The following is a 57,671-nucleotide window of genomic DNA, read 5'->3' as shown; positions in this document are numbered from 1 at the left end:
AAACGAGTCGTCGCAATTTTCCATCTGCGTAAATCCCAGTATCTTTTTTGCTCGAAACAAAGTTCGATATAGCGTTCATTTTGGATGAATTTGCGAAGTTCATCTTTATTGGCTCTGTTTTTGGCTGGGACTTCGGGATTCAATATACCTGCTCTCTGGCGGATTATCTTCAATTGTTCGCAAGCGCCGTTGATATCTCCCTGTTCATTTAATGCTTCCGCATAATTCAGATACACTTCTCCTAAACGGATTTCGATAAACGGGGTTTCGCTTCCCCAGCCATAGGAATAACCGTCTTTGGGGAGGTCTTCTTTAATCACTTTACGACACAGATAAGAGGTCAGAGAGTTATGGGCTGAACCGGCTGCATCCTGGAATTCTCCCTTGGCTTCCCATGATTTGTATCTGTCTGCTTCTTCTTTTGGAAAAGAAGGATCGATAGTACCCAGATCGAAATAACTGTACTGTGTACGGCCGCAATATTGTGTTTCATTGACAACAACGAAAGCATTCAGTCGTGGGTCTCTGTTGGCATATGGATTGGCAGGATCATAAGCACTGTCATCTGTTATATCCAGACCGTTGATAGTCGGGAATGCATCAACCAGTTCCTGTAGCGGTCCCCAATGGGCGGCATCTCCGTTAGCTATGCCAAGAGGTTTACACATGGCATCTACTCCATTATATCGTTCGGGCATTTTATAGTAGATTGCAAAAATATTTTCCGGTGACTGATAATCCAGGAACAGATCACGTACGTTCTGTTTCAATTCATAGAGATTACTTTCTATAACCTCTTTACTTAACTTGCCGGCATTTTCCCAACGAGACATATCCTGTGAAGTATTATACAGAGGGCTTGCCCAAAATAAGAAGGCACGTGCTTCCATTGCTTTACAGGCTCCCCAGGTAACACGTCCGAAATTGTTGCTATCCTGTGTTTTAAACTCTGTAAGGAGTTCTGCTGCTTTTTGGTATTCTTTTGTAACGAAGTCGAATACTTCATCGATACTGGCCCGTTTCGGGTAAAGGTCTTCCGATTCAAATGTCTGAGGTTCCAGGATAAGAGGTACGCCGCCATAGCGGGTTACCATTTTAAAATAAGCAGTAGCTCTGAAAAAGGTTGTTTCGCCTTTCATCCGGTCTTTTAACTTGGCATCCATTGTTACGTCGTCTATGTTCTGTAAGATTTCGTTACATTTACGGATATAGCCATAAGCCCAATATGCCATCGGATTATTTTCCAATCCCCATTCTCCTTTCACTACTTTCCATGCATTATGTGTCCGGTAGCCGTTTCTGGCTTCATCACTAAAGTCGTTTTCCTCGCGGCTCCAGCTGGGATATTTGGCATAGAGATTGTTTACATATGTTTCAACCAGGAGAGGGTCCTGCCATACAATGTCCGACCCCATTGATTCCAGATTTGTTTTGTCGAACAGATCATTGCATGAAAACATACAAACAGCACTAAATAATAGAATATATTTTTTCATGATTTCTTTTTTTAATAGGTGAAGTTAAGACCAAAGTTTACGGATTTCATTTGCGGATAATACTGAGCCGAACCACCTGTCATTTCAGGGTCCATAATGTCCAGTTTGTCGAATGTCAGCAAATTCGTTCCGTTGATATATAAACGCAAACCGTTAATTACTTTTGTTTTTCCGAGTAATGATTTGGGGAATGTGTAAGATAGTTCAATATTTTTCAGACGCAGGTAGTTGCCATTCTTTACCCATATATTGGAGGCTCTGTTGTTATTGGAGTTTCCTCCAACGTAAGCTCTCGGATATTGAGCATCTCTGTTTTCCGGAGACCATGAATTTTCAGATAGATAGCTGTAATAATTGCTGGACCCATCTAAAAACATGGTTGTTCCATATCCATCCAGCATAATCGATTTATGGGCAGCTCCCTGGAATAGGGCACTAAATTCAAATCCTTTCCATCCGCAGGAAATATTAAAACCATAAATAATTTCGGGGATCGATCCGTAACGGTCTACAACGATCAGGTCATTTTCATTGATCATCCCGTCGCCGTTCACGTCTGCATATTTCACATCACCCGGTTTCTGACCGCCGTTGAACTGTTTAGGCCATGCATCGATCTCTTCTTGTGACTGGAATATGCCTAGTGCTTTCATCCCGACAAGTCCGGCATAAGGGCGACCTATCTTTTCTGTCGTGTTATCCATTAATGAAACTTTTGTTCCGCTTGTACTTAACGTATGGGTGAAAGGACGGCCTACTACTTTATAGTAATCAGGAGTTGTTTCGCTTTCATCGAACTGGATAACCTTATTACGGACAAAACTGAAGTTTCCTCCGATTCTGTATGTGAAATCACCGATCTGATGAGAATGGGTAAGTGATATTTCCAATCCTTTGTTATCCAATATTCCGTAGTTTACGTCAGGTAATGTGGCTCCGAATGTTTCCGGAATAGTTCTGATCTGCGGGGCAAGGATATCTTTGGTTCTTTTTGCAAAGAAGTCAATTTCAAATCCCAGTAGACCCTGCCATAACAAACCTTCCAGTCCGACATCGAATGTAGATGACTTTTCCCAGGTAATGTTAGGATTAGGGAACAGATCTTTATAAACGGCGATACTGTTGACATTACCTCCTCCTATGGTAGCTACGTCAGAATACACAAATTCCGACATGTACTGCCATAATTTAACCTGGTCATTACCTAATGTTCCGTAGGATGCTCTTAATTTCAGGTTATCGATAAATGAGTAATTGTCTTTGATGAAAGACTCGTTAGATATCCTCCAGGCTCCGGAAACAGAGGGGAAGAATCCGTATCTGTGTCCTTTCGGGAATGTGATTGAACCGTCATAGCGGAATGATGCTTCAAACATATATCTGGAATCATAAGCATAATTGATACGTCCGACTAAACCGTTACGTGCCCATTCGTTTGCTTTGCCCGCATTGGTTTTATCGGTATCGCCTCCGGCAGAGAGTTGAGGTACTGAATTTGATACGAAGTTTGTGCGGAAAGCCGAGAACTCGTTCCCTTTGGAAGATTCTTCTTCATATAGGAAAAGTAAACCGACATCATGTTTGCCAAATGTACGATTGTAGTTTAAAGAAAGGTTATAAGTATAACCGTCTCCCTGATCGAATTTTTCGTCCAGCTTGGTTTTTTCTCCTACAACTTTGGTATTTATAATATCACCGTTTTCATTTATATCATACATTTTGTACGGAATAAAGAACTTCTTATTATACATATAATTTTTTCCGTAAGAGAACATACCTTTGGCTATCAGCCCTTCGATTCCGGGTATTTTGTAATCAGCTTTGAATGTTACCCGGAAATCATTGTACGTTTGCTTGTTATTTCCTGAATTGTGTACCATTTCCGGCAAATGTTCCCCGTTGGTATTAGCTGGCAAGCCATTAGGGTGATAAGCTGGGAGAGTCGGATTTTGACGGGCTACATAATGGTATAAATCTTCAGGGTTCCACCCTGGAGTATCGTAGGTTCTTGTACTTGCATCCACATCAGCCGAGATATTCAGTCTTTCGGTTACCTTCGCATCAATATTGGAACGGAAATTGTATTTCTTATAATCAAAATTGTCGATTAATCCGTCTTCATTATGGTGACCTAGTGAAACGAAATATTTTACCCGTTCCGAACCTCCGGAAAGATTGAGGTTGGCATAATACTGGGAAGCTGTTTTATTGAATGTTTCTTTATACCAGTCGGTTCCCTGTTCGCCATTTCTGAATTTATCCAGTTGTTCCTGCGAAAATATACGGGTATCGTTAGGATCAACACCATCCATCAGATAAGCTTTATTACGGGTTGTCGCCCATTCGTACGGACTTGCCAGATCCGGATAACGTGTTACGCTTTTTAAACCGTAATAGGTATCCAGTTTGACAGACGGTTTGCCGTCTTTACCGCGTTTGGTAGTTACCAGGATAACTCCATTGGCAGCTCTTGCACCATAAACGGCTGCGGCGGCTGCATCTTTCAGTACGGAGATATTTTCGATTTCGTTCGGGTCGAGATTACTGAAATCACGTTCGATACCGTCCACGATTACTAATGGGTCACTGTTATTCCAGGTTCCTTGTCCTCGGATTAACAGTTTAGAACCCGATCCGGGTTTTCCCGATTCGTTAACGGCAATCAAACCCGGCATACGTCCTACCAATGATTCGCTCAGATTGGATGTGGAAGATTTCTTGATATCCTCCTGTGCAATGGTTGCGATAGAGCCGGAAATACTTGTTTTCTTTTGTACACCGTATCCGACAACAACGACTTCTTCCAGATTCTGTGTGTCTTCTGCAAGTTGGATATCCAGTGATGTTTTGTTTCCTACTGTTATATCCTGAGTTAAATAACCTATATAGGAAACTTGTAACTGAGCTTTATCAGGAACTTCCAGAGAGAATTTACCATCTATATCTGTAATAGTACCGATGGTTGTACCTTTGACTGAGACATTCGCTCCGATAATTGTTTCTCCCTTGGTATCGGTAACGACACCATTGATAATACGTCCTTTCTGTTGTGCAACTGCAGAAGGGTAGTTCTCTTCCCCTTTCTTCATTAGCATAATGTTTGAACCTTCTACTGCATAGACGATATCGGTCCGTCCAAATGCCTGGTTTAATACTTCTGCAACTGTTTTATCGGTTGCATTTACGGTTACTTTACGTTGCAGGTTTATTTCGTCTTTTTTATATACGAACAGATAATCGGTTTGTTTCTCTATCTCCTGCATGAGATCTCGTGTTGAGATGTTTTTCGCTACAATAGAAACTTTCATAGTCTGAGAAGCAGCTTCCGTTGCAAATATCCCAGATATGAAGATAAAGAGATACACAAAAGCAAATTTCATAATGCGAAATATGTGTTTAAAATGTGGTTTAAATGGGACAAGAGAATCCCCGTACAAAATATTTTTCATACTTTTGTAAACTGTGTTAGTTAATACTTAGATATTTAAGGAAAGAAGTCGGGTATTGACTTACTTTGAACCGGAAAGTGTTGGAGCATTTTCCGGTTTTTGTTTTTTCATGTGTTCTATTTCATAGGCAGACTGTTTTTGTGATTAATTATTTAATGGTTATCAGATTCAAGTCATTATCTTTTGTGTAAGTAAATCTGTGTCTTAGCTGGAGTACTTTTAATACATGTTCCACGCCGTCTTTCGTCCGGAATTTCCCGGAGTAACGGTTTTTAAGTAATTCTGTATTCCGTACATCTATTTTCACATCGTAATATAACTCCAGTTTCTCGATCATTTTACCGACCGGTTCATCGAAGAAGCAGATCAACCCTTCTTTCCACAGAAAATAAGACTGGTGTTCTATTATACCTGTCCTTAATTCCCCGTTCCTTTCGTAAGTACGCGTGTTGGGTTTTAAGTAAACTTTGGAATATGTTGCCGGTGAAGATACTTCAACAGCTCCTTTTAATAAGGCGGTTTCAAAGACTGGCGAACCGGAATAGGCGGTTACGTTAAATTCGGTACCAAGTACTTTGATGTTGTATTTTTCTGTCTGTACAAGAAACGGTTTTTCCGTATCTCTGGTTACATTAAAATACCCTTCACCGTCTAAAGTTACATTACGGGTATTAGCTGTGAATTTATTGGGGAATGTAAATGTTGTTTTTGCATTTAGCCAGACTTTGGTTCCGTCGGTTAACGTGAGTTCTGCACGTTGTCCGGGTGGAACGAAGATTGTTTGCATAATAGCTGGATCTGAGCTGTCTTTGTTCATCAGAAATGAATAAAGTACGGTAAAAGCCAGAATGAAGATGGCAGCTATTTTTGTAAGTTCGATGGATATCGTTCGGAGTGTCCATTGCTTTTGCTTTGTTGCCGAGGGGATAGTTAATTCCTGTTGCCAGATAGATATATCATATAGTTTTCGCTGTGCAAGAAACTCCTTCATGTTTTTCTTGTCAGCATCCAGCCAGCGGGTAACTTCCTCTTTTTCTTCCGGAGTCGCATCGCCTGCTATATATCTATGTAGCATTTCCAGATTCATTCTTCTCTTCAATATTTTGAGGCATATTTTACCTCACTACTATTAAAACGATTTATTCCCCGGTAACCCTAGTGGAATATGAAAAATTAATGGAAAAAAAAGAAGAAATAGAAGAGAGGCAGGTAATCTTTGAGATTCTCCCGCAGTGGTTTTAAAGCTTTTGTGATGTGATACTCAACACCTTTGACAGTGATTTCCAGTTCTTCTGCTATCTCTTTGTTTGTTTTATTTTCGAAGCGGCTCATTTCAAAAACACGACGGGTTTGTTCCGGCAGGAGAGCTAAGGTAGTGGTGATGATCTGCTGTACTTCTGCAGAGAATATATCTTCCGGGTTACAAGCCTCCAAGGTAGAAATGCGGATATCCAGCTCCCTTTGTTTCATATCCGTTAAGGTGCTGATCGCTTCCGTTTTAATCGCTTCATGTTTCAGGTGGTCGAGCGATTTATTTTTCAATGTGGTTAAGAGTAAGGCTTCGATATGTTCAATCTCCTTCTCTTTTAGTATCTCCCATAATTTTATCAGAACGTCCGACACAATGTCTTCGGCAATACATTCGTCATGCACATACGATTTAGTGAACAGAAAGGATTTTCTGTAGAATTTGGTGTATAACGTATTGAAATTGTGTATCTCAGTCCCGATCATTTCCTTTCTTTGTTTTCAATGCTAGTCGCAATGGAGCAAATGTAAGGAAAATATACAGAATGTGAATCTTTTTGTGTAAAAAGCTGAATGTTTACATTTCAAAATAAAAAGTGTTTCACCCTAATGGAACAAGTGTTTCATCTAGGAGAAACAACTGTTCCATTAGGGTGAAACACCTTTTCGGATAGTATAAATGAAACCGGCCCCGTCAAGGTTTATAGTCAAATAAAAGAGTGTTGTCGGCGATAAGTTGAGAGGGAATATGCGTCCTGTTGAGTGCAGGGCGCGGTATTCGGGGCCGGCTCATTATTACTATTTTAGTATTAATTAAATGTATACGTAACTCTCACGAGTTAGTTCGTTAATTCTTTTTTGAAGGACTGACCGCTGTCAGCTCCCGGATGGTCGGATCGGTGTAGTGGCCGGTGGCAAGAAGTATGGAACGACTTGCCACGGCGTTTACACTTATAGAATCCTGTTGAAAGGATGTTCTTCGGCCCTTTGCCGGATGTCGTGGCAGGGATGGAGGCCTTATTTCCTTTTTACGGTAAACCCTATTTCTTCTTGCAATGCCGGGCTGTCTGTCCAATCAGACTTATCGTCCGTACATCCGGACAGCAGATCATCGGCATTCCAACAAAATACGGTTACCCAGAGATTCTAAACCATAACCAAAACATAAAATAAAACTTACATAATGCTGCTTGTAGCATCTTTGCCGTTACCCTGTATCCAGTCCGTAACGGATACCTCTTTCAATGTAAGAGCCTCTCCGCTGAGAGTTAATTTGTAGAGGTATTTATGTCCTTTTTCCCATACAGTCTTTGCGGGAATTTTATATTTGTACGAAGTTCCGTTGATCGTAAAGAGTGCCTCGATGTCACCCTCCGCCGTGGTGCCCGATGCTGTCGGGATCACCATGATCTGCTGCGGATCACAGAACTCTTTTGTCAGTGTGACAGGTTCCTCCAGGTTGAGCCGGCTAGCGATGCTGCAACAAGCCGTTCCGGTGATTTGTCCGGTCCTGATATCCATCATACCTTTGCATATCAGTGCCGTACCTCCGGCTTTGTTTCCCAGTTGGACAGCGCTTAACTCATAAATTTCTTCTTCTGTTTTTTCCAGGTTGACCTGAAAAGATATGAGCGACAGGGCATGTTCCATATTCAGCAAGACCATCGGGGAGATGCTGTTTACTGCTTTCTGGCCGAGAGCGTGTGTGCCGTACATATAGTCGCGTGTCTGAGTGGCATCCGGCGATATCTTTACAGGGATACTTGCCGTGCTCAGTCTCATTTGCGACTGATATGGATAATAGGCATACACGATGGCCGGGTCAAAGTTAAGCGTGACTTCCGGCGTTTGCCGCCAGGAGATTTTATTACTAATTAAATTTGCTTTCGCTTTTACATTTATATAATCACTATCCTCGTCATAAAGACCACCGTCGTCTTCGCGTGTGATCAGCAGTCCTATTTCCGATCCGTCTTTGAATTCCTGGACGAAATTCGCCGATTTTGTAGTTAAAATACGTGTAATAATTTTTAATGGTTTTTCTTTCGCGCTAATACTCTCAATGGCTGCGAAATTGCTATCGTGAGAGCAAGCTGCCAAACTGGAAATCAGTGTAATAAATAGTAATAAATTTCTCATACTTTTATGCTATTTTTGTATCAAATTTCATATTGCAAATATCCGGCAGTTTGAGGAAAAAGGGAGATCATACGGTATAAAACCACGATGAAATGGTATAAAAACGCATGGTGCAAATAATCCAGAAGCGTCAAATTGTCTAAATAGGGTGCAAATCAACCATTTGAAGATTCAAATTGTTTATACTAAAATGAGGCGATAACATATGCTGGACAAAATACAGTTTTTATTGAGTATGCAGATAATAGGCCTGTGCGTATTGGGTGGCATTATGATGCTATTGAGGTCATTTGGCAACCGGGCACGACTTATTTTAGCATGGAGTATGATTATGTGGGCATTGATGGCTGTAATCAGAATTTCTGTTAATTCTTACGTGGATGAGGCAAAGGAAGCGTTCCATCCTGACATACTTATTGCGAGCTGTCTGGTGACCGCTTGTCTGGCTTGTTATGTGATCGAAAAGCTACGTCCCGGTTTTCTTACTTTAAGGCGTTTTGCCGTTTTCCTTTCGCCTGTCGTGATAGGTGGTTTTTCTTATCTTGCTTATCGTTTATCGGGTGGGGAAATACATGTTTTTTATTCGATAAAAGATGTCTTTACGCATTTTAATCTGGATGTCTTTTTGCGTTTATTGGTGCTGGTACTTACTCTTTTTTATATGATTCTGCCGATATATTTGGTTGTAAAGTATGCCGATGAATATACCGCTTATCTGAGTGAGAATGTTTCAGACCCTGAAAGCTATGATTTGCGTTGGTTGAAGCGAACGATGATCATATTGTCAATTCTCTATTTTCTTTATGTGGTCTTATTATTGACCGATCGGACAATCCTGTATGTCGTTATTAAGGCCGTCATGCTGGTTGTTTGGTTTTATTTTTTTTATAAGGCCTTATTTCTCAAGAATATCCGGCTGGAGCATTCTTTTAAGAACGGATGGGATCTTCCGTCGAACGATGACGAGGAGGAAGATGATGACGATGAAGAGCAGCGGGGAGCGCTTTTCAAACGCTATGCGGAAGAGGTGAATGCCTGGTTTGAACGCGAAAAACCTTATCTGAACGATGACCTGCGCTTGACTGATCTGCAGCGGGTTTTTCCTATCAGCCGTTCTTATCTGTCACAATTATTCAATAAAGAGCTGGGTATGTCTTTCTCCGATTATGTGAACCAGTTCCGTGTAGAGGAGAGCAAGCGTCTGATGGATGCCGAACCGCTGGCAAGTATCCAGGAGATTGCGGAACGTTCCGGTTTTCACTCCATGAGTACTTTCCGCCGTGCTTTTATCAAGCAGACGGGAATTGTACCTTCCGAATATAAAAGAGGATAACAATAGTTTCGTAATATACAGAACTATGCTTACTTTTACGGCTGTTTGAAAATAAACTTGTCATGAATAACACTACTACTGCCCGTCCGCATATAGTCTGGCTGGACGCTCTTCGTTTCGTTGCTATCCTGATGGTGATTGCCTGTCATTGTACGGACCCGTTTAACGCCTCTCCGGAGTCGCGTGCCAATCCTGAAATTAATTTCTGGGGATCGGCCTACGGATCTATGTTGAGAGCCTGTGTGCCTCTGTTTGTCATGATGACCGGTTTTTTATTACTTCCGCTGAAGCAGGAGGCTTCTCTCTTTTATAAGAAACGCATTCCGCGGGTCTTTTTCCCTTTCCTGATCTGGTCGATACTGTTTAATCTGGCTCCGTGGTTTATCCAATGGGTAGGCGGAAGTCCTGAACTGGTTACCGATTTCTTTCCCTGGGCACCCGATCCTTCGGCTTCCCTGGCTGACGGATTGAAAGATATAGCCATGATACCGCTTACGTTTACCGTTTATGCAACGCCGATGTGGTATATCTATGCTTTGATCGGTCTGTATCTCTATATGCCGGTCTTCTCTGCCTGGGTAGAAAAAGCTTCCGATAAGGCAAAACGGTGGTTTCTGCTGATTTGGGGCGTTTCGTTGTTTATTCCTTATCTGATGGAGTTTGTGTCCCATTATCTGTTCGGAACCTGTTCATGGAACGCTTACGGATTGTTCTATTATTTTGCAGGCTTCAACGGGTATTTGTTGCTGGGGCATTATTTAGGGAAAGGCAATGACTGGTCGATAAGAAAAACACTGGCTATCGTTGTGCCTTTGTTCCTGATCGGATATTTGGCTACTTTTGTAGGTTTCAGGTATATGACCTCGGATCCGAATGTAAGTGAAGAGGGTATGGAGTTGTTTTTCACCTATTGCTCCCCGAATGCGATGCTGATGACGGCTGCCATATTCCTTTTGATGCAAAAGGTCCGTATCACTTCTCCTTTGATTTGCCGTGCATTGGCTAATCTGACCAAACTCGGGTTCGGCATTTATTGTGTACATTATTTCTTTGTGGGACCGTCTTATTTGCTGACGCTTTGGCTGCATATTCCTATACCTGCCATTGTTCCCGTATCGGCTGTCTTTACACTGGCTGCGACGTGGCTGTTTGTTTATTTGCTGAGTAAATTGCCTTATTCGAAATATGTTATAGGGTAAGGGCTTTCGAAAAGTGGCTGTCTGTTTTGTGCAAATGATGTTAAAAGCCGAAGAGGCTGGTATAACGTATGTATATTACTACTACTTTTGTGTTGTAAAACATATCTGAATGACATGTTTTATGATACAAATCGTTTTAAATAATAAGAGAAGCGCTATGAAAAAAGTAGTTAGTAAGTGTCTGCATTACCTGGAAGTTTTGGGAGAATATGCGATACAAAAGTATGGATTAGAATAAAAACAAATCTTTTCAGTGTTAGGGGGTATCCGTGTGCGGGTATCCCTTTTCTATTTACGGTTGATAGTAACCGTAAGGATTTTTTTTAATAAAGCATAAAAGAGGGAGAAACGAAGAGGACCGGACAGTATTTACCATCCGGCCCTCGACTTGTATATATCACTCATTTGCTACTTTACGACGAATGTATCTTTCAACTTGATGTCGGTAGATGAGGTACCGATTCTGACTTCAAACTCACCCGGTTCGACGGTCCATTCCATGTGTCTGTCCAGGATCTGGAGATCTTCGGGAAGAAGGACGAAAGTGACGGTTTTCGTTTCGCCCGGTTGCAGGGAGATACGTTCGAAGCCGCGCAGAACAGATTCGTAAGCGATGACGCTGCTGACTTTATCGCGGATATACAACTGTACCACCTCGTCACCGGTACGTTTACCCGTATTGGTTACATCTACAGTCACGGTTACAGGGCTTTGTGAGTACGGTGTTTCCTGTTTAACCGACAGTTTTGAGTAAGCAAAAGTCGTATAACTCAATCCATGGCCGAACGGGTAAAGGGCACCGTTTACGCGGGTATTTCCCGAGCCGTTGGGACCTGCAAAGTATTGTCCGTCCTGTGAACCCGGCTTGAACGGGAAGTTGAACTCGATCTGTCCGATCGATTTCGGGAAGGTAACGGATAAACGTCCGCCCGGATTATAATCGCCGAATAATGTTCGGGCAATCGCTTCTCCGCCTAACTGGCCGGGGAACCAGGCTTCCAGGATAGAAGGAATGTTGCGGTCTGCCCAGTTGATGGTCAGCGGCTGACCGTTGATCAGAACGAGTACGACCGGTTTGCCGGTGGCATGCAACGCTTCCAGGAGTTGTTGCTGACGACCCGGAAGATCGAGTCCGGTACGCGATTTACTTTCGCCAGTGCAGGATTCGTCTTCTCCCAATACGGCGATGATCACGTCACAATCGGCAGCAGCGCTTGTCGCTTCGGCAATGCTTTTCTTTTCTTCATCCGTCAGTGCGGTGGGGACGATTTCGCTGTCGGGCCAGTTGGCATCTTTTATTTCGCACCCTTTGGCATAGGCTACTTCAACCTGGTTGCCCAAATAATCCTTGATGCCGTCGTAAACCGTGATATTATCCAATCCCTGCGGACCGTAACGGCTGATCATATAGTTGGTTTCCTTTGCCAGCGGACCAGCGATAAGCACTTTCTTTGTCTGGTTCTTATCCAGCGGCAGCAGGTTATTTTCGTTCTTCAGCAGGACGAGAGACTGTTGCTGCATATCCAGTACGAAGTCGCGGTGTTTGTCTGCACCTACGATCTTGTCGGCTGCTTTCGGGTCTTTTACGTACGGGGAATCGAATAGTCCCAGTTCGAACTTGACACGTAATACGTCGGCTACCATACGGTCGACTGACTTCATGGATAATTTACCCTCCTTAACCAGCTTGCGTACCGGAAGGATATAATCTTTCGGGTGGGTGAAGTTGGTACGGACGTTCAATCCGGCTTCTACCACCTGACGTACGGCTTCCTCATACGAATCGGCCACGTGATGCTTGGTCTGTACAAATTCTACCGCCTCACTGTCACTTACCACGTATCCTCTGAAACCATATTCCTGACGTAATAATTCTGTAAGGAAGTAATGGCTGGCTGTTACAGGTACGCCGTCCCAGTCGTTATAGCTGCTCATGACGCCTTTGGGGTGTGCTTCCTGGATTACTTTTTTGAACGGATAGAGATGTATTTCATGCAGTTCGCGGGGAGCCACATGCGGGTCGGTACGGACAGCCGCGTCGCGTCCGCCTTTCGGGATGCTGTAAACGGCAAAGTGCTTCAAGGTAGAAGCGACACCGTTCTGCTGGATACCTTTGACCATCTGTGTGCCCAGTTCGCCAACTAGATAAGGATCTTCTCCGTACGTTTCCAGTACGCGTCCCCAGCGAGGATCGCGGGCTACGTCGAGGATAGGGGCATACACGTTGTTGTAGCCTAACGCTTTTGCCTCTTTACCGGCTATGTCTCCCGCCTGATGAACCAGGTCGCGGTTCCAGGTGCTGCCGATGCTGATAGGAGCGGGCAGGGGAGTCGCTTTGGTATGATTCAACCCGTGGATACCTTCGTTGGAGAAGTCGACAGGAATACCCAGGCGAGTTTCTTCAATGAACCAGCGTTGCGTCTTGTTGATCGCTTCGGCGTGGTTGCTGAACGGATAGATCATCTCCGGTGTCCTGCGGCGGGCACTTCCTACGCCATTCAACTGTTCATCGATATTGGCAATACCGTCTTTCCAGATTTCATTCTTCCATCCTTCGGTAGGGAGAGAATCTTTCAGGACACGTCCGAAACCGTAGAGCGTAGCCATTTGGCAGCTCTTTTCTTCCAGCGTCATTTGGTTGAGCAGATCCTGTACGCGTGCTTCGACAGGAGCTTCCGGATCTTCATAGACGTCTTTCACGCCGTTTTTGTTGAGATCTATCCACCCTTTTTTGTAGATCGAGTCTTTGGCTTGTATAGCTCCGGTTCCCAGGCAGGCGGCAGCTAATAACAAATACTTAAAATTCATGCTTTTCTTCGGGTATTTATTCTGTTTGTTATTGAATATATCCATAATATAAAACCGTATGGCCGGTAATCATTAGCGCAAAGGTAACAATTATCAACCATACGGTCAATGCTTAAAGTTCAGGGAGTGAGACTTATTTTACATCCCACCACAAACGAGCACCAATCTTATTGTATTCCGATTGTGCGTTGTAGTTTTCCGTGTTCATGGATGCTTCTTTTGAAGGATATAAAAAGCGTACCGGGGCATTCTCTTTGTTCAATAGAACACCGTTTTCACGGTCGTCATCGAAAACAGGCAAATCCGTACGACGGTATTCAGCCCAGTTTTCGTAGATCTGCAGGAAGCCGAGGTGCAGCCATTTTTGGGTTGCGATCTGTTCCAAAGCCTTTGCCGGGTTGAATTTGAATGTTGAAGTCGCCAGCCAGCTACCCAAAGTACCGTCGGATACGTCTCTGTTGGCAATGTCCATATCTTTACCCTTTTCCGCATCGCTGTTCTTATAATATTCGTAGTAGTTCTGAATAGATAAGATAACCCCTTTGTTATAGAACTCTTCAGCGTTTCCGCTGAATAAACCGCGTTGTGCAGCTTCTGCCAGGCAGAAATAAACTTCGGCAGCCGTCATGCCGATACCTACCGGCAACTGATAGTTCTTACGGAAAGTAACCGTATTCAGACATCCGTAGATCTTGAAAAGCTCTGTTCCGTTCGGACCGTTCACCAAAGCGATGGCTTTATCTGCCGACGAAGGATAGCCGATGATCTCTTTGCTGTCTTCATAAACATCCCCTTCGTCATCCGTTGCCGGCTGATAGAATACTACCAAACGTGGGTCGGTGGCTTCTTTCAATAAGTTGACGGTAAATTCCGGTGGATACATGTAATAGCTGTGAGCTTTCGAATGACTCTCTCTCATGGCGCGCCAGATACCGTCAGGTGCAGTACTCTGGTTGTCAACCATGATATAAGTATTATCAGCGTTTTTGGTGATCAGCTGATCCAGTGAAAGCTCTGCCAATACCTGTTTCGCTTTATCAGGATCGACATTTGAAATACGCATGGCGTAGCGCAGGCGCAGTGAGTTGGCAAACTTGTACCAGCCGTCGCAGTTACCCTTGTAGATAATATCCTGCTGCTTGAACGTATTGCTGGTAGTAGCTGTCTTGAAATAAGCAGCTGCAGATTTCAGATCTTCCAGGATAGAATAGTAAATATCTTTCTGAGTATCGTATTTCGGTTTGAAGATTACGCTTCCGCCATAGACTACATTACGTGCAGTGAAAGCTTCCGTGTAAGGCATATTTCCGAAAAAGTCGGTGGCGATAGCCGTGTTGTATGCTTTCAGAACCTTACCGGCTTCGACAAAAATCTGATATTTAGCTTGTTCATCCGGTGACAGAGTAGCATACATTTTATCTATCTCGGTCAGAGTGCTCATACGTGTTACATAATAGTTTTCCCAACGTGCCTTATCGTCCTGAATATTCTGGTACAGGTTGACACGGTCTTTTCCTGCCTGGCGAGCAGTTGTCTGGATATAGTTTCCGATCAGGCGAAAGTTATAATTCCAGGTATCGGCGTAATCGATTTCGATCGTTTTTAATGCACCTTTGGTAAAAAGGTATTCGATCTCTGCCGTGGTAAATCCATCCGGATTATCATGCTTGTCATCCAGTTTGCTTTCACAGGAAGAGAAGGCTACGGCAGTACCTAAAAGCAGGCTATATATTAAATGTTTCATAAAAGTTTACTGTTTTTATTATGAATAAGTTACTTGGTTTAGAAACTGGTGTTGATAGCAAAACCGAAGCTTCTGGCTGACGGGTAAGAAGTGTATTCCACATACGGGTTCGTACCGCCTGTACCTAATGTTGCTTCCGGATTCACGTTAGGAACATTCTTGTAAATGAAGAACAGGTTGCTACCGATCAATGAAACATTCAGGTTCTGCAGACCGATCTTAGAAACGATATTGTTCGGAACGCGGTACGATAATTTCATTTCACGCAGTTTGATATAGGTGTTGTCATATAGGTTGTCTTCAGAACCGTTACGGTTGTAGCGTGAGTTGTAATAGTCGGCTGCCGATACGATGATATCGTTCTTTTCTCCTTTTTCGTTTACACCGTCAACAATGATACCGTCGTGGCGTACACGACCGTCGAGGGCATTTGCCGGAGCTGAAGCACTGTGACTGTCCAGGCGTATCTTTTGATTTGTGTTCTTATCGATGTAATAAGCCAGACCGCCGTATTCTTCATCACGTCCCCATAAGGATTCCTTACCTGCTCCCGATGCTTTCAGGAAATTATTGGTGAATGAAAGCAGTTTACCGCCGAATGAACCGTCGATATGTACGCTTAAAGAAAAGTCTCTGTAACGGAATGTATTCGTGAAACCTGCCGTAAACTTCGGGGCTGCACTGCCTGCATAAGTAAATTCAGATTCCTGCTGATAGTTTCCGTTCTTATCCACAACGATTCTTCCCTGGTCATCGCGTATCCATTTACGGATAAATACACTCGGTGTAGCATATCCCGGAACAGCCTTGAAGATTGCGGCGCTCCACGGGTTGCTGATCTGGCGGTCTTCCATGCCGTCGATCAATGAAAGCAGTTCATTATGCGTATAGGCGAAGTTCAGAATACCTTCCCAGCTGAAGTTCTTTGTTTCAACAGGAGTACCGGTAAGCTGAAGTTCCACACCGCGGTTTCCGATTTCACCGGCATTCATTCTCATGCCTGTAGCACCAGTAGAAGGAGCCACCGGAACGGTGATGATCTGGTTCTTGGTTTTGTTGGTATAGAAAGCGAGGTCTAATCCTAAACGGCCGTTCAGCACGCGGCTTTCCAGACCGACTTCCCATGAATAGGTCTTTTCCGGAACGATATTGGTAGGAGGAACGTCTGCTTTGAACTCATTCGTAATGATTGAACTGTTGAATGATCCGTACTGATATTCAGAGTTGGTAAAGTAGATAGACGGTGTCGTGTTACCCACGATTGCATATGATCCTCTGATCTTACCATAGTTATACCAATCCGGCAGATCCAATGCTTCCGTGAACACGAAGCTCAGACCCGCAGACGGATAGAAGAAGCTGCGGTTACCAGCTGTCAGACGGGAAGACCAGTCATTACGGGCGGTCAAATCCAAATATAGGAAGCGTTTGTAAGCAACCTGTGCAGAGGCGAAGACGGCTCCCAGGAACTCACCCTGGTTAACGACTTTGTCTCTGCCGGCACCCTTCGGGTCTCTCTTGTTATTGTTGGAAGAGAACATACCGTTGTATTTCAATCCGTGAGATTCCCAGATTACTTTCGATTCCGTGATATCTTCACCGGAAACACCCAGGTTGGCAGACACGTCGAAATCTTCATTGATTGCCTTGTTGAACATCAACAAACCTTCCACATAGTTTTTTTGGTAGTGCGCATCTTCCTTACGGTAGGTGCCTTCCAGGCTGTTCATGTCTGAAGGATCCGAATATTTAGTAAAGTATTCTTTGTTTTCCTTGTCGTCACGGTAACGGTCCGTACCACCGCGCAGACGGAAAGTCAGGAAGTCGAATATCTTGAGGTTGGCAGATAATGAAGCGATCAGGCGTTCGCGTTTTTGCGTATATTCGTTTTCGTTCTGCTGCCACATCAGGTATTTGATGATGTTGTCGCGGTTTCCGGAGTTGATGCTCGATATTTGGTCTGTCAGGAAATAACCTTCATCATTCTTGTAGTGGTCTTTCCATAACTGGGTGATTTCGTTACGAGGCATCGGGTAGTTGGATACACGGTCGATACGTGTAGGCGGATTCTTCGTATCCGAGATATTGAATGAGACGGAAGCATCGAACGTAAGACGTTCGTGCACCTTGAAGTTACCGGAGAAGCTGAAGTTATGCTTGTTCTGCTTGAAGTTTTCCAGGTAACCGCCGTAGTTCATATTCGTATAGGCCAGACGGATACTGTTCTTATCGGTACCGTTGGTTATAGAGATACTGTTGTTGTTGCTGAAACCGTCTTTAAATACATCCCGGTAGTTGTTCGGTTGCGGGGAATACGGACGTTTTACACCATCCCACCAAATCACTTCCGTTCCGTCCATACGCGGACCGAAACTACGGTAAGTATCACCGTTATAAATGTTTTGACCGTCTGCGTTTGTCGTGAAATAGGGTTTGTCACCGCCACCGAATACGTTTTGGAGTTCCGGCATGAAAGCACGTTGGTCATACGTATAGGAAGTTCCTACCTGAATGCCCAGTCCTTTGCCTTCGCCGCCACGTTTGGTAGTGATCACGATTACCCCGTTGGTCGCACGTGAACCATACAGGGCGGCAGCGTTTGCACCTTTCAAGATAGACATCGATTCGATGTCGTCCGGGTTGATGTCGTTAAGGGCAGAACCTTGTTGTGTTTCGCTACGTTCGCGACCGGCCCAGTTAGAATCTACGTCGTTGATAGGTATACCGTCGACAACGATCAGCGGACGGGTGTTACCTTCCACCGAGTTGATACCACGGATCTGGATCTTGGTACCTCCCGTAGGTCCCATGGCTGTCTGCTGTATCTGTACACCGGCAGCCTTACCATATAAAGAGGTGGCTACGTTCTGTACGGGAACAGTCTGGATCTGTTCTGCCTTCAGTTCGCTCATGGCGTAAGGGAGGGCTCTTTTTTCTTTCTTGATACCCATGGCGGTAACAACCACTTCATCGATTGTCTGGGTATCTTCTTTCAATGTTACGTTCAGGGATGTCTGTCCCGTGTACTTGATTTCATGTGTAACATAGCCGATGAAAGAGATAGAAAGTGTACTTCCTGGCGCTACGGAAATGGAGAAATTTCCGTCCATGTCTGTAATAGTTCCTTCACTGGTTCCTTTTACGGAAACGGAAGCTCCGGCTACAGGGCCGAATGCGTCGGTAACTGTACCTGTTACTTGCTTCTTTTGTTGAGCGATGTTGGCGACAGTTTCCGGTGTGCCGTCTGCTGCAAATACCTGTCCGGTAGAGCAGAGAGCGCCGGACAGTAAAATAAGTCCGATAGGTCTCAATACTTTTTTCATAAACAAATCTTTAATTAGATTCAAGAAAATTTATTTTCAATGCTGCAAAGCTATAAGGTGCTGAAAGAAAGGCGTATTAGAATCTGTTGATAGAATGGTAAATGCCGTTAGTGACGGATATTGCTATTTTTTTGACGGATATTACTATTTGGCTTTTAGTTAATGTCCGCGATTGTTGTTGCTTGCCGCTAAAAATGAGTTAATTTTGCATTAAATATCTATGTTTATGGGGGTTAAATACTTATATCTACTACTCTGTTTATGCACATTATTACCGCTGTCGGCGAAAGAGCTTTATTTTAGACATGTCGATCTGAACGACGGTTTTACACAGCCTTCAGCCATTTCTATTTATCAGGATGCTAAAGGAGCTATCTGGTTCGGGAATGATAATTTTAATGTGTATGACGGAAGAATTGTCCGCTCTTTCCGCCTCTCTAACTATCTGGATGAGGTCGAGGACAATAACATCCACGGAATTTGTGGAGACGGGGATTCATGTATTTATATGCTGGCCAACAGACGGCTGGTCCTTTTCAATATGCGGACGGAAGAGTTCCGGCTGACAACGGTGCAGGCACATGCTCTGGAATACCATCATGGAGCCTTGTTTTATGCTAACAGGAACGAATTGTATCGTTATAAATCCAATGGCGTATCGGAAAAGATCTGTGCTTTGCCTGATTCTACACTGATCATCCGGGATCTGCATTTTATGGATGACGGCTGGCTATTGGCTACGACGAAAGGATTGTATAACTATTCAAACGGGACTTTTCAGAATCTGCTGGAAGATGAATCGATCACTTCTTTGTTTATAGATAATTGGAGGAGATTGTGGGTAGGTACATTATCCAATGGTGCCAAAGTGTTCAGTGAAGGAGAGTGGATTTCCATGCGGGAGAACGATACCGCCCATCCGCTTGTCAATAATCAGGTACGTACTATCGATCAGGATATCAAGGGGAACATTTGGATCGGTACTTATGCCGGTATCACTGTGGTAAACTCGTCTCTTCGGGATTGTTATCATCTGTCGCATAAGGAACAGGTTTCCTGGTCGTTGAAGCATTCATCGGTGTATGCGATCTTCAGGGACAGGCAGGGGGGCATGTGGGTCGGAACCTATTATGGCGGGTTGAGTTACTTCAATCCGAATACCGAAGATTATACATTCTACGGTATTTCTCCCGACGATCCGGAGAGCCTGGATGGTTTCCTGTTCGGTAAGATGGCTGAGGACACGAAAGGCAATCTGTATATTGCGACTGAACATGGACGGTTGAACTGCCTGGACCGTACAACACAGAAGGTCAAATATTTCGACCCGGGCCTTTTGCGTATCCCTTGCCGTACGACCAAGTCCGTCTGGTATGATGCTGAAAACGACCGGTTGTATATCGGTACTTTCCGCCACGGCTTGTATTGTTATTCCTCTTCCGGTCATCTGAAACAGCTGGGAACAGATATACTGCAGGATGACGGGCAACGGATCATTACGGACCTGATACCCTGGCAGGGTAATCTGATCGTTATAACCCAGACAGGATTATACCTTTTGGATTTGACAACCCAGCAGCTGTCTCATTTATTCTCCGATCCCGAACTGCTTAATCAGACCGATGGAACCATCCGTTCCGCCTGGCTGGATAACGAAAACAGGCTGTGGCTTACTCCTGCCAATAAGGACATTCTTTGTATCCGGATGGATACCCGGACTGCCGAAGAGATACCGTCGGTGAAAAGTATGATTGGAAAGAAGCCGGTTCCGCACATTACGGAAGACAGTAGGGGGAATCTCTATTTCGTCGTGACGGGAGTGGGGGTCTTACGCTATGATCCGATGAATGATTTTTGGACATGCTATAACCAGGAACAAGGTCAGTTGCTGACAAACGAGCCTTTCCGGGCTTTGATCACTCCTACGGGACGGCTGCTGGTTACTTCTATCCGGGGAATTACCTTGCTGGATATGAAAACAGGAAAAAGTACGCATACCTTGCTGGGAACTTCCTCTCCGCTGCACCGGCTAAATTCCAATTGCGGAGTGTATCTGTCTCCCAAAGACAGCATGATCTTTATCGGAGGTGTGGAAGGGATGATTGCTACGAAAGAGTTCGGACTGGCTCCTGTAGAGGTCTCTTATTCCATCTCGTTTAACAGTCTTTCCGTGAATAATATGCCGGTCTATCCGTCGCCTTCATCGAATATCCTGCGGGAAGCTGTTTCGTATACCTCCCGTCTTACTCTTCCCTACGACCGGAATAACATCACGCTGGGATTTACTTCGACCAACTACCGGTATGCCGATAAGAATCTGTTCGAATATAAGCTGGAAGGACTGGATAAGCAGTGGACGCGTACCCGTCATCAACAGATAGTGTACACTTCCATCCCTCCGGGGAATTATAATTTATTGCTGAGGGAGGTGGGAGACGGCAAGCAGATCGTCATGCCTATCCGCGTCCGTCCTCCTTTCTATGCTTCAGTTTACGCTTTTACCCTGTATGGTTTGCTGGTCCTTTTGTTCCTGGTCTGGCTGATCCGTTTTAACCGGAGCCGGGCGTTCCTGAAGGCATCTTTAGAGCTCGAACAGCGGGAGAAATTACGTATAGAGAAGCTGAACCAGATGAAGCTGAAATTCTATATCAACATATCGCATGAACTGCGTACTCCGCTTACGCTGATGATCAGCCAGGTCGACCTGATCCTGCAGAACTACGACCTGGGAGGTACGTTCCGGAGCAAGCTGCTGAAGGTGAGGCAATATACGGCGCAGATGCAGCAGCTTATTACGGAGGTGCTCGATTTCCGGCGGTTGGAACAGGGAAAAATGCCTTTCCATGCAAGCCAGCAGAACCTGGTTGCTTTTATGCGCCGGATATTCGATTCATTCAAGGATTATGCCGTGACGAACCGGATTCAGTACAGGCTCGAAACGATGGATGAAGAGATACCTGTCTGGTTCGATCCGGTACAGATACGTAAAGTGTTTAACAACCTGCTTTCGAATGCGTTTAAGTTTACCCCGAAAGAGGGAACCATCACCGTAAGCATACTTCGTAAAAAAGAAGTTGTGGAGATACGTATCTCCGACACTGGCTCTGGTATTCCCCAAAGCCAGCAGGTTCATATATTCGAACGGTTTTACCAGGCGGATAATGCGACCGGCATATCCTTATCGGGAAGTGGTATCGGACTGGCACTGACTCAGGAGATAATCATGCAGCATAAAGGACAGATCGAGGTGAAGAGTGAACTGGGAGAAGGTACGACTTTCACGGTTACGCTGCGGCTGGGGGACGAGCATCTGACTTCCGAGCAGAAATCGACGGAGACGCAACCGGTCGACGTCCTGCCTATACAGGAAGTAAAACGGGAAGAAGTGATCGGGATGCCCGATTTACCAGATGTCGTATCTATGGACAAGCTGCCGGATACGAAAGAAACGGAGAAGTCGCTTTCCGTACTGCTTGTGGAAGACAATGAAGATTTGCTGCAAGTTCTGGAGGAGGCTTTCTCTATCCGGTATAAAGTATATAAGGCGTGCGATGGGGAAGAAGGTATTCGTATGGCAGAGGAGATGCAGCCGGACCTTATCATCAGCGACGTGATGATGCCGGGTATCAGCGGGACAGTGATGTGTCAGCGCCTGAAGCGGAAGCTCGAAACATCGCATATTCCGATCATCTTACTGACTGCCCGTATCGATCTGGAGAGTGCTTTGGAGGGGCTTAAATGCGGTGCAAGCGATTATATAATGAAACCGTTCAACATCGAGTTATTATTGCTGAAATGTAATAACATCATCGCTACTCTGAAGCGGCAGCAGGCTCGTTTCCGTACGGAGGCGGAGACGACTCCAACTGAGCTGGCTACGAACCGTTTGGACCAGCAGCTCCTGGAAGATTCTGTCCGGATCATTGAAGAGAATATGGAGAATAAGGAATTTAATATCGATATGTGGTGCCGTGAGATCGCGGTGGGACGTACGCGTCTGGGGGCTAAAATAAAAGGTATCACCGGACTGACACTGAATGACTTTATCCTGCAGATAAAGTTGCGGAGATGTGCCTGGTTCCTGGAAAACAGCGATCTGACCATCTCGGAAATAACTTGGAAAGCCGGCTTTTCCAGTCCGGGATATATGGGAAAATGCTTTAAGGAGTATTTTGGTGTCACACCGTTGCAGTACAGGAATTCAAAAAATAAAAGCCGTTCCTGATAACGGGAACGGCTTCTTATCTGATGACGTAATGTCTTTTTATACGTTGAAGCGGAAATGCATGATGTCGCCGTCCTGTACGACATATTCTTTTCCTTCCACGCTCATCTTTCCGGCTTCTTTCACGGCTGCTTCCGAACCGTATTTGATATAGTCGTCGTATTTGATCACTTCCGCACGGATGAATCCTTTCTCGAAGTCAGTATGGATCACACCGGCACATTGCGGAGCTTTCCAGCCTTTTTCAAATGTCCAGGCACGTACTTCCTGTACACCGGCAGTCAGATAGGTCTGCAGGTTCAGCAGATTGTAGGCGGATTTGATCAGGCGGCTTACCCCCGATTCTTCCAGTCCGATTTCCTGAAGGAACATCTGGCGTTCTTCGTAAGTCTCGAACTCGGCAATCTCGCTCTCGATCTTGGCTGCTACGACCAGGATTTCTGCGTTTTCGTCTTTCACAGCTTCACGTACTGCATCGACATATTTATTACCGCTTACGGCACTCGCTTCGTCTACGTTACAAACATACATGACGGGCTTGCTGGTCAGCAGGAAGAGTTCGTGGGCAATCTTCTGTTCGTCTTTCGTTTCGAACGTAACTGTGCGGGCACTTTTTCCCTGTTCCAGTGCTTCCTTATATTTTATCAATACTTCGTAGGCTTGTTTAGCTTGCTTGTCACCGCCAGTCTGGGCTTGTTTCTGCACTTTGGCAATACGGCTTTCGATCGTTTCCAGGTCTTTGATCTGGAGTTCCGCATCGATGATCTCCTTATCGCGTACAGGGTCTACCTTACCGTCTACGTGTACGATATTTTCATCATCGAAGCAGCGTAACACATGCAGGATAGCATCTGTTTCGCGGATGTTGGCAAGGAATTTATTCCCTAATCCTTCTCCCTTACTGGCTCCTTTTACCAGGCCGGCGATATCGACGATCTCTACCGTAGTAGGAACGATCTGTTTCGGGTTGATCAGCTCTGCCAGCTTGTTCAGACGTTCGTCGGGAACGGTGATAACACCTACGTTCGGTTCGATCGTACAGAACGGGAAATTTGCAGACTGTGCTTTTGCATTCGATAAGCAGTTGAAAAGAGTAGATTTCCCTACGTTCGGAAGACCTACGATGCCACATTGTAATGCCATATTGTTATAGTATTTTTTTTATTGTCAATTATATTCCTTTCACCTCGTTTTGGTGTGCAAAGGTAATCAATTTTTTGCATGAATGATTATCTTTGCCTATCGAATGATATATAGAAGGTTATGCAAGAAAAGCAGGAAGAGATGAATGAGCTTATAGAAACGGAACGCCTTATTTTACGCCAGTTTGTCGAAGAAGATGCAGAAGCTTTATTTCTTATCCTGAGTGATAAGGAAGTGAATACTTTCTTACCTATGTTTCCTCTTACAGATATAGAGGAAGCAAAAGTGTATCTTCAAAAGAAGTACCTGGATAGCTATGTCCGGAAAGAAGGATTTCAGTATGCTGTTTGTTTGAAAGAAGACAATGTCCCGATCGGATATGTCCATGTAAGCGGTGATGATAGCCATGATTTGGGGTATGGGCTCAGAAAAGAATTTTGGCATAAAGGGTTTATTTCAGAGGCTTGCCGGGCGGTGGTGGATATGCTGAAACAGACAGATATCCGGTATATTACCGCTACGCACGATGTAAACAATCCTCGAAGTGGGAAGGTCATGCAGAGTATAGGCATGAAGTATCAATATTCTTATGAAGAGCAATGGCAACCTAAAGATTTCCTGGTTACATTCAGAATGTACCAATTGAACTTTGACGGGAATGACGAGCGGGTTTACAGGAAGTACTGGGAACAATATCCCGTTCATTTTGTAGAAGACATTTAAGCGCTATATACTATAAGTATAATTTATAAAATAACTATCATACTATCATTTTCTGATTTAATGCCTTGAATGATAGCTATTTGTATTATGATAGTTGCCAGAAATAACTATCATTCCATCTATCATAACTATCATTCATTGTGTGTAGACTTATGACTTTTTTGACTAAGTATATGACTTAAGATCAGAAAGATAATGATATAAGTTTACCGAGACCCGGGTCTCGTCCCCTTTTACACCCGGGTGTGCGGAATGCCAAGATGGGGGTGTAAATGAGGGCGAAACGGGGCTGTTATCTACTTTTTGTAGCTATATTGCTCAATTTAAGTCACCTGTTTCAGGTAAATATCTATAGGGAGATGAGAAAACAGATCTATAGGATGGTTCTATTTCGGACTTTCCGGGAGATTGTACTTCCCAATGTATAGTTTCTCTTCTTTCAAATTGTAGGAAACGGCATACAAGTTTTTTTCCTGGCTGTCTACGGTAAGAAAAACCATCGGATTCTTTATTATCAAATGGGAAACTAGTTTGCCATCCCTGTTGAAGATGAGTATTCCGTTTCCTTTCTGATGTTTTTCAGACAGGTATTGGCTGAAAGCATAAATATGTTCTTTCCCCATCGTGACGCACCCGAATCCCTCGTGGTGCAGACTATCGAACCGGATGCGGTCGGGTGTCTTGTGAAACAAAAAATCGGATGTTTGCTTTTCCCATTGTTTGACTAATCGTTTGTTTTTATAGATATAGGATGAAAGATAGCCGAAGTAGGTACTGGCATATACAAACTGATTGTCATATCTGGCCAGATGTCCTTGAAAAAAATCGAGATATTCTTTGTATTGATACTCGGAACCAATCACGGGATAGTTTCCGAAAAAGAGCATTTCTTTACTCCGTTTGTCACTGTTATATACGCTCAGCAGACCTTTGATGAAAGGACCCAGGCAGACAAATCGTTTATCTTCGGTTTGGTATGCTTCACTGGGAGAAAAGTCTCCTAACCGCAGGCGGATGAAATTGGCGATCGACATTTGTCCGTTGTTGACGACCAGTTCATAGTAGACATTGTTTGCCCGGTTGAGATAGTCGAGTTTAGTATTTAAATGACTGTCCGGGGATATAACGATTGAAGTGTCTTTCCTTTTCAGCGTATATTGGTCCATCTCTTTGCTTTGCGTCCGGAAGATGCGGATGGAAGATGCATCCTGCGGATTCAACAGGCAAAGCAGTGTATCGTTCAGTAGATGAAGGGGAGGGGCAAAGAGGTCCGGAAGGTCTGTCAATGCTTCCTCTTCTATTGAGGTTTGAGAAACAGTTTGTATGTCTATTTTTTCTACTGTGACTTCAGGTTTTGAACAGCTGCAGGCCAATATGCATGGAGTCAGGATTAAGAATATGTAATTTCTGATCATTTTTCAGTTTTTATTAAATATGAATGTTTCATTATGATCAAATGTGAGCTTGTTTGTGCCGAAAAAACGACTTAACTTACTTATACCCAAGGTTAAAACCTTGGGCTAGTCTGTCCCGTCCTTACAGGACTATTAATCATTATATCCGGAATGGTTGCTACAATGTAAATTGTATTTAATGTGCTTCCAGCCAGTTTACCCCTTCGCCGCAATCGGCGATCAGTGGGACCTGTAGCTTGATGGCACCTTCCATCTCTTCCAGGACGATCTGTTTTACTTTCTCCAATTCGTCGTTGCAGACATTGAAGTTCAATTCATCGTGTACCTGGAGGATCATTTTGCTCTTCAAGCCTTCGGATTCGAAACGATTGAAGATACGTACCATGGCTACTTTGATGATGTCGGCAGCACTACCCTGGATGGGGGCGTTGATCGCATTTCGCTCGGCATAACCGCGGACGATAGCGTTATGTGAATTGATATCCGGCAGATACCGCTTGCGTTTGAAGATCGTTTCCACATACCCTTTTTCTTTGGCGATGCGGATACTTTCGTCCATATAATCACGGATACCCGGATAGTTTTTGAAATATCCTTCTATAAGTTCTTTTGATTCCGCCCTGGGGATGTTCAGCCGTTCTGCAAGGCCGAATACCGAAATACCGTAGATGATTCCGAAATTGGCTGTCTTCGCTTTACGGCGCATATCGCTGCTGACTTCTTCTACCGGAATACCGTATATTTTGGCAGCCGTGGCGGCATGGATATCCGCTCCGCTGCGGAAAGCTTCGATCATATGCTCGTCGTTGCTGAGATGCGCCATGATGCGCAGTTCGATCTGCGAATAGTCGGCAGAGAAGAAAGTACAGTCCGCATTGTCGGGAATGAAGGCTTTACGGATTTCACGTCCCAGTGCATCCCGGATAGGGATATTCTGCAGGTTCGGGTTGGTCGAACTCAGACGGCCGGTGGCGGTGACTGTCTGGTTGTACGATGTGTGGACCTTACCTGTTACCGGGCTGATCAGTTCGGGCAGCGCATCGATATAGGTGCTCAGTAACTTTTTCAGTCCCCGGTATTCGAGCAGCTTGTCTACGACCGGATGTTTCGACCGGAGTTTTTCCAGGATATCCTCGCTGGTACTGTAGCTGCCGGTTTTTGTCTTCTTTGCTTTTTCCTCTATCTTCAGCCGTTCGAAAAGGATCTCGCCGACCTGCTTGCTGGAATTGATGTTGAATTTTACTCCTGCCAGTTCATGGATTTCTTTTTCCAGTTTGAGCAAAGTTTCGGTCAGTTCTTCCGATGACTGTTTTAAAGCGACCGTGTCGAGCTTGACTCCTGTCTGCTCCATTTCTGCCAGTACATATATTAATGGCATTTCGATGTCGAAGAAAAGAGATTCGATCCCTGCCTTCTTCAGTTCGGGGGCAAAGAAGTTTTTCAACTTTAATGTGACATCGGCATCTTCGGCGGCATACTCCGCAATCTGGTCGAGCGGCACGTCGCGCATGCATAACTGGTTCTTTCCTTTCGGGCCGATCAGTTCCGTAATGGGAACCGGTTTATATTTGAGATAAGTCTCCGCGAGGTAGTCCATCCCATGACGCAGCTCCGGGTTGAGCAGGTAATGGGCGATCATGGTGTCGAACAGCGGGCCCGCTACCCGGACATCGTACTTGCGGAGGACCATGATATCGAATTTGATGTTCTGTCCTATTTTTTGTGATTTCGGGTTTTGCAGGGCAGGGGAGAAGTGGGCGACAATTTTTGCTGCCTCTTCCTTGTCGGCAGGAACCGGGACGTACCATGCCTCATTTTCCTTGACTGCGAACGACATTCCGACCAATCCGGCTGTCAGCGGATCGATGCCGTCGGTTTCTGTGTCAAAAGCGAAAAAATCCTGATCCAGTAAAAAACGCCCTAATTTAGCTCTATTCTCTTCAGAATCAACGATATTGTAATTATGAGGGATAGTTTTTAAGCTCGCGAGAGTCGAATATTTGGGAACACTCGGCTCTTCGGTCGCAAATAAGTCAAAGAGATTGCCTTGAACAGGGCCTTTGGCTGCTTTAGGGGCAGGAGCAGGGGCAGGCTTTTTCTCCTCTCCGGACATTTTGTTAATAAATGTTCTAAACTCTAATTCAGTGTAAATCTCGGTCAGACGCACTTCGTTCGGTTTTTCCCGGATACATTGCGCGGCATCGAACTGAATGGGGACATCCGTCTTGATCGTTGCCAGGAATTTGGAGAAACGGATCTGTTCGGCATTCTCCGTTACTTTCTTCTGAAGGGAGCCTTTCAGCTTGTCGGTATTCTCCAGCAGGTTTTCGATGGAACCGAACTCGTCGAGTAATTTCTGTGCTGTCTTTTCTCCGACACCCGGACATCCCGGAATGTTATCGGAGCTGTCGCCCATCAGTCCCAGTAGATCGATCACCTGGTCGACCGAAGTCAGCGAGTATTTATTCAATACTTCCTGTACACCCATCACTTCGTAGTCGCCTCCGAATTTAGGGCGGTACATAAATATATGTTCGGACACCAGCTGGCCATAGTCTTTGTCCGGTGTCATCATATAGACTTCGAATCCTTCTTTCTCCGCTTGCTTGGAGACGGTGCCTATCACGTCGTCGGCTTCGAAACGGGGAACTTCCAGGATTGGGATATTGTAGGCTTCGATAATATTTTTGATAATAGGTACGGACTGCCGGATCACTTCCGGCGTTTCTTCCCGCTGTGCCTTATATAATTCGTAAGCTTCGTGACGGAATGTCGGGCCTTTCGGGTCGAAAGCAACGGCAATATGCGTTGGATTCTCACGTTTCAACACATCTTCCAGACTGTTGATGAACCCGAAAATGGCAGAAGTGTTCATGCCTTTCGAGTTGATCCGCGGATTTTTAAGAAATGCGTAGTACGACCGGTAGATCAGTGCATACGCGTCTATAAGGAATAGCTTCATCTCTTTTAACACGTTTTAGGGTGACAATAGACGGTAAATGTACGAAAAAACTCGCTTACTCAATACTTTTTGTTACTTTTGCGAATCTTTGAAACATTATGAATGACAGAAAGAAAATAGAACAACCGGTTGCGGAAGAGTTTAAACGCTTTAACGATGAGTTTGCGGATTCGCTTCGTAGCGAGACGCATCGGCTGCAATCGGCTATCGACCAGATCTTGCATGCCAGCGGTAAGCATGTTCGTCCGTTACTGGTATTGCTCACAGCAAAAGCTTGTGGAAAAGTAACCGATCATACGATCAATTCGGCTGTTTTTCTCGAATTGTTGCATACGGCTACCCTGATACATGACGATGTAATAGATGAAACGAAAGAACGCCGGGGAGTCCCTTCCCTGAATGCTATTTTCGATAATCGTATATCCGTTCTGGTGGGAGATTATGTCCTTTCTACCGCATTGATCCGTTCTATCCAGACGGGTAATCTGCAAATCATAAATATCGTATCCAACCTGGGACGCGACCTGTCGGAAGGCGAGATCAAACAGTTGGAGACAGCCGAGGAAAGTATTCTCGACGAGGCTTGCTATATGCAGGTGATTAAGAAAAAGACGGCTACTCTGCTTTCTTCCTGTACGGAGATCGGTGCTATATCGGCAGACGCTTCACCGGAGCTGGTGCGTAAATGCCGCAAGTTCGGTGAGTACCTGGGATACTGTTTTCAGATCAAGGATGATATTTTCGATTATTATAAGGAAATGAATATCGGAAAGCCTACCGGCAATGACATACGGGAAGGGAAAGTGACCTTGCCTCTGTTGCATGCGCTGGAGCAGGGCAGGAGAGAGGAAGTGGCTTCTTTCCTTAAAATGATTCACGATAAAGATTTCTCTGCTGCAAATATTGATGCTTTGATCGAGTTTGCCAAGGCGAATGGAGGTATCGAATATGCCGAATCGCGAATGAAAGAGTTTCATGATAAGGCAGTGAAAGTGCTTATGGAGTTTCCGGAATCGGATGCCCGCGAGGGATTGCTTGCACTGGCTGATTATATTATGGAACGACAGAAATAGATTGTATATTAGATAGGGGACGCAGATTGCGCAATCTGCGTCCCTTTTTTAGGTTATAACTTTACCCTTATTTTCCCAATCGGTGTTCAATATCTTCTACCAGGCTGCTGGCGCCGATACGGAACAAATTCTTGTTCAGCCAGTCATTCCCCAGTACTTCTTTAACGATCGTGTAGTACTTAACGGCATCTTCTGCTGTGCGAACGCCACCGGATACTTTAATGCCGATCTGTTTACCTGTGATGGAATGGTACTTTTTGAGCACTTTACACATCGTATAAACGGCTTCCAGGGTTGCACCGGGATAACCCTTTCCTGTCGATGTTTTAATGAAATCAGCACCCGAATATAGGGCAAGGATGGCAGCTTTTTGGATATTCTCCGGAGTTAGCAGGGCACCGGTTTCCAGAATGACTTTCAGCTTGCCTTCGCGACAACTGTCTTTGATCTCCTGTATCTCTTCTGCCAATTCATCGTAATTTTCTTCCAGGAAGTATCCGAGATTCATAACCACGTCTATTTCGTCGGCTCCCGACATGATAGCCATGGCTGTTTCTGCTATTTTCACTTCCGTGAATGTCTGAGAAGAAGGGAATCCTCCGGCTACCGAAGCTATCTTTACGTCCTGTGCGGCCAATGCTTGCTTGACCGTTTCCACAAAGAGGGGATAGGTACAGATCGCTGCGACATTCGGTACGTCGGGACGAGTGCCCTCGAAATCATTTACGCGGTCTACCAGCTTCCATATACTTTCCTTTGTATCGATGCTGGTCAGCGAGGTCAGGTCGATGAATCCGTGGATTTGCTTCAGAACGTCGGGAGTGAAGTTCTCCTTTTCATGCTTGTCAAGGATCGAAGCAACGTGTTTCCCTACTATCTCTTCCGTTCCGGCGGGATCGAATTTAGCGAACGCTTCATGGTATTTGTCCATGTGCTCATGTTCGTGATCGTGATGGTGTTCATGATCATGTTCGTGACCGCAACTGCAATTGTGTTCGTGTGTCATACATCTAATTTTTTATTGTTTATATGTCTTTCTTTATCCCGGCTGGTCTTCTTCTGCAGGTTCTTTTCGAAGGCTGCTGTCAGGTCTACGCTGGTCTGGTTTGCCAGGCAGATCAATACCCATAGTACATCCGCCATTTCATCGCCTAAATCGCGGTTTTTATCGCTTTCTTTGAACGATTGTTCACCGTAGGTACGTGCCATGATACGCGCCAGTTCACCTACTTCTTCGGTCAGGATCGTCATATTCGTCAGTTCGTTGAAGTAACGGACACCGTATGTTTTGATCCATTGGTCCACTTTCTCCTGGGCCTGTTGCAGGGTAATATCTGCCATCTTATTCTTTGTTTTGCGAGTCGATCAGGATCGTGACCGGCCCATCGTTCAACAATTCGATCTTCATGTCTGCCCCAAATTCGCCGGTGGCTACGGGCTTGCCTATTTGCAGTCCCATCTCGTCACAGAACGTTTGGTACATCGGAATGGCAAAGTCGGGTTTGGATGCCTTGATGTAAGAAGGGCGGTTTCCTTTCTTTGTAGAGGCATGGAGGGTGAACTGGCTGACCACCATTACCTCGCCTCCCGATTCGATCACAGAACGGTTCATAACGCCGTTTTCATCGTCGAATATGCGCAGGTTGGCAATCTTCTTGCACAACCACTCGATGTCTTCCTGTGTATCGCGGTCTTCGATACCGACCAATACCAGCATTCCGTTCCCTATCCGGGATTTGAGTTCTCCGTCGATTGTGACGGAGCAATGCTGTACACGTTGTATAACTGTTCTCATTCTATCTAATTACTTTAAACCATTTATTAATGCTTTTGTTTTCGCTTCACCGATCAATTCTTTCAATTCTTCAAAGCTGGCTTCCCGGATTCTTTTTACGCTCTTGTACTGGCGTAAAAGTAATACTTTTGTTTTATCCCCGATCCCTTTGATGGTGTCCAGTTCGGAACGCGTCTGGCTTTTACTTCGTTTGTCTTTGTGGAACGTGATGGCAAAGCGATGCACTTCGTCCTGTATCTGGGTGAAGAAGCGGAACATCTGGCTTTGTATCGGCATACCTACCGTGACAGGAGGGAAGCCGAAAAGCAATTCCGAAGTCCGGTGCTTTCCGTCTTTAGCCAGACCGGCTATTGGTATGTCCAGATGGAGCTCGTCCTGGATCACTTCGCGGACCACTTCCATTTGCCCCTTTCCACCGTCAGTCAGTATCAGGTCGGGCAGGGGAGAATCTTCGTTAATCGCCCGCTGGTAACGGCGTCGTACCACCTCTTTCATGGAGGCGTAATCGTCGGGACCGACTACTGTTTTTATGATGTATTTGCGGTAGTCTTTCTTCGATGGTTTCGCCATTTTGAAGACAACACAACCGGCAACGGCATCGCTACCCTGTATATTCGAGTTATCGAAACATTCGATGTGTATCGGTAATTTGGGGAGGTGTAAAGCGTCCTGTACTTCTTTCAGGATACGTGTGCTCCGTTGCTCCGGATTGAGTTTTTCTGCCTGTTTCAAACGGTCTACCTTGAATTGCTTTACATTCATTTCCGAAAGCTCCAGCAGTTTCTTTTTATCTCCGCGTTGCGGCACCGTGAAAGAAACATTCCCCAGTTCCATCTCCACTTCAAAGGGAATGATGATCTCGCGTGCCGTACTTTTAAACCGGTCACGCATCTCTACGATGCCCAGGCTAAGCAGTTCCTCTTTCGTTTCATCCAAACGTTTCTTGTATTCGAATGTATAAGCCTGAACGATGGCTCCGTTACCGATATGCATGAAATTAATATAGGCGGACTTCTCGTTTTCTGCAAAAGAGAATACATCTATATTATGTAACAAAGGAGTAACAACTGTCGATTTGGAACGGTAGTTCTCGATCACTTCGTACTTTTCTTTTACTTTCTGCGCTTCTTCAAATTTTAGCTCGGCAGCCAAAGCCTGCATCTCTTCATACAGGTGCTTGCTGATCTGTGAAATATTTCCGCGAAGTATCTCCTTTATCTCGGAAATGTTTTTCTGATATTCTTCCTGTGATTGCAATCCGACACAAGGTCCTTTGCAACGTTTGATATGGTATTCCAGGCAAACATCGTATTTTCCGGCTGCAATCGATTCGGGTGTCAGCGGATATTTGCAGGTGCGCAACGGATAAAGTTCTTTCAACATCTGCAACATGACCTTGGCTGTATATACAGACGGATAGGGACCGTAGTACTGCGAACCGTCTTTTACTATATTCCGGGTTTGGAATACGCGCGGAAAATATTCGTTTTTGACCGTGATGGAAGGATAGGTCTTGTCATCCTTCAGCAATACATTGTAGCGAGGGCGGTACTGTTTGATCAGATTATTTTCGAGTAGGAGGGCGTCTTCTTCTGTGTTTACGACAATGTATTTGATGTCGCGAATTTGCTTTACCAATACACGCGTCTTGTTGTTGTCGTGTTCCTTGTTGAAATAGGAGGATACACGACGCTTCAGGTTCTTCGCTTTGCCTACATAAATGATGGTTCCTTTCTCGTCGAAGTACTGGTAGCAACCAGGCTTGTCCGGCAGGATCGAAAGGATCATTTTAATATGTTTCTCAGTTTCCGCACTCATTTTGTTTTACTCTTTCTGTCCTATTCCCAGTGTTTTACCTTCTTTTACCTAAAGTAAATGTTTCACGTGGAACAATTCGCGTTTTATCTTCCGAGCAGTACCAGCAGGATGTTGATGTCGCTCGGGGAGATGCCTGGAATACGGCTTGCCTGGGCAATCGTGTCCGGGTCTATTCGTGTTAGTTTCTGCCGTGCCTCTGTCGATAAAGACTGGATCGAATTGTAATCGAACTTGCCTTTGATATGGATATTTTCGAGGCGGTTTATTTTGTCTGCGATGATTTGTTCGCGACGGATATAACCGCTGTATTTAATCAGTATCTCTGCCGCTTCGATAATCTCTTCCCTTCGTGCAACGGATACTTTATCCAACTCTGTACGGAAGGCCGGAACGAGTTCGGCAATATTCTCCAGTGTAACCTGAGGGCGGGGAATCAGGTCGATTAGTTTGCAACCGTGAGAGAGTGGGGTTGTCCCCAGGTTTTCCAATCCGCTGTTTATGTATTGCGGCTTTACCGAGTAATTCTCTGCAAAACGGATGATTGCATCCCGTTGCTCTTTCTTTTCGGTGAGCAGCTCGTAACGATCCTGTTTGGCTAAACCTAGCTGATAGGATTTTTCCGTCAGTCGCATATCGGCATCGTCTTGCCGGAGCAGGATGCGGTATTCGGCACGGGAGGTGAACATACGGTAAGGTTCGTCTACACCTTTCGTCACGAGGTCGTCGATCAGCACGCCGATATAGGCTTCGTCGCGTCCCAGGATGAATGGTTCTCCGCCGTGGCAATTGATGTGAGCATTGATACCAGCCATGAGACCTTGTCCGCCTGCCTCTTCGTATCCCGTGGTTCCGTTGATCTGTCCGGCAAAGAACAGGTTGCGGATTCGTTTTGTTTCCAGATTATGATGTAACTGCGTCGGATCGAAGAAGTCGTATTCGATGGCATATCCCGGACGGTAGATATGGATATCCCTGAATGCCGGAATAGCTTGTAGGGCACGTAGCTGAATGTCGAGTGGGAGAGAAGAGGAGAAACCGTTCAGGTAATACTCCTGTGTCGTCTCACCTTCGGGCTCTAAGAACAGCTGGTGCTGGTTCTTGTCGGCAAACGTGACAATCTTCGTTTCAATGCTCGGGCAGTAACGCGGTCCGATACTCTGGATCTGTCCGTTGTATAACGGAGAGTCGGGGAGACCTTCGCGCAAAATATCGTGACAGGCTTCGTTGGTGAAAGTCGTCCAGCAACTGAGCTGTTTCAACGGACGCGGCTGGATATCGAGATAGGAGAACTTATGGAAATCGTTCTCTCCCGGCTGTTCGCCCATTTCATCGAAATGTACGCTTCTTCCGTCAATACGAACCGGGGTTCCGGTCTTCATCCGTTCCGATTTGATGCCTAATGAAATCAGCTGTTCCGTCAATCCGGTGGCTGCCGGTTCGGAGATGCGTCCGCCGCGTATTTGCGTCCGTCCGATATGCATCAGACCGTTCAGGAAAGTGCCGTTGGTCAGAACGACGCTTTTCGCACGGAATTCTACATTCATATTCGTCTTAACGCCGCAAACGGTATCACCATCCAGGAGGATTTCGCGGACGGTATCCTGCCACATGTATAAATTGGGAAGATTTTCCAGTATTCCCCGCCAGCAATCTATAAAACGGGCACGGTCGCTTTGTGAGCGCGGACTCCACATAGCAGGTCCTTTACTCCGGTTCAACATACGGAACTGAATAGCGGTACGGTCTGTAACAATACCCATATACCCTCCCAGTGCATCAATCTCACGAACGATCTGTCCTTTGGCGATACCGCCTACGGCCGGATTGCAACTCATCTGTGCAATCTTGTTCATGTCCATTGTGATAAGAAGCGTTTTCGAACCCAGGTTGGCGGCAGCTGCTGCGGCTTCACAGCCTGCATGACCGGCACCTACCACGATCACATCGTAATTGAAAGTCATTGTCGTAATTATCTTTGTTTCTTCTGCAAAGATAGTCATACTCCGCCTTTTAGTCATCATCCCAAAGGATATTTTGCTTATGCTTTGTTTCGTTAAAGGTTTCGGTTATAATTCCTTTAAAACATCCATCACGTAGTTTCGCCGTTGCCGGGAGATAGGGATGGATGATCCGTCTTTCATGCGGATATATCCTCCGTCGCTTTTGATGAAACTTTTGATCTCATCCAGGTTGATCAGATGCGATTGGTGTACGCGCAGGAAATGATAAGGGGTTAATAGCTCGTCGAATTCTTTTAATGTTTTGGAGACAACCAGTTTCTCACCTGTCTTTAGATAGAAAGTCGTATAGTTGCTCTCCGATTCGCAACGGATGATGGAGCCGATCTCTACAAACTCTATCTTATCGGCGACAGACAGTGCTATTTTCTTTTGTTTGTCTATCGCCCGTGTGTTCTGCAGGAGGTTCTGCATCCGTTTGTTTTCCTGTTTTCGCAAGACTACCTGGATGGCTTTGTCTACGGCATGTGTTAGCTCTTCCGGGTCGATCGGTTTCAATAGATAGTCGAGTGCACTGAAACGGATTGCCTGGATCGCATAGCTGTCGTAGGCGGTTACAAAGATCACCTCGAAAGGAATATCCGGAAGACTTTCCAGAAGGGAAAAACCGGTATCGTCACCCAGCCGGATATCCAAAAAGAGGATATCCGGTTTTGCTTCGGGTAGGACGGTACGAGCTTCCGTAACGGAACTGCAGATGGCCGATATACTGATCTGCGGGCAATAGGTCCCGATCATACGGAGCAGGTTCTCTCGGTTACCTTGCTCGTCATCTACAATTGTTGCGGTTATTTTCGTATTCATATTTTGTGTTATAAAGGAATGGATAACCGGACATGGCAACCGGAGACGACTTCTTTTTCCTGCCTGTTTTCGATTGTAACACCGATTTCCGTATTGTACAAAGTCTTTAATATTTCGAACTCGTTGGTGACGGCACGGATACCGAAACCTCCGTTCTCTTTTGTTTTCAGTCCGGGGCCATCGTCGGTAATGTCGATTATCAACAACTGGTTTTGCAAAGATAATCGAATTGTAATCTCTCCGGTACCACGCGGGGCGATTCCGTGTTTAACTGCATTTTCAACGAAAGGTTGTATCAGCATTCCCGGTATCTCGATCGTATCCGGCTGGATGTTTTCGTCTACTGTCAGGGAGTAGGAGAAGGGGAAACGAAGTTGTTCGAGTTTCAAATATAACTGTAGCTGTTCGATTTCGTCGGAGAGGGGAACAAGCTTCTTTTCGGATGTGGCCAGTACCTTCCGCAGTAAGCGGGAGAAGTCGATCAGATACTTATTCGCCTCCTGATTGGCGGAGCGATTGATCAGATTCTGGATCGAACTGAGTGCGTTAAAGATGAAATGCGGATTCATCTGGGAACGGATCGCACGGAGTTCGAGTTCACGGATACGGCGGCGGTTAAGCTCCTGCTTTTGTTTGTTTTTGGTTCGGAAATAGTAAATAAGACCGATGATCGCAGCGAGTAAAAGCGCACCTATGACACCTTCTTTGAATCCTTTTATGAAATCGTTGAAGGATTTGTCTTCTCTGCTCAGGTCTTTTTTTACTAAATCAATGATTGTGTCTATGTCAAAATCCCAAAGTCTCCGATAGAGAATAGTTCCGTCTTCGCGCATCAGAATGGTGAGTGGGTAGATACCCTTAGACTTTAAATCTTGTGCTTGCTGGCTGGGTATAGCTTTGTATGGCTTTACCTTCTCCGCATTATGAGAGGAGAAATTTGAGTATAGTTCGAGTTGTATGGTGGAAGTTAGTCCTTCCGCTTCAATACGCTGTTTCAAGTCGAGTGCGTTTTGGAGAATATTGGCGGGAAGACCATCCCATGTCAATAGTTGTAACAGGATGTATTTCCGGTCGTTTCCTTTCGCCAGGTGCAGGCTGTCGGTTATAATCAGACTGGTTTCTTTAATATTCTTTCCGGCTTCAAAAGGTAACAGCTTGTTGTATGTCTTTTTTAGATCGTTTGTCAGGCTGGTATCCGGGCAGGAACTGATAAAATCGTTGTAATCCGCTTCTAATTCGGATAGCATTTTTTCACCCATTAAAGCCTTTAGATTAACTTTGTTTACTTGATATTTTGGATAACCGGAAAGGATTTGTTTAGTTAATAGATAGTCTTCCTGTGGGGTTAATTCTTTCTGTTTGTTTAGACGCAGATTATCCGACTTGAGTTCCTGTTTTTTATAGATAGTATACTCATACAGAAAATAGTCATAATTTGCAGCATCCGGTTTTTTCAGGTTGTATGCATAATCGATAAGTGGATTGACCGATGCAAAGTGGGGGGCTTGCCAGTTGAGCAAACCGCTTTTATGCCAGGCCTCTTTGTCGGTGTAATACATATAGCGTTGTAGGATAATAGCTCCTTTGAGATACTGTTCCGAGCGTTCGAATACCTTTCGCCAATAGGGATCCATCTTTCCAAAATCTTTCTCTAAGACAGTTTGAAAAAGAGCATTACGGGACTGGAAGGCTTTTTCCAGCTGGTCGGGTTGGCTGAGGTTAAAAGCATATATGTCAGACTCATAGAGATTGGCGAACCGTCGATAGCCATATTGGAAGTTGTTTTGCTCGTTTCCTCGTCCTTCGTAACGGATGCGATGTGTATCTATATATAGTTTTTTGTCCTGAACAATGGAATCTCCGGGAGTTAGTAGTAGCGTTTTTTGTGCTCCGACTTTGTATTCTGTCGGGTAGGGGATAAATATTTTTTTATGAACGGTTGAATCTCCGGATGTGTCGAGATCTAAATTGCAGCAGGTAAATTCCGTATTTGGAGGAAGAGGGAAGGAGGCTTCGATAATTCGTGTATTCGGTGTCGGAAAGTTAGGTAGGCCCTCACTCCATCCGGTCAGAAGATCGTTGGCTGTCGAGGTGACAAGCTTGTCCAGATTTAAAGAATCCTGAACAGATACATCCGTATTGGCTGATAATCCCTCTTGTCTTACTCCGAAAGGAATATACGTTTTCGAATAGGAGTAGAGTGAGTTCGTTCTGTCGAAAGTGAGTGCTTTTCCACTCTTCCGATCGTATGTGACATGTAGAATCTGTTTGTCAGAGGTACTGTCTTTAAAACCGAAATCCTGCTGGTAACGATTGTCGAAATAATAAAATCCCTGTTTCTCTTTATCATTGTGACAATCATACAGGTTATCCAGCGTATAATCGATAGAAATGGATTTATCTGATCTATCTGTCACTGTTGCCCGGACAATGACCCTTCGGATATTCTCTGCCCTCCAGGGAATCTCTTCCTGGATTCCCGGCGCCACATAAGGATAATAATGAACACACTCAAAAGTGAACCAATCCCCTTTTTTAAGAGAATCGCGACTATAAGGAGTGAATGATTCCGCCCATCCGTTCCATGCCAGACATACGAATAAAAATAAGAGCCTTACTTTCATATCTGTAAATTTAAGATGAAAAATTAGATTACAGACCAAATGTAGAGAGAAAGACTCCTGTTTGGGCGGGAAATGAGTAAATGGCAGTTACGGGTGAGTATCAGGATTGGTTTATCTTAACTGTTCCGATAACAAAGAAATGAAATTCACTTTTTTGTGAATCAGTATAAAAGTACTATATTTGCATATTATACGAGGACAATATGGTTGTTACATTTGAAGAAACATATTTGCGGGAACTGTACGAGATAGGTAGAGCGGAAGATAAAAATCATCGATATCAACCTGACATTGTAAAGCGCTATCAAAGATGTATACAATTGATGAAAAGTGTACCGGATATTAACTCTTTAGTAAAATACAATTCATTGAATTATGAAATACTGAAAGGTGATAAAAAAGGTATTTCGTCTATAAGGGTGAACAACAAATACCGGATAGAATTTACGGTGAATGAATCTTCTGAAGAACCAATTGTGATTGTTTGTAATATACTTGATTTGTCAAACCATTATAAATGAATAGTAGTAATGATAACATTGAAAGGAATTGATTCCAACATGATAGCTAATAATCTGACTCCATCTGAGCCGATACATCCGGGTAGTATAATAAAAGATGAAATTGAATATCGTAATATCTCTCAAAAAAGACTTGCTGAGCAGATGGGAGTTTCTCCGACATTACTTAATGAAATATTAAACGGTAAACGCCCTATTTCTGCAGAATATGCGCTTTTATTTGAAGCTGCTCTTGGTCTTGATGCTGATCCTCTGCTTAAAATGCAGGCTGAGTACAATATGCAAAAGGTAAAGTCAGATAAGACATTCTTAGAAAGACTCGCTAGTGTCAGAAAGTTTTCTGCGGCATTGTAATAATGCCGGGATCACCCCTCCCGGCATTCCTCCGGCAAAATAGCCAAAGCCTTATTTTCGTTTTCTTCCATGATCTCCCTCTCCCCCGGGCCTTTGTCGTTGATGCCGCATAGATGAAGAATTCCGTGGATGATCGTGCGGTGCAATTCTTCGTTGTAAGGTGTTTCGAACTTTTCTGAATTTGTTTTCACTGTATCCAGGCTGATGAAGAGGTCACCTGATATTTTGTTGCCGCTGGTGTAATCGAATGTGATGATATCGGTGTAATAATCGTGTTGCAGATACTGGCGGTTTACCTCCAGGATCTTTTCGTCGGAACAAAAGATATAGCTGATATCCCCTGTCTTTTTCCCGTATGTTTCTGTCACCGCTTTGATCCAGCTGCTGACAGCTCTCTTTTTGATAGCCGGAAGTTCGATGTCTTCCGCGTAAAATGATATTGCCATAATGCTATTATTAATCTTGTTTCTTTATCAGAATGATTTGTTAAAAAATATTACCCGGTATACTAATTCCAATTACCTGCACTAGTAATCCGATTTACCCGGTATAGTAGTGACATTTTGATAATACGGAATTTACTGGGCAAAGAATAAATAAGTGAGTGCTATTGCTGCAATAGCCCCCGCCAGGTCAGCCAGTAAAGAACACTGTACCGTGTACCGTGTGTTACGGATTCCTACACTGCCATAATAAAGGGCCACCACATAAAAAGTAGTATCGGCAGAACCCTGTACGATCGACGAAAGGCGTCCGACAAACGAATCTGCTCCATATGTTCGCATCGCATCCAGCATCATGCCACGGGCACCGCTACCACTCAACGGCTTCATCAGTATGGTTGGCAACCCGCCGACAAAATCGGCATTCAGCCCTACCGCCTCTACTCCTGTCCGGATACCTCCTATCACAAAATCCATTGCACCCGATGCACGGAATACACCGATGGCTACCAGTACCGCTATCAGGTATGGAATGATTGTTATGGCTGTCTTGAAGCCCTCTTTGGCCCCTTCGATAAAAGTGTCGTAGACATTGATCTTTTTGCGTACGCCGCTTACGATGAATCCGCAGATAATGGTAAACAACAACGTATTGGCGAAGACTGTCGAATAAAGCGATACCTGTTCCTGCTCCAGCGAGTTGAATAACCAAACGAGCCCTCCGATAAAAGCTGCTACTCCTCCGAAGAATAACAGCAGGTTTTTCTGAAGGATATTGATACGCTGTTTAATACAAACAGCCAGGATAGCTATCAATGTAGAAGTAAATGTCGCCAACATGATCGGCAGAAATACATCCGATGGATTGGCCGCTCCCAGCTGTGCCCTGTACATCATGATCGTGATAGGGATCAGTGTCAGTCCGGAGGCATTGATACATAAGAACATGATCATCGGGTTGCTGGCTGATTCCTTGTCCGTGTTGAATTCCTGTAATTGCTGCATCGCTTTTAATCCCATCGGAGTCGCAGCATTATCCAGTCCCAGCAAGTTGGCGGAGAAGTTCATAAAGATAGAACCTGTTGCCGGATGGCCTTTGGGGATATCGGGAAAGAGTTTGCTGAACACCGGAGCAGCCAACCGGGCAAACGACTGAATCACCCCTCCCTTTTCACCGATCTTCATAATGCCTAGCCAAAGCGACAAGATACCTGTTAAGCCTAATGATATTTCAAATCCACTTTTGGCTGAATCGAATGTGGCATTAATGATATCGGTAAATACCACTGTATCGCCTGCAAAGATCAGTTTACCCAGTGCGACAACGAATGCGATAAGAAAGAAAGCAATCCAAATGTAGTTTAGAACCATACTGTTTTAATATTATGCTCACAAAAATAGGAATTTATTAACGATAGATTTGTATTTTTGCCCGAATAATAATCGTAATGACTTATGACAAAGATATTAGTAACCTACGACATGTTCCGTGAAGGCTTCACGGAACTGGAAAGCAAGTATGATGTGACTTTTCCCGACGGAAGAGATTTCACCTATGAGGAAGTGTTCGAAATGATTCCGGAGTATGATGTATTATGCTCCATGTTCGACTTTCCGGTAAACAAGGAATTGATAGACCATGCACCCAATCTGAAAATGGTGGCCAATTATGCAGTGGGTTACAATAATATCGATGTGGCTTACTGCCTGGAAAAAGGTATTACGGTAGCCAATACCCCTGACCCGGTGACCGCCCCTACCGCCAACCTGGCACTCGGTCTGATGATCGACACCGCCCGCCGCATTACCGAATGCGACCGTAAGTTGCGCACTTTAGGCAAGGAAATGAAAATAGGCGTACTCGAAAATCTGGGTGTGAATATTACCGGACAAACATTGGGTATTATCGGTATGGGACGCATTGGAAAGGCGCTTGCCAAACGTGCGAACGCCTGTGGCATGGAAGTGATCTACCATAATCGCCGCCAATTATATGTGGATGAAGAAACGAAACTGAACGTGACTTACGCCTCTATGGAGGAACTCTTGGCACAATCCGATTTCGTTTCTTTGAATGCTCCTTATACCCCCGACACCTATCATATCATCGGTGAAGAAGAGTTGAAGCAGATGAAGCCGTCCGCTATCCTGATTAACACCGCCCGCGGCCCGTTGGTAGACGAACAGGCGCTGGTGAAGGCTTTGCAGGACGGAACGATTCATGGTGCCGGTCTGGATGTATTTGAATTCGGCGATTATCCGCTGCCGGAATTATTGGAAATGGATAATGTCGTATTGACCCCGCATATCGGAACGCAGACACTGGATGTACGTATCGTCATGGCCCGTACGGTTTGTAATAACGTCATCGGATTTTTGGAAGGCGACCGTCCCGTATCACGTGTCATGCGTCCATGACGGCGGAGTTTGTATTGAGCGAACTTCTCTCGATGGCGAATCCGGAGAAGGCTGTTTTCCTGCAACGTTTCTTTAAAACGGGGCCGGGACAGTATGCCGAAGGCGATGTATTCCTCGGACTGGTCGTTCCCCTCACCCGCAGCATCGCAAAGGCGAACAAGCAAACACCTTTGGCGGAATTGCAGAAACTGATGGATAGCGAATATCACGAAGCACGCCTTTGTGCCCTTTTGATCGCGGTCGAGCAATTCAAAAAGGCTTCGGAAGCCGACCGGAAGAAACTGTACGATTTCTACCTCGGCAATGCCCGCCGGATCAATAACTGGGATCTGGTGGATGTAACTTGTCCGCATCTGGTGGGGCTTTATTTGCTGGATAAAGACCGTTCCCGGTTGTATGAACTGGCGGAAAGCGATTGCCTGTGGGAACAACGCATCGCGATGGTTTCGACAGTGACCTTTATTCGTAACCGTGAATATACCGATACGCTGGCATTGGCGGAAAAACTGATGTCGCATAAACATGACCTGATGCATAAGGCTGTGGGCTGGATGCTTCGTGAGGTCGGCAAGAAAGACCGGGAGACGCTGACCGCCTTCCTGGAAGAGTACGCCACCCGTCTCCCCCGCACAGCGCTCCGCTATGCCATCGAGCATTACCCGGAGGATCAGCGTCAGTATTTCCTGAAGAAGAAATAACAGATGGATGAACAGATAAAAGAAAAGCTCCGTCGTTGGGCAAAAGAATATAACGTAGATACCTTTATTCCGGACGATCCGGTGCAGTTTCCGCACCGGTACACCGAAAAGAAAGACATAGAAGTCTCCGCCTTTCTCACCTCCTGGATCTCTTACGGACGACGGGAACTGATCTTGCGGAAGGCAAACGAACTGCATGCGGCGATGGGTGTCAGTCCGTACCGCTGGATTATGGAGGAAGGTTATAAATACTTGCCGGGAAATGCGGTGGAACCGGGCAAAAGGGATACTTTTTACCGTTTCTACACCTACTCCCATCTCCGGCAATTGTGCGAGCGGTTGAAATGTATCTATGAAGAACATGAATCGCTGGAAGATGCCTTGGCTGCCAGTCCATACCCCAATCCGATTACGAAAATACAGGATGTCTTTTCGGGTATCGAAGGTATTCCGGTATTGACCGGTACATCCGCCTGTAAACGTCTGGCTATGTTCCTTCGTTGGATGGTCCGGAAAGACGGTATTGTCGATTTCGGAATCTGGGGAACATCGATACGCCCCCATGAACTGATCATTCCTTTAGATACACATGTCCATCAGATATCCTTGGAACTGGGACTGACCGCTCAAAAGAATGCCACCTTAAAAACAGCCATCGAGATAACCGAAGCTTTGAAAGAGGTCTTTCCCGATGATCCGTGTCTGGGGGATTTTGCGCTGTTTGGGTATGATATAAAACGGTTGAAAGGCAAGAATACAGAAAAGCCCGGCACTAATTGATAACGGGTATTTCCGCATTCTATAAAAGAGTGAAGCGAGCTATCGATGTTTCTTTTGAACATAGCTGTATATGTGACTGATTTACAATTGAAAATATAAGTATTTGTTTCAAACCGGAGGCAAGTTGAAGCTGTTTTTGTTCTAAAAAGGAGGCAAGTTGTGACTGATTTTGTTCCAAACCGGAGGCAAGTAGGTAGTTATTATGTCTTGCGTCGGGGGCAACTGGTACCAGGTCCTGCACCTTTTAATCGTTAATAAGGGAGGAACTACCTGTTAAGTCCTGACTCACTATTCCTACCCTCTACACCCTAGTCGATTACACTGTACACCCTGCGTAGCTACCCTCTACACCCTGGCTGGCTACCCTGTACAGGGTAGTTTTACTGAGTAACGACTTTTGTATTAGTTTCTCCCGACTTAACAGGTAGTTGCCTGACTATTAACAGATAAACTTTCCCTTGCAATACTGGTGACAGATGGCAGATGCAGTTGCAGATAAAAAGAAAGGTCTGCCATATTTTACTATCTGTAAACCTGCTTGTTACATCGTGATGTGACAGATGGCAGATACTTTTTAAAAACTTTGTGTATCTCATGACAGATGACAAACGCCATTGCAAATAAAAAAAGTATTTGCCATGCCTTTATCCCTTGAATAATTGTGTGTTATATCGGGATATTGCAAATGACAAATACTTTTCTGAAACTTTATGTAGAAAGCGTTTATTCTATGATGGCCAGGTTGACCTGTGGGGTACGGATACCCGGTTTTAACTCGCCGTTGACGATAATGAGGCTGTCGCCTTTGAGTATGGCTCCTGCTCCGGCACGGGCTAATGGTTCGTAATCGCCCAGATCGGTCCATTCTTTAGTGAATGTGTTGTATTGCAACAAAGCCGTGTTGAATTTGTACCATTCCACCGGATGGTGCATATAAGTTTTGCCTTCCTCCTGTAACGTCTTGACCAAAGTTGTGTCTCCCTGGGCTTCGGCTGCCTCGATCAGTTTCGGACGGTTGACGGCGGCAAGGAAACGGTCGTAGTTGACACCACCCATCAGCAGGATTGAACTGTCGCCATAAGAGACGGCACAACCTCCGGTGAAGGTGCGATGTTTTCCATCTTTGAATAAAGGCAGTTCTGATTCCGTTCTCCACGTTTTTGTTGCGGGATGGTATGAGAGCATATCGTGAGGCACGATCGCTTCCGTATCGTTCTGAATGGGCTGGAAACCTCCGGCCAGGTAGATACGTACACCGTCTGCTGACTTTTGGGCTACCAGAACAGGCTGGACGCGTGCTGCTCCCGGGAAGTCGGGCTGGTTTACCCAATTGCTTTTTGTTGTTAAGTTCATGGAGAGGAAACTATTGCATGGAAGCATATTTTCGTTTCCTCCGGCCACATACACCGTGTGGTCTGTATAGGTTGCAGAAAGATTGTCCATGGGGGCCGGAAGAGATGGCAGTGTATTGATTTCCGCCTTTTCATCGGTCGTATTCCAGGATAACAGGCATACATCCGGGAAGAAGGTGTCGCTATTGTTTCCTCCGATGCAGATAATACCTTCGGGGGTAGTAACTGCTGCGCCGTAGGCTACCGGAAAAGGTAGATTGCCTGCTTTTTTCCATCCGCCGGCCGGGTTGGAAAGGTCGAGGGCGAATATGTCGCTGTAGTATTTTTTTGCACCGCCTTCTGTGACAGGTTTGTCGGGGAAGTTGCAACCACCGGCTACCAGTAGCATTCCGTTACTTATGCCGGTAAACGGAGCCGATACTCCCAGTGATGCGGTGTCTGCCATGCCCGGCAGGTCGGGTAATTTATTCCAGTTGATCATGATGTTTGCTGTTTTTTCAGATGTAGAATGGTTACATCCTGCCAATGAAAAAAGCAGGAGGATCAACCATCCGGTTATTATTGATTTGTCGTACATCTTGGTATTACTATAAAGTTACTCTTTGGATCTGAATGTGGAAGCCGGAAGTTCGTCCCCGTTCACCAGATTGGCACGGGTGAAAGGTTGCCATCCGTAGCGGACTAATTGGGGACGGTCGATCTTATCGCTCCGGACTTTGACCTTTCCATCGACAATTTCAGCCTCTGCCGGAACAAATAACCCGTCGTATTCGGCTATTTCAAAGGTCCGTATCGGCTGTCCGTCGGAAGTATGCAAGCCCTCTGCATAATCGAAGGTGATATAGGCGGCATCGTCCTTGAACTCAACCGAACGGAAGAGCGGGCCTGATGGAGTGAGCCGATGTCCGTAGGTTTGGTTTAAAGCCCAACGTGCGAGCCGCTCTCCTATTTCACGTTTGTATCTCGGGTGTACGTCCAACGAATCTCCCCGGTCGCTGCTTACCGCCATTCCGCAATTGGGAATTTCCTGCATCATCCGGCGCTGGCTGTCACGGAACCAGGTCCAGCTCGGACGGTCGATACTCGACAGTTGAACATAGTAGAACGGTAGTTCCTCTTGCCAGTTCTCCCGCCAGCTATTCACCAGCAATGGGAACAGACGCTCGTGTGTCTCTATATTCTGTGCATTCGATTCACCCTGATACCAGATGATTCCTCTGATCGGATATTGCTGCAACGGCTCGATGCCTGTTTCATACAGGTAACAGGGTTCGTACGGATGCCGTTGTTGTTTGTTGGTCGATTTCTTTATGTTGAGGGCGGCACGGCCGCGTACCCAATCCTGGATGAAATCGTTCTCTGTCCAGTTATACAGGATATCGGTGAAGTCGAACTCCAGTGTTTTCCGGTCTATCCATGCTTCGGTTCCCGAACCTCCGACAGCATTCAGTATGAGTCCGACCGGAACCTGCAGGCTGTCCGACAACATTCGTCCGAAGGAGAAAGCTACGGCGGAGAACTTATCGGCTGTTTGTTCGTTGCATACCGTCCATTGTGTGTCGTGATAATATTGCAGTCGGTTGAGCGAATCCATTACCGCTTCATCCCATTCCACCGCATTCGTGAACCAGCGTGGCTCCATATTGAACAGGCGTATTTGCGGTTGTTTACCGGCATATTCAGTCAGTTCCTTGTGTTGCAAAGAGACCAGTTCATTCACCCGGAAAGCCATATTTGACTGGCCGGAACAGAGCCATACTTCGCCGATTAAGACATTTTTGTAGACGATCTTTTGTGAATCGCCCGCTTTCTTTTTGCCCTTTTTATCGGAAGAAGCCTCTATCGTCAGCTCATAAGGACCTCCGGCCCGGAGCGGTTCGAGGGTAACAGACCATTTACCGTTCGGGGCTGTCACCGCTTCCTTTTTCTGACCGGCTATTTGAACTGTTACCTTTTGACCGGCATTGGCAATACCGGTTACGGATAACGGCTTTTCCCGCTGCAGGACCATATTGTCTGAGTAAGTGACGGGCATTTGCAACCCTCCGTAATTACCAGTCAGTTCCCGGCAGATCGTCTTTGCCAGGATACCTGCCCCTTCGGCTGTCGGGTGCAGGGCATCGGGCAAGAGATCCGGACGGTTATAAAGTCCTGCCTGGAGATCGATCAATCCGGTATTTCCCAGGCTGGCTATCTCTTCGATTGTCGCCTGTTCCTGCCAGTACCAGTCGCGTGTACCCGACTTGAAACGCGGATGGCGATGAGAGATCGGTGTCATCCGGCAAATCCATATTTTGCATGCCGGGTTTACTTTCCGGAACGATTCGATCAGGGAAAGATAATCCGCGACGAAGTTATCCCGGTAATTCGGCCAGTTGCGCGGATCGGTGTCGTTGAGTCCGAGATGGATGACAACCAGGTCGCCGGCAAAGTCGAGAGCGGCTTTATATTCTTCTTGTTCGCAGTACGGACGATGGCCTTTGTTCAGTAAGGTGGCACCGCTTTTTCCAAAGTTCATTACTTCGTAATCCTCTCCCAGCATACGCTGTAATTGTGCCGGATACGAGTTTACTTCCCGGTTGTCTATGCCTGCACCGTAGGTTACACTGTTACCTACACAAGCCACCTTGATCTTTTTCTGAGCATAGGCGGTCGTGCAGAGTAACAAGCATAGTAATAAAAGAGTTTTTTTCATTGTATGATGATCTGTTTATCTTTTCTTATCCGGCGAGTAGGTCAGTCCGTCCACTGCTTTTTCTCCGTCCAGCGTAACGAGTGCGAAGGTGAACATCCACTTGACGAGCCGTACTTCCGGCAGACGAAATTCCCCTACAGGCAGTTTCATAAACACTTTGTTCCATCCTTTTTGCAGATGGACTTTCGTCGGTTCACGGCCTACACAGTTCTCGTTCCCCAGCGGAACTTCATTCGATTTCTCCTTATGGGTAGCTGCCCATATAGGAGGCAGTATCTCTTCGTCGTTCAGCCATATGCGGCTTCCTTTATAGTCCCATTGTCCCTGTGGCGGGGCGAGGTCCATTTCCGAGCGTCCGTAGTTCTGGAACTCGATCCAGGCACCGGCTTCCTGGTCTTTGGGAGAGTAAACCCAGGTCCAGGCATAAGCGGTATGGTTTTCCTGCGGATCTTTATAGAAGCAGGGAATTGTGTTGCCCCATACATGGCGCAGATAGATTCCGGCTCCTTCGGTGTCGTTGGTGCCGTAGGTCTTTCCTTCGTATGTATAACTGTCTTTCAATTCGGTTTCCGGAGGGAATATGCTGCCCTTGTTTCCGTTATTCGGGAAAGCATCGGTGATGCGCCAGTGGATGCCTGTCTGTTTAACGTACGGGAACGGATAGCCTTTGAAATGATGTTCTTTATGCCAGAGCAGACGCTGCTCGAATTCTGCAAATGCTTTGTATTCCTCGCTGCTTTCCGGAGGCATATTCGTGCCGTATTTATCGAAGTATTCATAGCCGCCCCCTCTCCAGGAACGTTCGGCAATGGTCAGCATGTTCGGATACAGATAATTCTCGTTGATGATTTTCTCTTCCGGTTGTACCAGGCGGTCGTTCCAGACAGCCAGGATCACACCTGCCATATCGTCGCTGCCTTCGGTATGACGGTAGATATTGCTCATGAACAATCCGCGCAGATCGGCAAAAGTATCGAAATGGTTCAGATAATGGAAACGTGAGTCTATGGTGGGGATTCCTTCCTGTAGCTTACCCCGGTAACTCCACATATGGATCATGTCGATCTCTCCCGGCTGATAGTGCCATCCCGGATTCCAGGAGATCACTTTTTTGCCTTTTGACCGTACGAAAGCAACCATTTCGGGAACGAATTGCGGGTTGGTGAATTTCACTTCGTCGGTTCCGATATGCAGGTACGGCACATCGAATGTCTCGCACACTTCTTCGATCAGCTGTTTCAGTATTTTCATGCCTTCCGGACTTTGCATGTCGTGGCGGAAGGTGCTGATGAAAGCGGCACTGTGTCCCGGCATATCAAATTCGGGAATGAGTAATACCTGATGTTGCTTACAGAACTCGACCAGTTCTTTGGCTTCTTCCAATGTGTAGTATTTGCCCGGCATACGAGTCGTATGGACACTGTCGTTGAGCATCGGGAAGATTTTACTTTCCAGGCGCCAGGACTGATTCTCCGTGAGGTGCCAGTGGAATACGTTGATCTTATATTGTGCCAGTTTGGCTATCTCGCGTTTCAGTTCTTCCATCGAGATATACGAACGGCCTACGTCCTGCATAAATCCGCGGATACGGAAAGCGGGCCAGTCTGTAATGGTGCATCCTGTGACATAGGATTTGTCACCCTTTTTCTCCGTCAGCTGGCGGAGCGTCTGGATAGCCCAATACACTCCCTGTTCGGTGGTTGCTTTGATGGAGATTCCCTGCGATGAAACCTGTAGTTTGTAGGCTTCCTCCGGATTTATTTTCGCTTCCGGAAAGTTGTCGGTAAGAGTTACCCGGAACACTTTCCTGCTGGCAGGATTTATGCCGATATTGCTTTCCTGCAGCCAGTCGGTAACCATTTGTTCGGTGTTGCCGTCCAGCGAGAGGGAAATTTCCTTGCCGGAGAAGGTCTGCTTTGTCCAATCCACCTGCTGCGGCCGGGGAAGTAAGTTCAGGCTACCGTCAGCATAGACCGCCGGTAGCCATAAACATAGTATAAATGTTATGAGCAGTTTTTGCTTCATCCGTTTACTTAATAAGGTCAGTGATCCTGATCGCCTGGAAAGTCATGTGTGCAACACTCGACTCATAGAAGATACCGACTGTTTCCTTATCGATCATCGACAGGCAGGAATACCCCCATCCTTCAGCTTCATCCAACAATACCTGATGCTCTGCCGGCCAGGTCAGACCGCCGTCGAGACTGGCTTTGATCGTAATATGGTTACGTCCCTTTGTTGTGTTCGGGTTGGAGAACAATAATAGTTTCTTACCGGTGATATTGTCTTTAGCATCTACCTTGATGAGGCTGGCCATACATACCGGTTCCTGAAGTGCACTGCGATTGGATGGATGTTCCGTCCATGTCTTACCCAGGTCTTTGGTGATGGCTACTGCACGGCTACCGCCACGGTTGTCACGCATGTTCAGCATCAATACACCCGGTTCTACTTCTGCTACCTGTGCTTCGGTAGTATTGGTGCGTGCCAGGTTGTGCAGATGCCATGTTTTACCACGGTCTTTACTGTACATCACACCTGCATTCGGTATGCGTGTTGCATCGATGAACTGAATAGGAAATACAAGAGTTCCGTCCTGCATGGTGATACCACGTCCCGGGCCTTGCAACAGGAAGTACCAGGAAGGATCTTTTACCTGTGAGGTGATATTGATCGGTTCGCTCCAGGTCTTGCCGTCATCTTCACTCTTTACCAGCATTAATTGGGCGGTTTCATCGGGAGTCATGCCCGGCATGGAGTTCCACCAGGCACGTCCGTTACCCATGCCATGCGTCCAGGCGGCAACGATCCAGATCGTGTTTGTCTTTTCATCTACCAGGATGGAAGGATCGCCTACGCCGTTCTGTGCATGAGGCAAACCGCCGGTTTCACCGAAGGTCATGGCAACACGCATCGGTTCCCAGGTCTGTCCTTTGTCGGTACTACGGCTTACACCTATGTCGACCATCTCCTGCAAGTCTACGCTGCTGTTGTAGCGGATATCATAAACACCCAGAAGAGTGCCGTTATTTGTTGTCACCAGTCCTGGGATACGGAATGCTGCGGAACCGTCATCACCTCCCTGACGTACGCCTACACCTACACGACGGGGAGATTCTGCTTTGCCGCTCCAGGTGATTTCCATCGGTTTATTGTTGATGACTGCTTCCGGAAGTGTGAAAGACACTTTTGACAGCAGAGAGGTTTCCGGCTTCATCTCGATACTCACCCAGTAATAGTTTGTACCTTTTACCATCGGCTGTTTGGATGTCAGTGTAATGGTATTGCCCGGAGCGGTTACTTCATCCTGTTTAACGGAATAGGACGGATTGGCTGCCTGGCTATTTCTTCGGGTAAATCCGGTTATGTAAGTGATTGGACTGAAATGAGTCCCTTCCCTTGAAGGTGCTTCGACTCCGCTATAGAACAACCGGACTGCTTTTATGTCGGATGTATTTGTTTCATTACCGAATTGAAGAGTCAGTTTATTTAAGATATCCCCTTTTTGTGCAGGAATACGCATTTCCAACAGCACATTGTCTGTACGATCGATCAGAATCGGGATTTGCTGCTCCCTGACATACAGGCTGTCTGCAGCAATGGCGGTTTGCACGATGAATAGAAGACAGAGATAAAAGATGCTTTTTTTCATGATATTTGTTCTGTGAATTAGTTAATGCTGATTCCAAAGGTAATAAATTCAGGACATGAATACGATTACCTTTGGAGCTTTTTATTGATATTCTTATTGTTAATCCGTCATATTTGCCACTTTCGGACGAAGGAAACATATCTGGATCAGCAAAGCAATGGCTACAAGACCTGCCAGCATGGCAAAATCATGTCCCAGATTTCCGGCATCCGTCGACCTGCCCAGTAGATCCGTGATGGCAGCTCCGGCAAATACTCCTGTCATGTTCATGATACCGTAAGCTGTGGCACGATAGCGGGGAGAAATGAACTGGCAGAGGATCGGCATGTTGTTTGCATCGAAGATACCGAAACCGACGCCGAAGCAAAGTCCGCCTCCTACAATCATCAGGAAGTTATGACCGAAACCGAGCAATAATAGCGATGGAATGGTCAAAGCCAGTCCGATTGCTCCGGTATAGACACGACCGCGTACATTCGTCTGTATCCATTTGTCTGACAGGATGCCACCGACGATAACACCGATAAACGATGACAAAGCGATCGTGATGGTCGACAGTGGTCCGGCTTCCGACATATCTATGGATAAGTTTTCCGAGAACAGGGTCGGCAGCCAGTTTTTCGTTGCCCAACCCGGCAAGCTGGGAGTTGCAAAATAAAGCAGGATGATCCAGAATGATATATTGGTAAACAGCATCCCCATCCCTTTGAGGGCTCCTTTGACCGGATTCTCGACGGCTGCACCGACTTCTTTGATCTTATGAACGATATGGTCTTTCTTGTCTTTCAGAAACAGGATCAGGATGACACTGTAGGCGATTCCGACAATACCGAACCAGTGGAAAGTCGTTTCCCAGGTGAAAGCGCTTGCTACCGTGGCTCCGAAGCCTCCGAGAGCCTGGCCGGTGTAAAGACCGGTCATGTGGATACCCACTGCCAATGAACGGGTTTTTCCCTGGTGATAGTCGGTAATCAAAGATAATCCGGCAGGGATATACAAAGCTTCACTTACCCCCATCAAGGCGCGCAGGAAATAAATTTGGTTGAATGTGGTACAGTAGCCCATCATCAAAGTTACAAACGACCAGACGAATAAACTACCAACGATCAGCCATTTGCGGTTTACCCTGTCGGCAATCATACCTGCTACAGGGCTCATGAATCCGTAAATCCAAAGGAATACGGCCATCAGGCGACCGAAGTTGGCTGCCGATTCCAGTTCGGTGATGTCGATCATCATTGCATCTTTCATGGTGGAGAGCATCTGCCGGTCCATATAGTTCAGTAGGGCTACTCCCCATAACAGACCGACAACGACCCAGGGATATATCTTTTTATTATTCATTTCGTTCTATTTTATAAGGTGAAAACAAAGTTTGGTTAGGCTGTTCATATTATTTTGAAAGAATTTCTTGGCAAAGCAAGTTACATTTCAGAAGCATCCGGGGGATGTGGAACGGGCCTTTGTACATATTGCCTTTGGCAGGCTGGGAGAGAGTTCCGTCGTAGTGGAAATAGCCGTACCATTCACCATACTCCCTGTCCGGGAAGCGGGCATAGGTATATTCGTTGATCATCCGGTGCATTTCCAGATATTTACTGTCGCCGGTGGCTTCATAGGCATACAATGTGGCAATAATGGCTTCGCATTGAGGCCACCAGAATTTCATATCGTGCCAGTATTCCTGCTGAGGCAGGTTCTTGCAGTCTCTGAAATAGGTAATGCCGCCGTAGGTTTTATCCCATCCCCATTCCCAGGCCCAGTCGAGGATAGTCAGCCCCATCTCTTTCAGTTCGGGGTCCCAGTTCCGGTATTTGGCTTCTTCCAGAATGAACCAGGCAGTTTCGATGGAATGGCCCGGATTGATTGTACGACCGGGTATCGAATCGATGAATTCACCATTAGGTCCTACTGTTTCGAGGATGGTCTTGAACTCCGGTTTCATGAAATCCCGGCGTAGCTCGTCGATGGATTCGTCTATCTGTTTGGTGAGGATCTCGTCATCGATCGCCTCGCGGATACGGGCAGCCGTATCGATCAGGATCATGCATAAAGAGTGCCCTTTGGCAACGAATCCTTCACGGAATTTCGGTTCCAGCAATCCCGGTGTATTTTTATAATAAAGAATCTGTTTGAATAACCGGACGGCTTTCTTCGCATAGCTTTTGTCTCCCGATGCAATGGAATACTGAGCCATGGCAATGGCAGCAAAAGTTTCAGAGAACACATATCTTCTTTTACGTACCGGAATGCCGGTTGCCGTCACTTCATAAAACATACGTCCGTCTTCATCAAAACAGTGTTTTTCGATGAAGTCAATGCCGTTTTTACATGCCTCCAGCCATTCGGGATTTTTTTCGATATGATTATATGCGTAAGCCAGGATGAAAGCGAAACGTCCCTGGAACCATACGGATTTGTTGGAATCCATTAATGAACCATCCCTGTTTAGGCAGGTAAAATAACCGCCGTTTTCCTTGTCGATGCCATATTTCAACCAAAATGGCATGACATCGTTCAGGAAATCATTTTTGTAAACGTCGCCCCAATAGCCTAGATATTCGGTAGGCTGGGCTATATTTGCTTTTGTATCCATAATGATTAGAATTTGTTACATCTTTCAAAGAAGTTGATGGCTTCCAGCTCTGCTTTCATGGCAGCTTCTTCGGCATCGGTCATGTTCTGGAACGGCGTACGGTTCTTGCCGAGGTTCAGACCGATCAGTTTCATGATACGCTTGCCGCCTACGATATTTCCGCGATAATGGCAGATCACGTTGATCACTTCCTGTGAGAAGTTTTGTTTTTCGCGGGCTGTTTCCAGGTCACCTGCTTTCCAGGCTTCGATGATACCGACCAATTCCTTGCCGTTGTAGTTGGTTGTTCCGCCGATACCACCTTGTGCACCGCCCATGGCCAGGCAAGGCAGAATCGTTTCGTCTTGTCCGTGCAGCATGTCGAACTTGCCGTCTTTGTACAATCGGCACTGATTATATTCATACAGGCTCTCGTACGTATATTTGATACCGGCAAAATTAGGAATACGCCCGTCTACTGCTTTCAGGAAATCTACCATAGAAAGGAAAGCGCCGTTGAAGGCCGGAATGTGATAGTAATAGAAAGGCAGTTCCGGTGCTCCGCAAGCAATCTCTTCGCAATATTTCACCAATTCTTCCACACGATTTACCTTGGGGAAAGGAGAAGCCATGGCACCGATTCCCCATGCGCCGATCTTTTGAGCATGAGCAGCCAGGTTCCGGCTTGTTTTTACACAGGTGCTTCCGACATGTACGATCACTTTGAATCCTTCCGGGGCAACTTCCACCCATCTTTCGGCCAGTTTCATGCGCTCTTCTTCGTTCAGCATGTATCCTTCGCCGGATGATCCGTTGATGAATACACCTTTTAATCCGTTGTTGACTAGAAGCTTGGCATAAGCTTCAATGGGTTCGTAATTCACTTCTCCATTTTCATAAAACGGAGTAAAAGGGGCATCGATCAGACCTTTAATTCTTTCCATGGTACTTCGTATTTAATAGTTATTGTTGCTGTTGTTTTAAATATGCGGCAAATATAAATAAAATATTTTAATAATATGGCTTTTGTTTAAGGATATTATTTATTAATAAGCGCATAACAAACCAAATACCAAAGACCTGCCAGTTTGGTAAAAACATAAACAACAGGAAATGTAAAGTTGTGAATTGTAAGGTTTTGGCAATGCACTTCAGGATGATCAATAGCGAATCATACCGAGTATCTTACTTCGGGACAATAAACATGCTCCCAGCACTCCGGCACGTTCACCTAATTTGGATACTTTAATCTCTGTATCCTGACTGACCAGATTCAGTGAATATTTACGGATGGCACTCTTGACCGGCAGACTGAGGTATTCACCTGTCAGGGATAATGTACCGCCTAATACAACCAGTTCCGGATTAAAGATATTCATTAGTCCGGCAATACTTCTTCCCAGGTTGACGCCCATTTCTTCCAGTATTTCGATACATAGTACATCCTCTTTTTGTATGGCTTCGATCATATCCTCCATGGTGATCTCCTCGTTTTGGTCTATTTTCTTGGCCAGGATGGTGCTGCTTCCTTCTTTGTATTTTTCGAGCAGTTTGCGATGAAGTGCAGAACCGGAAGCTTCGGTTTCAATGCAACCTTTTTTGCCGCAATGGCATAATATTTCATTATCAAAGAAACAGAAGTGTCCGAATTCACCGGAAAAACCGGATTTACCATAATAAAGTTCCCCGTTTATAAGGATGGCAAGTCCCAGTCCCCAGCTCATATTTATATATAGTATGTTTTTTTCTCCTTTGACGATTCCCTGCATATATTCGCCGTACAGCATGGCCCGACTATCATTCTCAATATATATTTTTATCTTGATACGTTCTTCCAGTATTTGTGAAAGAGGTTTTTCGTCGAAATAGAATCTACTGTAACTGTATCCCGATACTGGTTTGACACGCCCTGAGATGTTTACTCCGACAGCCAATATCTTTTCTCTTTCTATCGGGAGCGAATCGATGAATGTATTGATTAACCGGCATAGAGATTCAAGTGCGGCCGGTGTATTTTCCATTAAATAAGGGATGTTTTCTTCTATTCTAACTTTTTCCCCTTTAAAATCAACGGCTGCCAGATTTATTTTATTCTTGTATATGTCTACACCCACAAAGTAGCCGGATGTCGGATTCAGTCCGTAGATATTCGGTTTTCGTCCTCCGCTGGTATCTTGTTTCCCGAAGTCCAGTATATAACCATCTTCTTGTAGTTCACCGATCAGTTTGGTGACGGTCGGGATACTTAAATCCATTTCTTTACATAGCTCAGCAATTGTAGCATCACCATTGGCAATGTAGAAATGTATGATTTTCTTTTTAAGAAGCTCACTACGTGTGCAGTCATTTGTAATGAGGAATTTTGTATTCATGGCTATATTATTTACAGTTATATGATTATATGGCAAAAATAGATAAATAAATTTCAAATCTCTCTCTTCTTCTTAAATAAGTTTTCTTATCTGATCGGAAGCCCGGTTTTCTATAGTAGAATAGAGTAACTTCTGTAGCATTCCGAATTGCTCTTTGGAATAGCTATGGTCGATGATGCCGTGATCGATATGGTGGATCTGGTCGCAGCTGGAAGTCAATGTTTCGAAAACATGTGATGTAACCAACACCGTTTTGCCTCCTTCCCGGAGTTGTTGCAGGATAAGAGTGAGGATGTGTGCACTTTCCAGGTCCAATCCGTTGAAAGGCTCGTCCAGGATCAGAATCGGCTTATCCGGTTTGAGGACGGCCAGCAAGGCGAGTTTCTTTCTCATCCCTGTGGAATAGTTTTCTGTGATATCATCCAGTGGAATATGGAAAAGCTGTTGCCAGCTCTCTGTGTCAAATCCGTTT

The 57,671-nt window shown here is 45.4% G+C and carries 39 protein-coding genes (2 of these 39 only partly in view); 10 read left to right on the top strand and 29 right to left on the bottom strand.

The genetic code is table 11. The annotated features are described in order from the left end of the window. From DXD68_RS13115 to DXD68_RS13090, 5 genes are all read right to left on the bottom strand, one after another. Positions 1-1,496, bottom strand: the 5' portion of a protein-coding gene (locus tag DXD68_RS13115) for a RagB/SusD family nutrient uptake outer membrane protein (protein ID WP_122362011.1). Its footprint begins 250 nt before the window's first position; the window shows 1,496 of its 1,746 coding nt (coding positions 1-1,496); it begins with the start codon at positions 1,494-1,496; its stop codon lies off the left edge, out of view. Positions 1,497-1,507: 11 nt separating this feature from the next. Further along, positions 1,508-4,759 (bottom strand): TonB-dependent receptor, encoded by a 3,252-nt coding sequence (locus tag DXD68_RS13110; RefSeq protein ID WP_158585880.1) that lies wholly within the window; start codon positions 4,757-4,759, stop codon positions 1,508-1,510. 334 nt (positions 4,760-5,093) lie between these two features. After that, positions 5,094-6,032 (bottom strand): FecR family protein, encoded by a 939-nt coding sequence (locus tag DXD68_RS13105; RefSeq protein WP_122362009.1) that lies wholly within the window; start codon positions 6,030-6,032, stop codon positions 5,094-5,096. An 86-nt stretch (positions 6,033-6,118) separates the two neighbouring features. After that, positions 6,119-6,679: an RNA polymerase sigma-70 factor gene (locus DXD68_RS13100; protein WP_122362008.1), complete on the bottom strand. Its 561-nt coding sequence runs from the start codon at positions 6,677-6,679 to the stop codon at positions 6,119-6,121. Positions 6,680-7,369: 690 nt separating this feature from the next. Further along, the gene (locus DXD68_RS13090) at positions 7,370-8,332 is read right to left on the bottom strand and encodes a fimbrillin family protein (protein ID WP_122362006.1); all 963 of its coding nucleotides are present in this window, start codon (positions 8,330-8,332) and stop codon (positions 7,370-7,372) included. Positions 8,333-8,537: 205 nt separating this feature from the next. Between DXD68_RS13090 and DXD68_RS13085 the strand changes: the two genes are divergently transcribed. Together DXD68_RS13085 and DXD68_RS13080 are read left to right on the top strand one after the other, a co-directional pair. Further along, positions 8,538-9,665: an AraC family transcriptional regulator gene (locus tag DXD68_RS13085; protein ID WP_122362005.1), complete on the top strand. Its 1,128-nt coding sequence runs from the start codon at positions 8,538-8,540 to the stop codon at positions 9,663-9,665. Between the two features lie 62 nt (positions 9,666-9,727). Then, the gene (locus DXD68_RS13080) at positions 9,728-10,864 is read left to right on the top strand and encodes an acyltransferase (RefSeq protein ID WP_122362004.1); all 1,137 of its coding nucleotides are present in this window, start codon (positions 9,728-9,730) and stop codon (positions 10,862-10,864) included. A 408-nt stretch (positions 10,865-11,272) separates the two neighbouring features. Here the strand turns inward: DXD68_RS13080 and DXD68_RS13075 are convergent, their stop codons facing one another. From DXD68_RS13075 to DXD68_RS13065, 3 genes are all read right to left on the bottom strand, one after another. Then, positions 11,273-13,672: a glycoside hydrolase family 3 N-terminal domain-containing protein gene (locus DXD68_RS13075; protein WP_122362079.1), complete on the bottom strand. Its 2,400-nt coding sequence runs from the start codon at positions 13,670-13,672 to the stop codon at positions 11,273-11,275. Positions 13,673-13,805: 133 nt separating this feature from the next. Continuing rightward, positions 13,806-15,416 carry a SusD/RagB family nutrient-binding outer membrane lipoprotein gene (locus tag DXD68_RS13070; RefSeq protein WP_122362003.1) on the bottom strand — a complete coding sequence of 537 codons (1,611 nt, stop codon included), beginning with the start codon at positions 15,414-15,416 and terminating at the stop codon, positions 13,806-13,808. A gap of 38 nt (positions 15,417-15,454) precedes the next feature. Continuing rightward, positions 15,455-18,739, bottom strand: a complete 3,285-nt coding sequence (locus DXD68_RS13065; RefSeq protein WP_122362002.1) for a SusC/RagA family TonB-linked outer membrane protein — start codon at positions 18,737-18,739, stop codon at positions 15,455-15,457. A 226-nt stretch (positions 18,740-18,965) separates the two neighbouring features. Here DXD68_RS13065 and DXD68_RS13060 point away from each other — a divergent pair, with 226 nt between their 5' ends. Continuing rightward, positions 18,966-22,964, top strand: a complete 3,999-nt coding sequence (locus DXD68_RS13060) for a hybrid sensor histidine kinase/response regulator transcription factor (protein ID WP_122362001.1) — start codon at positions 18,966-18,968, stop codon at positions 22,962-22,964. 39 nt (positions 22,965-23,003) lie between these two features. Here the strand turns inward: DXD68_RS13060 and ychF are convergent, their stop codons facing one another. Then, positions 23,004-24,107 (bottom strand): redox-regulated ATPase YchF, encoded by a 1,104-nt coding sequence (ychF, locus tag DXD68_RS13055; protein WP_122362000.1) that lies wholly within the window; start codon positions 24,105-24,107, stop codon positions 23,004-23,006. Between the two features lie 141 nt (positions 24,108-24,248). Between ychF and DXD68_RS13050 the strand changes: the two genes are divergently transcribed. Further along, positions 24,249-24,830, top strand: a complete 582-nt coding sequence (locus DXD68_RS13050; RefSeq protein WP_075560220.1) for a GNAT family N-acetyltransferase — start codon at positions 24,249-24,251, stop codon at positions 24,828-24,830. Positions 24,831-25,216: 386 nt separating this feature from the next. On the opposite strand, the gene DXD68_RS13045 is transcribed toward DXD68_RS13050, so the two are convergent. Then, the gene (locus DXD68_RS13045; protein WP_122361999.1) at positions 25,217-26,245 is read right to left on the bottom strand and encodes a hypothetical protein; all 1,029 of its coding nucleotides are present in this window, start codon (positions 26,243-26,245) and stop codon (positions 25,217-25,219) included. 175 nt (positions 26,246-26,420) lie between these two features. Then, positions 26,421-29,207: a DNA polymerase I gene (polA, locus tag DXD68_RS13040; RefSeq protein ID WP_122361998.1), complete on the bottom strand. Its 2,787-nt coding sequence runs from the start codon at positions 29,205-29,207 to the stop codon at positions 26,421-26,423. A 98-nt stretch (positions 29,208-29,305) separates the two neighbouring features. Between polA and DXD68_RS13035 the strand changes: the two genes are divergently transcribed. Then, positions 29,306-30,280, top strand: a complete 975-nt coding sequence (locus DXD68_RS13035) for a polyprenyl synthetase family protein (protein ID WP_122361997.1) — start codon at positions 29,306-29,308, stop codon at positions 30,278-30,280. A 67-nt stretch (positions 30,281-30,347) separates the two neighbouring features. Here the strand turns inward: DXD68_RS13035 and deoC are convergent, their stop codons facing one another. From deoC to DXD68_RS13000, 7 genes are all read right to left on the bottom strand, one after another. Continuing rightward, positions 30,348-31,286, bottom strand: coding sequence for a deoxyribose-phosphate aldolase (gene deoC, locus DXD68_RS13030; protein ID WP_122361996.1), 939 nt, complete (start codon positions 31,284-31,286; stop codon positions 30,348-30,350). Further along, positions 31,283-31,621 carry a nucleotide pyrophosphohydrolase gene (locus DXD68_RS13025; protein WP_122361995.1) on the bottom strand — a complete coding sequence of 113 codons (339 nt, stop codon included), beginning with the start codon at positions 31,619-31,621 and terminating at the stop codon, positions 31,283-31,285. The genes deoC and DXD68_RS13025 overlap by 4 nt, the downstream gene beginning before the upstream one ends. A gap of 1 nt (position 31,622) precedes the next feature. Further along, positions 31,623-32,075: a D-aminoacyl-tRNA deacylase gene (gene dtd, locus DXD68_RS13020; RefSeq protein WP_122361994.1), complete on the bottom strand. Its 453-nt coding sequence runs from the start codon at positions 32,073-32,075 to the stop codon at positions 31,623-31,625. Between the two features lie 9 nt (positions 32,076-32,084). After that, positions 32,085-33,893, bottom strand: a complete 1,809-nt coding sequence (gene uvrC / locus DXD68_RS13015) for an excinuclease ABC subunit UvrC (protein WP_122361993.1) — start codon at positions 33,891-33,893, stop codon at positions 32,085-32,087. Positions 33,894-33,976: 83 nt separating this feature from the next. Then, on the bottom strand, positions 33,977-35,854 hold the full coding sequence (gene mnmG / locus DXD68_RS13010) for a tRNA uridine-5-carboxymethylaminomethyl(34) synthesis enzyme MnmG (RefSeq protein ID WP_122362078.1): 1,878 nt from the start codon (positions 35,852-35,854) through the stop codon (positions 33,977-33,979). Between the two features lie 105 nt (positions 35,855-35,959). Beyond that, positions 35,960-36,715 (bottom strand): LytR/AlgR family response regulator transcription factor, encoded by a 756-nt coding sequence (locus tag DXD68_RS13005; protein ID WP_122361992.1) that lies wholly within the window; start codon positions 36,713-36,715, stop codon positions 35,960-35,962. An 8-nt stretch (positions 36,716-36,723) separates the two neighbouring features. Beyond that, entirely contained in the window at positions 36,724-39,339 is a 2,616-nt protein-coding gene (locus tag DXD68_RS13000) for a sensor histidine kinase (RefSeq protein ID WP_122361991.1), read from the bottom strand. Positions 39,340-39,542: 203 nt separating this feature from the next. On the opposite strand from DXD68_RS13000, the gene DXD68_RS12995 reads away from it, so the two are divergent. Continuing rightward, positions 39,543-39,860, top strand: coding sequence for a type II toxin-antitoxin system RelE/ParE family toxin (locus DXD68_RS12995; RefSeq protein ID WP_122361990.1), 318 nt, complete (start codon positions 39,543-39,545; stop codon positions 39,858-39,860). A gap of 9 nt (positions 39,861-39,869) precedes the next feature. Beyond that, positions 39,870-40,214, top strand: a complete 345-nt coding sequence (locus DXD68_RS12990; RefSeq protein ID WP_122361989.1) for a HigA family addiction module antitoxin — start codon at positions 39,870-39,872, stop codon at positions 40,212-40,214. A gap of 11 nt (positions 40,215-40,225) precedes the next feature. Here DXD68_RS12990 and ybeY read toward each other — a convergent pair whose 3' ends face one another. After that, on the bottom strand, positions 40,226-40,660 hold the full coding sequence (gene ybeY / locus DXD68_RS12985; RefSeq protein WP_122361988.1) for an rRNA maturation RNase YbeY: 435 nt from the start codon (positions 40,658-40,660) through the stop codon (positions 40,226-40,228). A 132-nt stretch (positions 40,661-40,792) separates the two neighbouring features. Then, a complete protein-coding gene (locus tag DXD68_RS12980; RefSeq protein ID WP_075559693.1) occupies positions 40,793-42,028 on the bottom strand; it encodes a nucleoside recognition domain-containing protein in 1,236 nt (411 codons plus the stop codon). Positions 42,029-42,112: 84 nt separating this feature from the next. On the opposite strand from DXD68_RS12980, the gene DXD68_RS12975 reads away from it, so the two are divergent. Genes DXD68_RS12975 through DXD68_RS12965 form a run of 3 tightly spaced genes read left to right on the top strand, consistent with a single transcriptional unit; the run spans position 42,113 to position 44,553 of the window. Continuing rightward, positions 42,113-43,075 carry a 2-hydroxyacid dehydrogenase family protein gene (locus DXD68_RS12975; RefSeq protein WP_122361987.1) on the top strand — a complete coding sequence of 321 codons (963 nt, stop codon included), beginning with the start codon at positions 42,113-42,115 and terminating at the stop codon, positions 43,073-43,075. Further along, on the top strand, positions 43,072-43,773 hold the full coding sequence (locus DXD68_RS12970) for a DNA alkylation repair protein (RefSeq protein ID WP_122361986.1): 702 nt from the start codon (positions 43,072-43,074) through the stop codon (positions 43,771-43,773). Before DXD68_RS12975 ends, DXD68_RS12970 begins: the two co-directional genes overlap by 4 nt. Before the next feature lie 3 nt (positions 43,774-43,776). Next, positions 43,777-44,553 carry a TIGR02757 family protein gene (locus DXD68_RS12965; RefSeq protein WP_122361985.1) on the top strand — a complete coding sequence of 259 codons (777 nt, stop codon included), beginning with the start codon at positions 43,777-43,779 and terminating at the stop codon, positions 44,551-44,553. A gap of 723 nt (positions 44,554-45,276) precedes the next feature. Here the strand turns inward: DXD68_RS12965 and DXD68_RS12960 are convergent. The 9 genes from DXD68_RS12960 to DXD68_RS12920 all read right to left on the bottom strand — a co-directional run. Beyond that, the gene (locus DXD68_RS12960) at positions 45,277-46,482 is read right to left on the bottom strand and encodes a cyclically-permuted mutarotase family protein (RefSeq protein WP_122361984.1); all 1,206 of its coding nucleotides are present in this window, start codon (positions 46,480-46,482) and stop codon (positions 45,277-45,279) included. A gap of 18 nt (positions 46,483-46,500) precedes the next feature. Then, a complete protein-coding gene (locus DXD68_RS12955; RefSeq protein WP_122361983.1) occupies positions 46,501-48,600 on the bottom strand; it encodes a GDSL-type esterase/lipase family protein in 2,100 nt (699 codons plus the stop codon). Between the two features lie 15 nt (positions 48,601-48,615). After that, the gene (locus DXD68_RS12950) at positions 48,616-50,625 is read right to left on the bottom strand and encodes a family 20 glycosylhydrolase (RefSeq protein WP_122361982.1); all 2,010 of its coding nucleotides are present in this window, start codon (positions 50,623-50,625) and stop codon (positions 48,616-48,618) included. Positions 50,626-50,629: 4 nt separating this feature from the next. Continuing rightward, the gene (locus tag DXD68_RS12945) at positions 50,630-52,252 is read right to left on the bottom strand and encodes a sialidase family protein (protein ID WP_122361981.1); all 1,623 of its coding nucleotides are present in this window, start codon (positions 52,250-52,252) and stop codon (positions 50,630-50,632) included. A gap of 99 nt (positions 52,253-52,351) precedes the next feature. Beyond that, entirely contained in the window at positions 52,352-53,596 is a 1,245-nt protein-coding gene (locus DXD68_RS12940; protein WP_122361980.1) for an MFS transporter, read from the bottom strand. Positions 53,597-53,645: 49 nt separating this feature from the next. Further along, complete coding sequence (locus DXD68_RS12935) at positions 53,646-54,848, bottom strand: AGE family epimerase/isomerase (protein WP_122361979.1); 1,203 nt, start codon at positions 54,846-54,848, stop codon at positions 53,646-53,648. Positions 54,849-54,853: 5 nt separating this feature from the next. After that, positions 54,854-55,771, bottom strand: coding sequence for a dihydrodipicolinate synthase family protein (locus DXD68_RS12930; RefSeq protein ID WP_122361978.1), 918 nt, complete (start codon positions 55,769-55,771; stop codon positions 54,854-54,856). A gap of 216 nt (positions 55,772-55,987) precedes the next feature. Beyond that, complete coding sequence (locus DXD68_RS12925) at positions 55,988-57,199, bottom strand: ROK family transcriptional regulator (protein ID WP_122361977.1); 1,212 nt, start codon at positions 57,197-57,199, stop codon at positions 55,988-55,990. 72 nt (positions 57,200-57,271) lie between these two features. After that, positions 57,272-57,671, bottom strand: partial view of an ATP-binding cassette domain-containing protein gene (locus DXD68_RS12920; protein WP_122361976.1) — the 3' portion only. 290 nt of this gene lie beyond the right edge of the window; 400 of the gene's 690 nt are visible here — the last part of the coding sequence; its start codon lies off the right edge, out of view; it ends in the stop codon at positions 57,272-57,274.

The sequence above is a fragment of the Parabacteroides sp. TM07-1AC genome (genome assembly GCF_003480915.1).
In the GTDB taxonomy this organism is placed as follows: Bacteria; Bacteroidota; Bacteroidia; order Bacteroidales; family Tannerellaceae; genus Parabacteroides; species Parabacteroides chongii.
This window is presented reverse-complemented; position numbering and strand designations above follow the sequence as displayed.

Bases quoted from the DNA above. Each gene is read 5' to 3' on its own strand.
- DXD68_RS13110 (WP_158585880.1), bottom strand. From the start codon at position 4,759: ATGCAGGAGATAGAGAAACAAACCGATTATCTGTTCGTATATAAAAAA.
- DXD68_RS13105 (WP_122362009.1), bottom strand. From the start codon at position 6,032: ATGAATCTGGAAATGCTACATAGATATATAGCAGGCGATGCGACTCCG.
- DXD68_RS13100 (WP_122362008.1), bottom strand. From the start codon at position 6,679: ATGATCGGGACTGAGATACACAATTTCAATACGTTATACACCAAATTC.
- DXD68_RS13090 (WP_122362006.1), bottom strand. From the start codon at position 8,332: ATGAGAAATTTATTACTATTTATTACACTGATTTCCAGTTTGGCAGCT.
- DXD68_RS13085 (WP_122362005.1), top strand. From the start codon at position 8,538: ATGCTGGACAAAATACAGTTTTTATTGAGTATGCAGATAATAGGCCTG.
- DXD68_RS13080 (WP_122362004.1), top strand. From the start codon at position 9,728: ATGAATAACACTACTACTGCCCGTCCGCATATAGTCTGGCTGGACGCT.
- DXD68_RS13075 (WP_122362079.1), bottom strand. From the start codon at position 13,672: ATGAATTTTAAGTATTTGTTATTAGCTGCCGCCTGCCTGGGAACCGGA.
- DXD68_RS13070 (WP_122362003.1), bottom strand. From the start codon at position 15,416: ATGAAACATTTAATATATAGCCTGCTTTTAGGTACTGCCGTAGCCTTC.
- DXD68_RS13065 (WP_122362002.1), bottom strand. From the start codon at position 18,739: ATGAAAAAAGTATTGAGACCTATCGGACTTATTTTACTGTCCGGCGCT.
- DXD68_RS13060 (WP_122362001.1), top strand. From the start codon at position 18,966: ATGGGGGTTAAATACTTATATCTACTACTCTGTTTATGCACATTATTA.
- ychF (WP_122362000.1), bottom strand. From the start codon at position 24,107: ATGGCATTACAATGTGGCATCGTAGGTCTTCCGAACGTAGGGAAATCT.
- DXD68_RS13050 (WP_075560220.1), top strand. From the start codon at position 24,249: ATGAATGAGCTTATAGAAACGGAACGCCTTATTTTACGCCAGTTTGTC.
- DXD68_RS13045 (WP_122361999.1), bottom strand. From the start codon at position 26,245: ATGATCAGAAATTACATATTCTTAATCCTGACTCCATGCATATTGGCC.
- polA (WP_122361998.1), bottom strand. From the start codon at position 29,207: ATGAAGCTATTCCTTATAGACGCGTATGCACTGATCTACCGGTCGTAC.
- DXD68_RS13035 (WP_122361997.1), top strand. From the start codon at position 29,306: ATGAATGACAGAAAGAAAATAGAACAACCGGTTGCGGAAGAGTTTAAA.
- deoC (WP_122361996.1), bottom strand. From the start codon at position 31,286: ATGACACACGAACACAATTGCAGTTGCGGTCACGAACATGATCATGAA.
- DXD68_RS13025 (WP_122361995.1), bottom strand. From the start codon at position 31,621: ATGGCAGATATTACCCTGCAACAGGCCCAGGAGAAAGTGGACCAATGG.
- dtd (WP_122361994.1), bottom strand. From the start codon at position 32,075: ATGAGAACAGTTATACAACGTGTACAGCATTGCTCCGTCACAATCGAC.
- uvrC (WP_122361993.1), bottom strand. From the start codon at position 33,893: ATGAGTGCGGAAACTGAGAAACATATTAAAATGATCCTTTCGATCCTG.
- mnmG (WP_122362078.1), bottom strand. From the start codon at position 35,854: ATGACTTTCAATTACGATGTGATCGTGGTAGGTGCCGGTCATGCAGGC.
- DXD68_RS13005 (WP_122361992.1), bottom strand. From the start codon at position 36,715: ATGAATACGAAAATAACCGCAACAATTGTAGATGACGAGCAAGGTAAC.
- DXD68_RS13000 (WP_122361991.1), bottom strand. From the start codon at position 39,339: ATGAAAGTAAGGCTCTTATTTTTATTCGTATGTCTGGCATGGAACGGA.
- DXD68_RS12995 (WP_122361990.1), top strand. From the start codon at position 39,543: ATGGTTGTTACATTTGAAGAAACATATTTGCGGGAACTGTACGAGATA.
- DXD68_RS12990 (WP_122361989.1), top strand. From the start codon at position 39,870: ATGATAACATTGAAAGGAATTGATTCCAACATGATAGCTAATAATCTG.
- ybeY (WP_122361988.1), bottom strand. From the start codon at position 40,660: ATGGCAATATCATTTTACGCGGAAGACATCGAACTTCCGGCTATCAAA.
- DXD68_RS12980 (WP_075559693.1), bottom strand. From the start codon at position 42,028: ATGGTTCTAAACTACATTTGGATTGCTTTCTTTCTTATCGCATTCGTT.
- DXD68_RS12975 (WP_122361987.1), top strand. From the start codon at position 42,113: ATGACAAAGATATTAGTAACCTACGACATGTTCCGTGAAGGCTTCACG.
- DXD68_RS12970 (WP_122361986.1), top strand. From the start codon at position 43,072: ATGACGGCGGAGTTTGTATTGAGCGAACTTCTCTCGATGGCGAATCCG.
- DXD68_RS12965 (WP_122361985.1), top strand. From the start codon at position 43,777: ATGGATGAACAGATAAAAGAAAAGCTCCGTCGTTGGGCAAAAGAATAT.
- DXD68_RS12960 (WP_122361984.1), bottom strand. From the start codon at position 46,482: ATGTACGACAAATCAATAATAACCGGATGGTTGATCCTCCTGCTTTTT.
- DXD68_RS12955 (WP_122361983.1), bottom strand. From the start codon at position 48,600: ATGAAAAAAACTCTTTTATTACTATGCTTGTTACTCTGCACGACCGCC.
- DXD68_RS12950 (WP_122361982.1), bottom strand. From the start codon at position 50,625: ATGAAGCAAAAACTGCTCATAACATTTATACTATGTTTATGGCTACCG.
- DXD68_RS12945 (WP_122361981.1), bottom strand. From the start codon at position 52,252: ATGAAAAAAAGCATCTTTTATCTCTGTCTTCTATTCATCGTGCAAACC.
- DXD68_RS12940 (WP_122361980.1), bottom strand. From the start codon at position 53,596: ATGAATAATAAAAAGATATATCCCTGGGTCGTTGTCGGTCTGTTATGG.
- DXD68_RS12935 (WP_122361979.1), bottom strand. From the start codon at position 54,848: ATGGATACAAAAGCAAATATAGCCCAGCCTACCGAATATCTAGGCTAT.
- DXD68_RS12930 (WP_122361978.1), bottom strand. From the start codon at position 55,771: ATGGAAAGAATTAAAGGTCTGATCGATGCCCCTTTTACTCCGTTTTAT.
- DXD68_RS12925 (WP_122361977.1), bottom strand. From the start codon at position 57,199: ATGAATACAAAATTCCTCATTACAAATGACTGCACACGTAGTGAGCTT.